The sequence below is a fragment of the Chryseobacterium polytrichastri genome (assembly GCF_900142445.1).
GTDB lineage: Bacteria > Bacteroidota > Bacteroidia > Flavobacteriales > Weeksellaceae > Chryseobacterium > Chryseobacterium polytrichastri.
Genome location: NZ_FRAV01000030.1, coordinates 1 through 57671, shown reverse-complemented (window position 1 = coordinate 57671; position 57671 = coordinate 1). Strand labels below are relative to the sequence as shown.

General features: G+C 33.3%; 50 protein-coding genes (1 of these 50 running past the window's edge). 24 read left to right on the top strand and 26 right to left on the bottom strand.

From position 1 onward, the window contains the following. From aroC to BUB80_RS17030, 6 genes are all read left to right on the top strand, one after another. Positions 1-972, top strand: partial view of a chorismate synthase gene (aroC, locus tag BUB80_RS17055; RefSeq protein WP_073295356.1) — the 3' portion only. The gene continues 99 nt to the left of window position 1, outside the view; only the last 972 of its 1071 coding nucleotides appear in the window; its start codon lies beyond the left edge, outside the window; the stop codon is at positions 970-972. 14 nt (positions 973-986) lie between these two features. Continuing rightward, positions 987-1550, top strand: coding sequence for a thioredoxin family protein (locus BUB80_RS17050; protein ID WP_073295353.1), 564 nt, complete (start codon positions 987-989; stop codon positions 1548-1550). 177 nt (positions 1551-1727) lie between these two features. Then, a complete protein-coding gene (locus BUB80_RS17045; protein WP_073295350.1) occupies positions 1728-2267 on the top strand; it encodes a TlpA family protein disulfide reductase in 540 nt (179 codons plus the stop codon). Positions 2268-2350: 83 nt separating this feature from the next. Then, positions 2351-2698 carry a YkvA family protein gene (locus tag BUB80_RS17040; RefSeq protein WP_073295348.1) on the top strand — a complete coding sequence of 116 codons (348 nt, stop codon included), beginning with the start codon at positions 2351-2353 and terminating at the stop codon, positions 2696-2698. Between the two features lie 200 nt (positions 2699-2898). Further along, the gene (gene pyrF / locus BUB80_RS17035) at positions 2899-4278 is read left to right on the top strand and encodes an orotidine-5'-phosphate decarboxylase (protein WP_073295345.1); all 1380 of its coding nucleotides are present in this window, start codon (positions 2899-2901) and stop codon (positions 4276-4278) included. Positions 4279-4330: 52 nt separating this feature from the next. Further along, complete coding sequence (locus tag BUB80_RS17030; RefSeq protein ID WP_073295342.1) at positions 4331-7156, top strand: gluzincin family metallopeptidase; 2826 nt, start codon at positions 4331-4333, stop codon at positions 7154-7156. Positions 7157-7210: 54 nt separating this feature from the next. Here the strand turns inward: BUB80_RS17030 and BUB80_RS17025 are convergent, their stop codons facing one another. From BUB80_RS17025 to BUB80_RS17015, 3 genes are all read right to left on the bottom strand, one after another. Next, a complete protein-coding gene (locus tag BUB80_RS17025; RefSeq protein WP_073295339.1) occupies positions 7211-8074 on the bottom strand; it encodes a lamin tail domain-containing protein in 864 nt (287 codons plus the stop codon). Positions 8075-8269: 195 nt separating this feature from the next. After that, on the bottom strand, positions 8270-9112 hold the full coding sequence (locus BUB80_RS17020; RefSeq protein ID WP_073295337.1) for a T9SS type A sorting domain-containing protein: 843 nt from the start codon (positions 9110-9112) through the stop codon (positions 8270-8272). 90 nt (positions 9113-9202) lie between these two features. Further along, the gene (locus BUB80_RS17015) at positions 9203-9997 is read right to left on the bottom strand and encodes a T9SS type A sorting domain-containing protein (protein ID WP_073295334.1); all 795 of its coding nucleotides are present in this window, start codon (positions 9995-9997) and stop codon (positions 9203-9205) included. A 187-nt stretch (positions 9998-10184) separates the two neighbouring features. Here BUB80_RS17015 and BUB80_RS17010 point away from each other — a divergent pair, with 187 nt between their 5' ends. Further along, positions 10185-13382: a hypothetical protein gene (locus BUB80_RS17010; RefSeq protein ID WP_073295331.1), complete on the top strand. Its 3198-nt coding sequence runs from the start codon at positions 10185-10187 to the stop codon at positions 13380-13382. Positions 13383-13473: 91 nt separating this feature from the next. Here the strand turns inward: BUB80_RS17010 and BUB80_RS17005 are convergent, their stop codons facing one another. Continuing rightward, positions 13474-15240 (bottom strand): T9SS type A sorting domain-containing protein, encoded by a 1767-nt coding sequence (locus BUB80_RS17005; protein WP_073295328.1) that lies wholly within the window; start codon positions 15238-15240, stop codon positions 13474-13476. Positions 15241-15440: 200 nt separating this feature from the next. On the opposite strand from BUB80_RS17005, the gene dusB reads away from it, so the two are divergent. Further along, the gene (gene dusB, locus BUB80_RS17000; RefSeq protein WP_073295325.1) at positions 15441-16436 is read left to right on the top strand and encodes a tRNA dihydrouridine synthase DusB; all 996 of its coding nucleotides are present in this window, start codon (positions 15441-15443) and stop codon (positions 16434-16436) included. 54 nt (positions 16437-16490) lie between these two features. Here the strand turns inward: dusB and deoC are convergent, their stop codons facing one another. From deoC to BUB80_RS16975, 5 genes are all read right to left on the bottom strand, one after another. Next, a complete protein-coding gene (deoC, locus tag BUB80_RS16995) occupies positions 16491-17237 on the bottom strand; it encodes a deoxyribose-phosphate aldolase (RefSeq protein ID WP_073295322.1) in 747 nt (248 codons plus the stop codon). Between the two features lie 3 nt (positions 17238-17240). Next, the gene (locus BUB80_RS16990; protein WP_054511755.1) at positions 17241-17711 is read right to left on the bottom strand and encodes an Lrp/AsnC ligand binding domain-containing protein; all 471 of its coding nucleotides are present in this window, start codon (positions 17709-17711) and stop codon (positions 17241-17243) included. Positions 17712-17750: 39 nt separating this feature from the next. After that, on the bottom strand, positions 17751-18680 hold the full coding sequence (locus BUB80_RS16985; RefSeq protein ID WP_073295320.1) for an endonuclease/exonuclease/phosphatase family protein: 930 nt from the start codon (positions 18678-18680) through the stop codon (positions 17751-17753). A 383-nt stretch (positions 18681-19063) separates the two neighbouring features. Further along, a complete protein-coding gene (gene trmD, locus BUB80_RS16980; RefSeq protein WP_073295317.1) occupies positions 19064-19735 on the bottom strand; it encodes a tRNA (guanosine(37)-N1)-methyltransferase TrmD in 672 nt (223 codons plus the stop codon). Beyond that, on the bottom strand, positions 19732-20994 hold the full coding sequence (locus BUB80_RS16975; protein ID WP_073295315.1) for an NAD(P)/FAD-dependent oxidoreductase: 1263 nt from the start codon (positions 20992-20994) through the stop codon (positions 19732-19734). Before BUB80_RS16975 ends, trmD begins: the two co-directional genes overlap by 4 nt. Positions 20995-21059: 65 nt before the next feature. Between BUB80_RS16975 and BUB80_RS16970 the strand changes: the two genes are divergently transcribed. Further along, positions 21060-21923, top strand: a complete 864-nt coding sequence (locus BUB80_RS16970) for a glycoside hydrolase family 25 protein (protein WP_073295312.1) — start codon at positions 21060-21062, stop codon at positions 21921-21923. 1 nt (position 21924) lies between these two features. Here BUB80_RS16970 and BUB80_RS23260 read toward each other — a convergent pair whose 3' ends face one another. From BUB80_RS23260 to BUB80_RS16945, 6 genes are all read right to left on the bottom strand, one after another. Beyond that, positions 21925-23430 carry an alpha/beta fold hydrolase gene (locus BUB80_RS23260; protein ID WP_083547212.1) on the bottom strand — a complete coding sequence of 502 codons (1506 nt, stop codon included), beginning with the start codon at positions 23428-23430 and terminating at the stop codon, positions 21925-21927. Positions 23431-23445: 15 nt separating this feature from the next. Next, positions 23446-23571 carry a hypothetical protein gene (locus BUB80_RS24010; protein WP_262484444.1) on the bottom strand — a complete coding sequence of 42 codons (126 nt, stop codon included), beginning with the start codon at positions 23569-23571 and terminating at the stop codon, positions 23446-23448. A 116-nt stretch (positions 23572-23687) separates the two neighbouring features. After that, positions 23688-24200 (bottom strand): 5' nucleotidase, NT5C type, encoded by a 513-nt coding sequence (locus BUB80_RS16960; RefSeq protein WP_073295309.1) that lies wholly within the window; start codon positions 24198-24200, stop codon positions 23688-23690. 96 nt (positions 24201-24296) lie between these two features. Further along, positions 24297-25442 carry a hypothetical protein gene (locus BUB80_RS16955; protein ID WP_073295306.1) on the bottom strand — a complete coding sequence of 382 codons (1146 nt, stop codon included), beginning with the start codon at positions 25440-25442 and terminating at the stop codon, positions 24297-24299. 243 nt (positions 25443-25685) lie between these two features. After that, positions 25686-26204: a DUF1761 domain-containing protein gene (locus tag BUB80_RS16950; protein ID WP_317043902.1), complete on the bottom strand. Its 519-nt coding sequence runs from the start codon at positions 26202-26204 to the stop codon at positions 25686-25688. Between the two features lie 124 nt (positions 26205-26328). Further along, positions 26329-26958, bottom strand: coding sequence for a hypothetical protein (locus BUB80_RS16945; protein WP_073295301.1), 630 nt, complete (start codon positions 26956-26958; stop codon positions 26329-26331). 111 nt (positions 26959-27069) lie between these two features. On the opposite strand from BUB80_RS16945, the gene BUB80_RS16940 reads away from it, so the two are divergent. After that, entirely contained in the window at positions 27070-28968 is a 1899-nt protein-coding gene (locus BUB80_RS16940; RefSeq protein ID WP_073295367.1) for an ABC-F family ATP-binding cassette domain-containing protein, read from the top strand. 141 nt (positions 28969-29109) lie between these two features. On the opposite strand, the gene BUB80_RS16935 is transcribed toward BUB80_RS16940, so the two are convergent. Next, positions 29110-30168 carry a Gfo/Idh/MocA family oxidoreductase gene (locus BUB80_RS16935; RefSeq protein WP_073295299.1) on the bottom strand — a complete coding sequence of 353 codons (1059 nt, stop codon included), beginning with the start codon at positions 30166-30168 and terminating at the stop codon, positions 29110-29112. A 189-nt stretch (positions 30169-30357) separates the two neighbouring features. Between BUB80_RS16935 and BUB80_RS16930 the strand changes: the two genes are divergently transcribed. From BUB80_RS16930 to BUB80_RS16920, 3 genes are all read left to right on the top strand, one after another. Then, positions 30358-32583: a TonB-dependent siderophore receptor gene (locus BUB80_RS16930; protein WP_073295297.1), complete on the top strand. Its 2226-nt coding sequence runs from the start codon at positions 30358-30360 to the stop codon at positions 32581-32583. Positions 32584-32677: 94 nt separating this feature from the next. After that, entirely contained in the window at positions 32678-33193 is a 516-nt protein-coding gene (locus tag BUB80_RS16925; RefSeq protein ID WP_073295294.1) for a hypothetical protein, read from the top strand. 162 nt (positions 33194-33355) lie between these two features. Continuing rightward, a complete protein-coding gene (locus tag BUB80_RS16920) occupies positions 33356-33949 on the top strand; it encodes a hypothetical protein (RefSeq protein WP_073295291.1) in 594 nt (197 codons plus the stop codon). Between the two features lie 105 nt (positions 33950-34054). Here the strand turns inward: BUB80_RS16920 and BUB80_RS16915 are convergent, their stop codons facing one another. Next, entirely contained in the window at positions 34055-34690 is a 636-nt protein-coding gene (locus BUB80_RS16915) for a peroxiredoxin (RefSeq protein ID WP_073295288.1), read from the bottom strand. A gap of 99 nt (positions 34691-34789) precedes the next feature. Here BUB80_RS16915 and BUB80_RS16910 point away from each other — a divergent pair, with 99 nt between their 5' ends. Next, complete coding sequence (locus BUB80_RS16910) at positions 34790-35656, top strand: mechanosensitive ion channel family protein (RefSeq protein ID WP_073295286.1); 867 nt, start codon at positions 34790-34792, stop codon at positions 35654-35656. A gap of 37 nt (positions 35657-35693) precedes the next feature. Here BUB80_RS16910 and BUB80_RS16905 read toward each other — a convergent pair whose 3' ends face one another. From BUB80_RS16905 to sucC, 3 genes are all read right to left on the bottom strand, one after another. After that, positions 35694-37892 (bottom strand): reprolysin-like metallopeptidase, encoded by a 2199-nt coding sequence (locus BUB80_RS16905; RefSeq protein WP_073295283.1) that lies wholly within the window; start codon positions 37890-37892, stop codon positions 35694-35696. A 19-nt stretch (positions 37893-37911) separates the two neighbouring features. Next, complete coding sequence (locus tag BUB80_RS16900) at positions 37912-38361, bottom strand: hypothetical protein (RefSeq protein ID WP_073295280.1); 450 nt, start codon at positions 38359-38361, stop codon at positions 37912-37914. A 113-nt stretch (positions 38362-38474) separates the two neighbouring features. Continuing rightward, a complete protein-coding gene (sucC, locus tag BUB80_RS16895; RefSeq protein ID WP_073295277.1) occupies positions 38475-39665 on the bottom strand; it encodes an ADP-forming succinate--CoA ligase subunit beta in 1191 nt (396 codons plus the stop codon). Between the two features lie 569 nt (positions 39666-40234). Here sucC and BUB80_RS16890 point away from each other — a divergent pair. From BUB80_RS16890 to BUB80_RS16880, 3 genes are read left to right on the top strand one after another with little or no spacing between them, the layout of a single operon-like run. Continuing rightward, positions 40235-41899 carry a peptidase domain-containing ABC transporter gene (locus tag BUB80_RS16890; protein ID WP_073295275.1) on the top strand — a complete coding sequence of 555 codons (1665 nt, stop codon included), beginning with the start codon at positions 40235-40237 and terminating at the stop codon, positions 41897-41899. A 12-nt stretch (positions 41900-41911) separates the two neighbouring features. Beyond that, on the top strand, positions 41912-43225 hold the full coding sequence (locus tag BUB80_RS16885) for an HlyD family secretion protein (protein WP_073295272.1): 1314 nt from the start codon (positions 41912-41914) through the stop codon (positions 43223-43225). Then, entirely contained in the window at positions 43209-44612 is a 1404-nt protein-coding gene (locus BUB80_RS16880; RefSeq protein ID WP_073295269.1) for a TolC family protein, read from the top strand. The genes BUB80_RS16885 and BUB80_RS16880 overlap by 17 nt, the downstream gene beginning before the upstream one ends. A gap of 325 nt (positions 44613-44937) precedes the next feature. Here BUB80_RS16880 and BUB80_RS16875 read toward each other — a convergent pair whose 3' ends face one another. The 5 genes from BUB80_RS16875 to BUB80_RS16855 form a co-directional block, all read right to left on the bottom strand. Beyond that, on the bottom strand, positions 44938-46215 hold the full coding sequence (locus BUB80_RS16875) for a chloride channel protein (RefSeq protein WP_073295267.1): 1278 nt from the start codon (positions 46213-46215) through the stop codon (positions 44938-44940). Positions 46216-46294: 79 nt separating this feature from the next. Then, positions 46295-46981, bottom strand: coding sequence for a hypothetical protein (locus BUB80_RS16870; protein WP_073295264.1), 687 nt, complete (start codon positions 46979-46981; stop codon positions 46295-46297). Positions 46982-47051: 70 nt separating this feature from the next. After that, a complete protein-coding gene (locus tag BUB80_RS16865; RefSeq protein WP_054511731.1) occupies positions 47052-47438 on the bottom strand; it encodes a DUF423 domain-containing protein in 387 nt (128 codons plus the stop codon). A gap of 2 nt (positions 47439-47440) precedes the next feature. Continuing rightward, positions 47441-48514, bottom strand: a complete 1074-nt coding sequence (locus tag BUB80_RS16860) for a hypothetical protein (protein WP_073295261.1) — start codon at positions 48512-48514, stop codon at positions 47441-47443. 166 nt (positions 48515-48680) lie between these two features. Further along, a complete protein-coding gene (locus tag BUB80_RS16855; protein WP_073295258.1) occupies positions 48681-50009 on the bottom strand; it encodes a hydroxymethylglutaryl-CoA reductase, degradative in 1329 nt (442 codons plus the stop codon). Between the two features lie 194 nt (positions 50010-50203). Between BUB80_RS16855 and BUB80_RS16850 the strand changes: the two genes are divergently transcribed. The 3 genes from BUB80_RS16850 (at position 50204) to BUB80_RS16840 (ending at position 52763) form a co-directional block, all read left to right on the top strand. Next, positions 50204-51463, top strand: a complete 1260-nt coding sequence (locus tag BUB80_RS16850) for a putative DNA modification/repair radical SAM protein (protein WP_073295255.1) — start codon at positions 50204-50206, stop codon at positions 51461-51463. Between the two features lie 2 nt (positions 51464-51465). Next, positions 51466-51879: a hypothetical protein gene (locus BUB80_RS16845; protein ID WP_073295252.1), complete on the top strand. Its 414-nt coding sequence runs from the start codon at positions 51466-51468 to the stop codon at positions 51877-51879. Between the two features lie 125 nt (positions 51880-52004). Continuing rightward, positions 52005-52763: a TIGR03915 family putative DNA repair protein gene (locus BUB80_RS16840; RefSeq protein ID WP_073295249.1), complete on the top strand. Its 759-nt coding sequence runs from the start codon at positions 52005-52007 to the stop codon at positions 52761-52763. Positions 52764-52773: 10 nt separating this feature from the next. On the opposite strand, the gene BUB80_RS16835 is transcribed toward BUB80_RS16840, so the two are convergent. Then, positions 52774-53571, bottom strand: coding sequence for a DNA alkylation repair protein (locus BUB80_RS16835; RefSeq protein ID WP_073295247.1), 798 nt, complete (start codon positions 53569-53571; stop codon positions 52774-52776). A gap of 440 nt (positions 53572-54011) precedes the next feature. Between BUB80_RS16835 and BUB80_RS16830 the strand changes: the two genes are divergently transcribed. The 4 genes from BUB80_RS16830 to gap all read left to right on the top strand — a co-directional run bounded on the left by BUB80_RS16830 (position 54012) and on the right by gap (position 57495). Continuing rightward, positions 54012-54350 (top strand): winged helix-turn-helix transcriptional regulator, encoded by a 339-nt coding sequence (locus BUB80_RS16830; protein ID WP_073295244.1) that lies wholly within the window; start codon positions 54012-54014, stop codon positions 54348-54350. A 164-nt stretch (positions 54351-54514) separates the two neighbouring features. After that, positions 54515-55384, top strand: a complete 870-nt coding sequence (locus BUB80_RS16825; protein ID WP_073295242.1) for a DUF4846 domain-containing protein — start codon at positions 54515-54517, stop codon at positions 55382-55384. Positions 55385-55467: 83 nt separating this feature from the next. Further along, on the top strand, positions 55468-56454 hold the full coding sequence (gene pfkA / locus BUB80_RS16820) for a 6-phosphofructokinase (RefSeq protein WP_073295237.1): 987 nt from the start codon (positions 55468-55470) through the stop codon (positions 56452-56454). A 30-nt stretch (positions 56455-56484) separates the two neighbouring features. Further along, the gene (gap, locus tag BUB80_RS16815; RefSeq protein WP_073295232.1) at positions 56485-57495 is read left to right on the top strand and encodes a type I glyceraldehyde-3-phosphate dehydrogenase; all 1011 of its coding nucleotides are present in this window, start codon (positions 56485-56487) and stop codon (positions 57493-57495) included. Positions 57496-57671 lie beyond the last annotated feature (176 nt).

Below are 57671 nucleotides of genomic sequence, written 5' to 3'. Positions count from 1 at the left end.
GAAATCAATCTTGATCAAGTTCAATATGAATTAGATCGTAGAAAGCCTGGCCAATCAGCTATTGTTACACAAAGAAAAGAAAGTGACACTGTAAAATTTCTTTCAGGAATCTTTGAAGGAAAAACAACGGGAACTCCAATTGGTTTTATCATCGAAAACGAAAATCAGAAATCAAAAGATTATGATCACATCGCTAATTCTTATCGTCCGAGTCATGCAGATTTCACGTACGATCAAAAATATGGGATCAGAGATTATCGTGGCGGTGGAAAATCATCAGCAAGAGAAACAATCAACTGGGTTGTTGCAGGAGCTCTTGCAAAACAACTTTTATCAAATATAGAGATCAATGCTTACGTTTCTTCTGTAGGCGATATTTTCTGTGAAAAACCGTATCAGGCTTTAGATTTTTCTAAAACCGAAAGCAATGAAGTTCGTTGCCCGGATGCAGAAACAGCAGAAAAAATGATCTCAAGAATCAAAGAGATTAAAAAAGAAGGAAACACCATTGGCGGAACGATTACTTGTGTGATCAAAAATGTTCCTGTGGGAATTGGTGAACCTATTTTCTCTAAACTTCAGGCAGAATTAGCAAAAGCAATGTTGAATATCAATGCCTGTAAAGGTTTTGAATATGGAAGCGGATTTTGCGGAGCTAAAATGACAGGAAGCGAGCACAACGATGGTTTCAACAAAGATTTCACTACAAAATCTAACTTATCAGGAGGAATCCAAGGTGGAATTTCTAACGGAATGGATATCTATTTCCGTGTTGCTTTTAAACCTGTTGCTACTATTTTAAGACCTCAGGAAAGCGTTGATAAATATGGAAATCCTGCTATTGTGGAAGGAAAAGGAAGACACGATCCTTGTGTAGTTCCAAGAGCTGTTCCTGTAGTGGAAAGTTTAGCTGCTTTTGTATTAGCAGACTTATTTTTGATCAACAAAACAAGAAATATTAATAATTTTTAATATCAACACATCGTATGAAAAATTACTGGGATAAAGGAATTTCTTTCGAAGACTATGTAAATACAGGAAAAGAAAGATTAACAAATCCTGCCACTCAACAAGAAATAGATTACAAACAATATTACGAGCTGGGACTTCAGAGAATGGAAAGAACTTTAAAAAAGTATACTCCGGATGAAGAGCAATTAAAAGAGTTAGCATCTAAAAATTTTGACGGAAAAATTTTAATTATTTCTGAAACTTGGTGTGGCGATGCAAGCGCAACCGTTCCGGCTTTGGTGAAGTTTTTCGAAGGTCACAATGAAGTTAGAATATTCTTAAGAGACAGCGATAAAAGTTTGATCAACCAATTTTTAACCAACGGAACAGAGTCTATTCCTAAAGTCATTATCTTAGATAAAGATTTTAACTTGAAAGATTCTTGGGGCCCGCGTCCAAAATTTGGTAAAGAATTATTAATGAAACATAAAGCAGATCCTGAAACTTATACAAAAGATCAGTTTTATAATGATCTGCAATTGTATTATGCTAAAAACAGAGGAAAAGATTCTGTTCAGGAAATTTTAGAATTACTTTAATTATTAAAATTTAATTATTAGTAAATATGCACTCTCTTTGTCATTCCGTAGGAATCTCAACAAAGCATTTTTCATAATGAATCTTAAAACAGTTTAGATTCCTACGGAATGACAAAATGAGCGCTTAAATTCATAAGTTTAGCCTAATTTTTAAGCTTAAACAATTTTTATCAAAAAATGAAAAAAAATATAATTTATATAGTCTTGATCGCCATTATCGGTGTGATCGCTTTTGTTCCGGGAATAAGAAATTCTTTAAAAGACCTATTCTTCCCTATAGCGACCATTGAAAATGCAGTACATATTAATGAAGAAGATTATGATATTGAATTAAAAGGAATCAACGTTCCAAGCACGAATCTTAAAACATTTAAAGACAAGCCTATTTTCCTTAATTTTTGGGGAACATGGTGCCCTCCGTGCAGAAAAGAATGGCCTTCTATTCAAAAATTATATGATACCAGAAAAGGAAATATAGACTTTGTATTAATTGCAATGAATGATCAGGAACCGGCAATAAGAAAATTTCTACAGGAAAATAACTATAATGTTCCCGTATACATTGCTCAAAGTCCTATTTCAGAAAAGCTGTTGCCCAAAGTATTTCCAACTACTTTTCTATTGGATAAAACAGGAAGAATATTAATAAAAGAAGATGCATCAAGAGACTGGAACACAGAATCTACCCATCAATTCATTGATAATATTATTAAGTAATATTTAACTAAAATTTGTATTGAGTTTATATAAAATTTGCGAAATTTACATCGTAAAAAAATTATTTTAAAACCAAACACAAAATGAAGTACTCAAAATTAAATTTGGCAAAAGAGGCTATTAACCATAAAGGGTTTGTAAAAAAAATCCCTGATATATTCAGAATGGTGAAAATGTGGAGAAAAGGAATATACCCTGTAAGTTCCATTGATATGATTCTTCCATTATTAGGACTTCTCTATGTGATTTCACCGATAGATTTACTACCTGAGGTTGCTATACCTGTTTTAGGCGTTTTAGATGATTTAGCTGTTTTGTCATTAACTATTCCTAAGCTAATAAAAGAAGTAGATAAGTTTTTACTTTGGGAAGCAGAAAGAGAATACAGTTCTGGTGATACAAAATTAATTGACGCTCAAATTTTAAAATAAATAAAAGACATTCCTTTTCGGAATGTTTTTTTTGTTAATAGTGAATAGTCAATGAGCTTCGCTATCAATTTTAATAATCACAAATCACCCTAGATGATTGGCAATTGACTTTTCACTTGCAAAGTAAAACAGACTATTCTCCTTTCACATTTTACAATTCCCTTTCAAATCCTTAAATTTGCAACATCTAATAAAAAATAATGGAAAGTAAAAAAGAATTCTTTTTGGAGTGCTACAAACTAGGCATCATTAAATTCGGAAGATTCACTTTAAAAAGTGGTATTGAAAGTCCGTTTTATGTAGACTTAAGACCTTTAGCTTCAGATCCTAAAATTTTAAAAAATTTGGCTAACTATTTATTGGAAATGCTTCCTTTAGATAATTTTGATTTGATCTGCGGTGTTCCTTATGCAGCACTTCCAATGGCAACAGCAATGTCTTTGGAAAGTTACATTCCGTTGATTATTAAAAGAAAAGAAGCAAAAGATTATGGTACTAAAAAAATGATTGAAGGAATTTACCAAAAAGGGCAAAACTGTCTTTTGGTAGAAGATGTAATTACTTCAGGGAAATCTTTAGTAGAAACAATCGCCGAAATTGAACAGGAAGATCTTAAAGTTGCAGATATCGTTGTCGTTCTAGACAGAGAGCAAGGCGGAAAACAACTTTTAGAAAACAAAGGTTTCAGAGTTCATACCCTTTTCAATATTTCAGAAGTTTGCGAAATCCTTCAGGAAACCGGAGATCTTAGCGATGAAGAAGTGAAAAGAATTCAGGATTTTCTTCAAGGAAATCATGTTCAGTTTGAAGAAAAAACAAGATCTTCTTACGAGCAGAAATTACAAAATACTCAACATTCGGTTTCTAAAAAATTATTAGAAACAGCTTTAGCAAAACAATCAAACCTTATCGCTTCTGCAGATGTCACTACCACTCAAGAATTGTTGGAATTGGCAGAGAAAGTAGGTCCACACGTTATTGCATTAAAAACACATATCGATATTATTTCTGATTTCGATTATGAAAAAACAATTACTCCATTAAAAGCATTAGCTGAAAAACACCAGTTTTTATTAATGGAAGACAGAAAATTTGCCGACATCGGAAACACTCAGGAATTACAATTCACAAGTGGAGTTTTCAAAATTACAGATTGGGCAGATTTTGTTACTTCTCAAGTTATCGGAGGTTTTGAATCATTAGACTGTTTCAAAAATGTAGGCGTTGTTGCGATTATCGGAATGTCTTCAAAAGGAACTTTAACAACCAGTAGTTATAGAGAAGAAGCGCTTAAAGTAGCTTTGTCTCATCCTAATGTAATTGGAGCTGTTTCTCAGAATGCTATTCCTGAGGAAATCTTATTATTTACTCCAGGAGTGAATTTGGCAGATTCAGGTGACGGAAAAGGACAGCAGTATAATACTCCTGAACATGTATTTAAAACCCTTCACACCGATTTCATTATTGTAGGAAGAGGAATTTATAAATCTGACAATCCTGAACAAGCTTCTATCACTTATAAAAATGAAGGTTGGAAAGCATATTTGAATTCTTTAGAAAAAAAATCAATTCAAAACTAAAATTTTACGAAATCTATCCAAAATAAGTTATATTTGGTACTTTATCAGAATTTTGAAAAAAGTTATTAGTATTTGTCTTGTTTTGTTTTTGGGTGTTGTGGAAGTTTCTGCACAGAAAGACAGCATTTATATTGAAGCAAAATTATCTTCGGATAAAAAAACGCTGACTATCAATCAAGAACTTATTTATTACAACAATTCTGAAAAGGATTTAAATACCGTAAAACTTTTAAACTGGGTTTCTGCTTATAGAAAAAGAGGAACCTCATTAGCTTACAGAAAACTCGAAGACAGGAATAATGATTTACACTTTGCAAAACCTGAAGAACAAGGGAAGCTTTTAAACTTAACCGTTAAAAATTCCGATAATCAGGATATTTCTGTAAACAATATATCCGAAGAGAATATTTTTCTTCCTTTAGCTAAGAGTTTAAAACCCGGTGAAAGTATAAAATTACAACTGCAATATCAGATGCAGCTGCCTGATAAAAAATTTACAGGTTATGGAACATCTGATAAAAATATAGCTTTAAAATATTTCTTTATTGTTCCGGATCATTTTGATCCGGACAATATTTCTCAAAGAAATTACCATGATATTGAAGAATCTATTAGCTTCAATACCTATTGGACAATCAATTTTGATCTTCCAGTTAATTATTTTATAGAAAGTAATCTTCAACAAATTCAGATGAATTCTTTTAAAGGATATTTGGATTCTGATCCTGAATTTCTGATCTCCCAAAATGAATTTCCTTCTATAAAAATTAACACTTCCGATATTAATACCGAAATAAAATTCGGATATAATTTAAGGCCGGAAGAGAAACAGAATTTAGAATTTTATCTGCCTTTACAATTACAATTCATCAAAGAAAAAATAGGTTCTATTCCTGAAAGATTATTTATTTCTGAGAAGTTCAGAAACAAAGAAGATTTCTTTGGAAACAATGATATTCTGTTTTGGAGATTCAGATTCAAGCTTTTTGCCGATGCTGAAAATACAGATATGGATTATTTCGGAATCATTGCTAAAAAGATTCTTGATGAAAGTATCATTGCAGATAAACAAAATAATCACTGGTTTAAAAATGGATTAAAGTCTTATCTTGAAATTCAATATCTAAATAAATTCTATCCTGAAACTAACCTTTTAGGAACACTACCTGAAACTAAAGTCTTCGGAATAAAACCTTTAAAGTTATTTCATGCTTCAAAAGTGAAGTTGATTGACCGTTATGGGTTGGCTTACCAATACATTATGTCTCAAAATCTTGATCAGAAGATTGATGAAAAATTCACATCTCTCAGTAATTTTAATGACATGGCGATCAGTAGTTTTGAAACAGGAAGTTTATTTAATTTCTCTGCCAATAAAATGGGGTATGAAAAATTCAATGATTTATTAAAAAGTTATATAGCAAGAAATAGCGACAAGCAAATTAATCCAAAAGATTTCTTAAAAGAACTTGCCGAGCAGGATAAAACAACGAGCTATTTAACTGCTTTTCTAGAGAAAAAAAACAGAGTCAACTTTAAATTAAAAAGATTTAGAAAAGAAGATGATTCTTTAAATATCAATATTCATAAGAATACCCTTTCTTCAATTCCTGTAAAACTGGAAACCGAGACAAAGGAAACAAAAGAGAAAAAAGAATACTGGATAGAAACGGAGGAAAATGAAAAAACAAAAATATTTTCTATCCCTGCTTTAGATATCTATAAAATTACCTTGAATAACGATTTTATCTTCCCGGAATCTAAATATCGTGATAATTTTGTGTACGCAAAAGGTATCTTTTCAAATACAAAAAAAATTAAATTAAAACTGATAAAAGATATTCCTAATCCTGAATTCAATGAAATTTATGTAAGCCCGAGAGTTCGTTTTAATAATACATACGACAAGTTTCTTGTAGGATTTAATTTTAAAAATCAATCTTTTTTCGATCAAAAATTTTTGTATTCTGTAACACCAACTTATAGTACTGGAACAGGAAAACTAACAGGTTCAGGAGCTGTTTCTTATTCATTTTTACCTGCCGAAAGCATTATAAGAAGTTTGACTTTTGGAGTTTCAGGTTCTTACTTTCATTATGATTATAATCTTGCGTATAGAAAAGCATCTCTATTCTCTAATATCAATTTCAGAAAAAACCCTAGAAGTACCGTGAGTAGAGGTATTGGTCTTTCTTATACTTATTTCGAGAGAGATTTAAGTCCTATTATGGTTGCTAATCAGGATTATCATAAATATAATCTTTGGAGTGTTGGGTATGGATATTCCGACAGCCAAATGATTCACGAAAAAAGTTTAAGCGTAAGCACCCAAGGAATGGAAGATTTTAATAAGATTACTGCTGAAGCCTTTTATAGATGGGAGTTTGCTCCTAAACAAAAATTAAGCGTAAGATTATTTGGAGGGTATTTTGTAAGAAATGATACAAGAAACAATACTTTTAATTATGGTATTTCCAGAGTTTCAGATTATTCTTTCTCCTATAATCTTTTAGGCCAAAGCGCCAATAGTGGTATCTTATCCCAACAATTTATTTTGGCTGATGGTGGTTTCAAATCATTTCTTCCCGGAAGTGTTAATAAATGGATTACCTCTATGAATGTAGATTCCAATGTTTGGAAAATATTTCATGTATATGCAGATGCCGGTGTTTATAAAAATAAAGACCAGCCTACACAATTCATTTGGGACACAGGTGTAAAAGTAAGAGTAATTCCAGATTTTTTAGAAGTCTACTTCCCTATTCAATCTTCTTTAGGATTCGAACCTTCATTTAAAGATTACGCAAGACGTATAAGATATACATTGGTTCTTAATTTAGGATCAATTATCAATGCAGCCAGAAGAGGTTGGTATTAAAAAGAAAAACAGCTACCAATAGCAGCTGTTTGAGATGTATTTAAATGATATACCTTAATCTTTTAATATTTTTTGAGATACAGATTCATTATTAATAGTTCCTGTTACCATATAATCACCTTCTGGAAGATCAGAAACATCTAAGCTTAAAATATTTTTTGATGAAGTAGTTTTTACTATTCCTCCCACAGAGTTATAGATTTTGATATTTTTAACTTCAGTACCAAATAAAAGTTGATCTTCTTTTACAAATGCATTTTCTATAAAATTAAACTTTCTAGAATTATTACTACTATCAAAAACAGATAATGTTCCTCCGGAAGAATTCCCTGGAGAAGCTGTTGCAATGGTAAAATCAATTGCATTGTCATTGGTATCACCCGAAATTCTTGTAATAGAAGTTGTGGTTGTTGGAGATGGCGCTGGACCTGCCCCTTCAAACTGATCTGCAGATCCATATCCTACAAAGTCTAGAACGTTGGCATCTGTAGGTCCAGTAACCTGTGTTGTATTACTCGCCAAAACAACTTTACCAGAGGTCACTGCAATTCCAATTCCTATTGAAGGGTTTGAAGTTCCATTAAAATTAATAACTGTTGTTGCGATAAAGTCTGGCGTAGGTAAATTAACACTTCCTCCCCCACCTGTCGCTTCCTGAATGAGATAGACTTGCCCAGGATTTAGATTAATATTTGGCAACGTATGATATTGAGTAAAAGCTCCCACAGCAGGAGCATACTGAATGGTTGCTCCAGTTAAAGAAGCCGGTGCAGAACCAATATTTTTTAATTCTATGAAATCATTCTTCAATGTTGCCCCCGAGTTTCCGCCACCGCCGTATATTTCGTTGATAACAATCTGAGCATTCATTAATGCAACCGTCGAAACTAATCCGATAATAGTAAAAATTTTCCTCATGATAATATAATTTTGTGTGATATTATTACTAATAATGCAAAAATAATACCTAAAACTCAAATTCAAAATCCAAACATTCAGAATAAGGTAAATACAATATCAAAAGATTATCTCTTGATATTTACTATTATTAATCAATAAAAAACCGCTACTTCAAGGAAGCAGCGGTTGTATATCTAAAAAGAATATTTCAGATTAGTCTTTCAAAATTTTCTGAGAAACGGGTTGGTTGTTAACCGTTCCTGTAACGATATAGCTACCTTTAGCTAAATCAGAAACATTTAAAGTTTCATTTTCTTTTACAGAAGCAGATTTTACAACTTGTCCAAACATATTATAAACCTTTACATCTTTAGCTTGAGCTCCAAAAGTAATTCCTTCATTTTTAACAAAAGTGTTTTTAACGAAGTTTGCTTTTACTTTAGATAAATCACTTACTGCTAAAGAACCTGTAGTTCCTGTGATTGTAACATTATCAACTCGAGTAGTTCCTGTACCTGCATAATTTGCTCCTCCATTTGCAGAATAGGTAGAATTATTTGCAGGATCAAATACAGAAACAATTCTTACTGAAAAGTTGGCATTATTATTAGCTGCTGCAGGTATATTATTAGTCATTGTAACCCAGTTAGCAGGTGAAGATGTAGTACCTATTTCGGTAGCTGCACCAACATTTGTCCATGTACTACCGTTTACTGTATATTGCATTTGAAAATATTTAGAGCATGTCCCAGATCCTGCAATATCAATAGAAACAACAATGCTAGAATAATTAACTGTACTTACATCGAATTTAAATCCAGCAGTTCCCGAACCTGTACTTTGAGCTGGAAATCCAGCTGTACTCCATGCTTTACCGCTTCCTGGATTCCCTACAGGAAAAGAAGGGGTACCAGTAGCTACTATTATACTTGCTGTACCTGCACCTGTTGATGGAGCAGCAGAACTTGCATCAAAATTCCATTGAGTGATAGTCGTTTGCGCAAACATAACTGTTGCTGTTGCTAAAGCAACAAATAAAGAATAAATCTTTTTCATAATATAGAGTTTTAAATTGTATGATGTAAAACTACAAAAAAACCGCCCTTTTTTCAAAGTGGCGGTGTATAATTAACAAATTGTTAAAGTTTAGTTTTTAATAATTTTCTCTGATACTAATTGACCATTTACAGTTCCGGCTACGATATAAGTCCCTTCTTTTAAATCAGCTACATTTAGTGACTGATTTTCAGAAACTGTTGCTGTTTTTACCACTTGACCTGCAATGTTGTAAATTTTCACATCAGATTTAGTACTAAAAGTAATATCATTTTTTACAACTGTATTTTTAATGAATAAGTTCTTCTTTCCTTTTATTTCATTTGTCGAAAGTGATCCAGCGCTACTACCAACAACTTTTATATCATCAATTCTATAGTTTCCATTATTGCTTGTTACTGAAGACCATCTAAGACTTAAATTTGAAATATTTTCTGTTTGTATCGGTAATTGTATAGCAACACCACCATTTACAAGAGCCCAGCTATTCCCATTCTTAACATACGTATAAGTTACGTCATTCCATGTAGAGCCATCAGTACTCCATTGAAAAATAATATTTTGAGCAAAGCTACCAGTCCCTCTTCCTCCCCAAATAATATTAATGCTATTATAGCCAACTGTTGATAAATTAGAGTAAGTTAGTGTATGTGTAACTCCATTTGAACCAGTTCCAGCAAATACTGCATTTGCTCCTCCTGAAACTCCAGCATATCCAGTTGACCCAGAAGCTGTACTTGCATTCCATCCAGTAGAAGTATTTGTACTTACCCATCCTGCCGGTAATGTAGATGTAGTTCCAAAATTTTCTGACAAAAGAGTAGTCTGTGCAAATGCTGTTGCTGCAATCATTACGGTAGCAACTAACGAATAAAGTTTTTTCATGGTTTAAAAATTTAATTATTAATAATTTAGACGGCTAAAATACAAGTATTTTTATTTTCCTCACAATAAATTGTATAAATTTTTGTTAATAATGTTAAAACCTTAATTATAAACAATTTTTAGTTATTTTTACCAATTATTTTCCAAGAACTTGCGGAATTTCATCCTATTATTCATTATATTTTTTATGAGCATTACATTTACTAATGCTCAGGTGTTTACATGGAAAAATCCTAATCTTCCGAAAGACAGTCTAAAAAAAGATAGTATTTTAGCGGCAAGGCTTGAACAAGATATTTTCACAAAAGATACATTAGACTTTGTAAGAACAAGCAACAGGATTATTGTAGATGAGGCCGTGCTTGCTAAAAATGATAAAAAACGATTTTTAGGAGAGTTAAACTCCAAAGGTTCTATTATTAGAGGGATTACATTTGGTAATAATCAAGGGCAGTCTGTACAAAGCTCAATGGACCTTCAGATTTCAGGAAGGCTTTCAAAAGACGTTACTATTTTAGCCAGTATTTCAGATCATAACTTACCTATTCAGGCAGATGGATATACCCAAACGTTAGAAGAGTTTGATAAGATCTATATGCAGCTTAATATTAAAGATAAATCAATTCTTAGAGCTGGGCATCTGGACTTAGTTGAATCTAAAAACTATTTTGCAAAATACCAAAGACGAAGTATGGGGCTTGAGTTCCAAACAGAATTTGGAAAAGATAATAAAACCTTCGTAGATGTTTCAATGGGTGTTGCCCGAAGTGAATTCCACAGAGTACGTTTTCAAGGGGTTGAAGGTAACCAAGGACCTTATCGTTTAACAGGTAAAAATGGCGAACAGTTCATTACTTTGATATCCGGTTCTGAACAGGTTTTTATTGATGGTATCTTAATGAAGCGTGGTGAAAACCAGGATTACATTATTAACTATAATACAGGTGAGGTTACTTTTACCAGTTTCCGTCCTATTTTCCAGCAAAACTTTATCACCATTTCTTATAACTATGCCAATAGAAATTATTCCAGATATTTATTTACCGGAAAACTAGAGCATACAAGAGAGAAGCTGAAAATCGGTTTCAACTGGTTCATGGAAAATGATAATAAAAATGCACCTCTTGCTTTAAACCTTTCTAAAGAAGACGAACAAATTTTAGCCAACGCAGGAAACAATCCTAATTTAATGTACGCTCCATCAGGAGTTTTAACCGAATATGACGTTAATAAAATTTTATATCGATTAGTACAAAATCCTAATGGAAATTATTATGAATTTTCTACAGACGCAAATGAAAGTCTTTATCAGGTTTCGTACACTTATTTCGGGGTAAATCTTGGAGATTACAAAATAACACAAACAACTAATAATGGTCGTGTTTTTCAGTACGTAGGACCCAATGCAGGAGATTATAGGGCTGTTAGAAAGTTACCTTCTCCGCAAAAATCTCAAGTGTACTCTGTGAATTCTGAAGTTTTACTGAAAGACGGAAAAATAGGAGCTGATTTCTCCTTAAGTAATTATGACCTGAATTTATTCTCTTCAAAAGATTCTGATCAGAATATTGGCTATGCAGGACGTATTTTCGGAAACAAGACTTTCACAAAAAATAATTGGAAAGGAACTCCAAGTTTTGAATATCAACATATTGATAAACAATTCCATATTTTAGATAGAATCAACGATGTAGAATTCTCCAGAGACTTTAACTTAGCTCAGGAATTTAGTGGTAAAACTCAAAACAGATTTATATTCAGTTTCCTTAACAAATGGAATAATAAATCTACTTTAAACTATCGTATCAACTATCTGGACGAGCAGGATTCTTATAAAGGGATGAAAAATGATCTGGATTTTGGTTGGATCAAAGGGAAGTTTTTCACAAAAGGAAATCTATCTTATTTGAATACCAATGCTATTCAGCAAGATACTAAATTCATCAGGGGTGGTGTTTCAACCGAATTTACCGGCAAAAAAGGAAGCTGGGCAATTGGTGGAAGCATGGAACACAACGAGAAAAAATATAACGATACCCAATTAATGGATGTCACGAGTTTCAGTTGGAAAGAATTATTTGTTCAAAAGAAAATTGGTGATAGCACGAGAACAAAGTTATTGGCCAAAGTGTACATGAGAGATAATGACTCTGTGCGTGATAACAGACTTCAAAATATGAATAATATTTTAGGGGTTATGGTAGAAAGTCAACTTATCAAAACAGAGAAAACAACCTTAAATGCGCTAATTCATTACAGAAAATTCTTCTATCAAAATCAGGATATTGATGCTTCCAGAAATAATGATTTCGTGGTAGGAAATATTCTTTATAACCAACAACTTTTCAGAAATGGTATGCGTTTGCAAGCTTTCTATGAATTAGGAAACGGACAGGAAGCACAAAGAGAATTTCAATATCTAAAAGTTACAGACGGACAAGGTATTTATAAATGGACCGATTATAACGGAGATGGTGTTCAACAGCTTGATGAATTTGAAATTGCGGAATATTCAGATTTAGCACAATACATTAGGGTTTACACCAATTCTGTACGATATATTGCTTCCAATAAAAATAAGATACAGTTAGCCTTATTTGTTAATCCATCCATTGTTTTCAATTCTGAAAATAAATTTTTAAAACGTTGGAATTTTAACATCTCATTAAATTCACAAAACTCATTCTACAAAAAAGATAAAGTATTAGTACTGAATCCATTTGAAAAAAGTTCGGATCAAATTTTAAAAAATCAAAATATTTTAGCTTCTGTTCAATTCAGTCCAACAGAAAAATCGGGATGGAATGGTAACTACCGTTTTATTTCCAATGATAACTTAATCAATGCTAATTTCAGTAATGAAGAAAGGGAGCAAATCTCTCATTTCTTAAATGTTGGATATTGGTTTAATAAAGAATTTAGAGTCGATTGGGAAAACTCGGTTCATGATATTCAGAATTCTTCTCAACTATTTGCCACGAGAGATTATCGTTTAAATAACTTTGAGACCAAACCAAAAGCAACCTATAAATTTACGGATGCTATTCAGGCTGAACTTTCTTCGGCTTTCCGTCAAAAACAAAGAATTGATGGTGAAGAATTCTTAAAAGCTTTTGACATCACGGGAACCATACAATGGGATCGCAAGAAGACTTCCATTAGAGGAAACTTCTCATTTATCAATAATAATTTTAATGGTAATAATTTCAGCATCGTTGGAAACCAAATGCTAGATGGTCTAAAGCCCGGAAAGAATCAGGTTTGGAGTGTTTTCATTCAACAGGCCATCAACTCTTTCTTACAGCTTAATTTAAATTATGAGGGACGAAACTCCGGCGACAGAACCATACATATCGGAAGTATGCAGGTGAAAGCAAGTTTCTAATTAAACTAAATTTACACATTGAACTTTCCCGTTTTATAAAACAAAAAACCCGACTATAAAGCCGGGTCATAATTTTAATTCTTATTTGGTTTTATCTTTTAATAATTTTTATAGATTGTGATTCTTTGTCGGAATTAACTTTTAAGATATAAACACCAGCAGGTACTTGTCTCATATCTATGGAAGCTTTTTCTGAATTTGCATTTTCAATAATAACTCTTTGTCCAACCGCATTATATACTTCAACAGTTTTGATCTTATTCACATCATTAATTGTAACAAAGTCAACCACAGGGTTTGGATAATAATTAATTTTCTTCTTAGCAATATCCTGTACGGCTAATACTGTCGCTGTAAATTCATAGGCACCCAAATCCGGCGTTGTAGCATTTCTCGCATTACCATCAGCATCTACTGTTACCTCTGTAACCGGTGTTCCTTTATTATCAAGAGCTGTATTCCCCGATGATGCTAAATGAAAATCTGTAGCAGAAACAAAGACAGGAAGAACATTGATAGAATTAACATTTCCTCCAAAACCTGTTTGTATATCTGCCAAACTAATTCTGGCAGAACCTATAAATCCAAGATTGGCTCCCGAAGTAAAATAATCATTATAATTGATGTTAGAGAAAACTGTATTGGCAGCCCCAGAATAAATAGTATATCTATCCCCTGCCTGAGTCTGAGAATTCACAAAAACGTTATTTCGTAGGTCTATTGCTCCTGCCGCCGTCACCGCACTTAAAACATTAAGAGCAGCTGGTCTTCCAGAAACATTTTGATTAGCATTCATCACGACCGTATTATAATAAACTTTATATCCAGCGCCTGCACCTATAACAATGCCATAACCATTATCTGCAACAGCAGCACCTAATGCATATCCATACCCTGTAACCCCACTGATGATGTTATTATAAGCAATCATATTTGCAGTTGCACTCGAACAGTTAAAATACAATCCGTTAGCTCCATAACCACCTGTGTTCGTATTGCTTATATCAGATATTTTATTATTAAATACAGCACCGTTATTTCCAGCAGCCCCTACAAGAATCCCCGAAGCAGTTGATGTTGAAGACAATGTAACTCCTGTTATCGTATTACCGCTTATCTCAAAATTTTTAGCATTTTGAACTGCAATTCCTCTAAATCCCATTTTATCGGCAAGCACAGTAGATCCAATTACATTATTTTTAATCATGAACCCTTGGTCTGTATTTACTGAATTTCCTATTGCAAAAATAGCATTTTGTGCTTTATTGAATACGTTATTAATACTCATAAAATTATTGTTTGAAACCTCTGCTTCTGCTCCTAAAGTAGATCCTGAAACAATAATACCAACAACAGTTCCTGAAGAACTAGCACCAATAATATTTGTATTTTTAAAAGTTACATTTTCAGAGCCATCAGTAGCTGTACTTGCAACCCAGGCAATTACAGGTGTAGCTCCAGTGGCAACATAAGTATTGGTAAGAGTCAGATTCCTTGTAGTAGTTCCATTATTACTTCCATCTATGGTTACATTATCACCTCCATTGATTTTAATAAGAGCCGTTGTAATAGCACCAGATATTGTTGCAGTTACTCCCGTTCCTGGTTTTACTAATAGAGAGGTATAACTCGCTGCTCCAGTACTTGCATTCAACACCGCGCTAGCTGTTTCTGTTGTATTTCCGGTAATAGTAATCGTAATTGCTCCTTGATGTGTTCCTGCATTAATAGCATCGAATGCGCCTTTTAATGTAGTATAAGTTCCCGTAGTTGTGCCTGATGTTGCAGCTAAACTTACTTGTGCATTTAAGTTTATCGCTGCAGCACTTACAGCAATAAAAAATAGAATTTTTTTCATGGTATTAATATTTAGATTTGATTATAAATATATGAAAAATTTTCATTAAAAAATCATAATCAACTAAATATCAATAAATAAAACAATACTAAATGAAATATTAATTAGTCAATTAAGTATTTTTAACGCTAATTTAATTCCCAACATAAACACATCAAAAGATCTTTTTTCTACTATTTATAATTTCGTAAATTTGCAGGATGATAAAGATAGGCAATATAGAACTGCCGGAATTTCCGCTTTTATTAGCTCCAATGGAAGACGTGAGTGATCCTCCATACAGACGCTTGTGTAAATTACATGGAGCAGACCTTATGTATTCAGAGTTCATATCTTCTGAGGGGTTAATTCGTGATGCAATGAAAAGTCGAAAAAAATTAGATATTTTCGATTACGAAAGACCTGTCGGAATCCAAATCTTTGGAGGAGACGAAGAAGCAATGGCCATGTCTGCAAAAATTGTAGAGACTGTAAACCCCGATCTTGTAGATATTAATTTCGGTTGTCCCGTAAAAAAAGTAGTATGTAAAGGAGCCGGAGCCGGTGTTTTAAAAGATATTGACCTGATGGTTCGTCTTACAAAAGCTGTTGTAAGCTCTACTCACCTACCCGTAACAGTGAAAACACGTTTAGGATGGGACAGTAATTCTATCAATATTGACGAAGTAGCAGAACGTCTACAGGAAACAGGAATTAAGGCACTCACAATCCACGCAAGAACACGTGGGCAAATGTATAAAGGTGAAGCTGATTGGGAGCATATCTCAAGAATTAAACAAAATCCAAATATTGAAATTCCAATTTTCGGAAACGGTGATATTGATTCTCCTGAAAAAGCATTGGCATATAAACAAAAATATGCTTGTGACGGAATTATGATTGGCCGTGCAGCTATTGGCTATCCTTGGATCTTTAATGAAATCAAGCATTTCTTTAAAACTGGAGAACATTTGCCAGAACCTACAATTTTCGACAGATTATTAGCTGTTCGTCAACATGCAGAATGGAGTGCAGAATGGAAAGGAGAAAAATTAGGATTAATCGAAATGAGACAGCATTACAGCAACTACTTCCGTGGAATTCCTCATTTTAAAGATTTCAGAAGAAAATTTTTAGAGGTATATACTTTAGAAGAAATGGACGAGGTAATTAAACAAACCCAAGCATTTTACGAAGAATATCAAACCCAAGTATAAACAAGAAAGCCATCAAAAATTTGATGGCTTTCTTTTATCTTTTAATTGAATATTTTAATATCCTTCGGAAGCAGACTTATTTTTAATTAAGGCTATTGCTGAAGAAGTTCCTATTCTTTTCACTCCCATATTAATCATTCTCTCAGCATCTTCAGGAGTTCTTACACCACCGGCTGCTTTTACGGGAAGTTTTCCGGCATTATCCAGCATAATCTTTACACCTTCAAATGTTGCCCCGTTAGGTTTCCCATCAGCGGTTTCATAAAAACCAGTTGAAGATTTTACAAAAATTTGTGAAAGATCACTTTCAGAAAAATTCTCTTCCGCCCAATTGGAGATATGCTTCGTAAGATCCGCAATTTCTTCATCTGTTAAAGCTGCAATCTCGATAATCCATTTCGCCACTTTATGATGTTGAATACACAATTGTGTGCACTGCACGAATTCTTCTTTTACTAACTCTAAATCTCCTTTTTGATAGGCATTGTAATTAATTACAAAATCTAATTCGTCAGCTCCGTTTTCTATTGCCGTGGTAGCTTCTGCTAGTTTTTCATCAACAGAATATGTTCCTTCATGAAAACCAATCACAGTGCCTACAATAACATTTGCATTCCTTTCCTGAATATACTTTTTAATCTCGGATACATAATCCGGACGTATCATTACTGCAAGAATACCATTATCAATAGCTTCCTGTGTAAGTTCTTTATTTTTTTGTAAAGTTTCTTCGTTTGAAATACCCGACTGTGCAGGTGTCTTCAAATATGTTGAATCCAAATATTGAGCAATATTCATAATCTATTATACTTTCAATTGTCTGTAAATACCTTGTTCCAAAGATATGAAAGTTTCTGTTCTTGTCACTCCTTTTAGCTTCTGAAGTTTGTTAAGAATTGTCATTAAATGATCATTATCCTTACAAAGAACTTTCAAGAAGATGGTATAATTTCCTGTGGTATAATGAGCTTCCACCACTTCATTAATTTCCTTTAAAGCTTTTACCACTTCAGGATAATGACTTGGCTGATCTAAAAATACTCCGATATAAGAAATAACTTTATAACCAATTTTTTTAGGGTTCAGAAATGAAATTGAATTTTCAATAACTCCTGCATGCTCCAGCTTTTTTATTCTCTGATGCACAGCTGTTGTTGAAATTCCAACATTTTTTGAAATGTGAGCTAAAGAAGTTTTAGCATTATCCATCAACATATAGATGATCTCTTTGTCGATTGAATCTAGATGGTAGTTTGCACTTGTTGAATTTTTCATTTTTTCTACTTTTTAAATTATTTATGTTTTTACATTGTGTTATAAATCTTTAAATTTTACAAAAACCGGAAAATGATCACTGTATCCGCCTAAATACCTTGTGCCAGCATACGTTCGAAAAGGTCTGCCTTCAAAATTCCTGTTCCTACTGCTTATTTTTTCAGGGTTGAACACTTCAGCATTTTGAAATGATAAACCTACATTGTCAAATAATGATTTCGACAATATAATCTGATCAAACAGCAATCCGGATTTATAATGAAAAGTAGAATAATTTCTTGTGGAAAACAATTGCTGGAAAGGGTTTTCTAATACCTTTTCGTTCGCATTGTCGTAGAGAATTTTTACTAAATTTTCATCATCTGGGTTTTCGTTAAAATCACCACACAAGATTACATGCTCCTTTTCATTTATAATATTCAAAATCCGCCCCCGGACTTCGTTCAATATAAAGGTCCTCTTTGGTTTATTAATATCTTTTTCTCGCTTTGAGGGAAGGTGAGCGACAAATACATTAATAATCTCTCCTCTATACTTCACTTTAGAATATAATACATCTCTTGTTGTGTCGTAGTTTTCTGTGTTTTTATCTATAATTTCAAAGAAGAAAGTAATGGTTTCTGAATCTATTACTTCTACTTTATTTTTATCATATAACAGGGCAACATCTACTTTTCTTTCGTCCATAGAATTGTAGTGAATGATGCCATATTCTGAATTAAAAGGTTCCATCTCAACAAGATCTTCCAATACTTTCCTTCCGGATACCTCAGACAGACCTATCATTAATGGCAATACTCCATTCTCCTCCTTCATCAACTGAAAAACATGCGCTATTTTAAAAAGCTTGTTTTTATATCTCCTATCATCCCAATTTCTTAACCCTGATTTTGTTGGATCCAATTTATGAATTGGCTTAGGATCAGGTAAAAATAAATTTTCTACATTATAAAAACTAAACAGCTCCATTACCTCGCATTTCTTATTCTTTATTTTTTTACATTTTAGTTCTAGCTTGTAAATTTATTATTTTTTTTCAAATATGGTTAATTTATTTACAATGTATTTATCTTAAATTAATATATTGAACAACCATAATTAAATAATATCAACAACCAAAACGTAAATATATAATTAAAAATTTTAATTACATTCTACTTTTTTAATGAAAAAAAAATCAAAAAAAAATATGAAATTTAAATTAACAAGAATAAAAACCTATTATAAATAGGATTATATGCCCATATTTAAATCTTACTTGCTCTTATTACAATTATTATTCCATTTTTTAAATTAATTACTTAAAAAACAAAAAAAAAATAATTTTCACTAATGAATTTTGGTTCCTTTTTTTAAAGTAAATCAGGGCGTTTTTCTGTAGTAATTCTCACAGCTTCATCATGACGCCATTCTTCAATTTTAGCAAAATTTCCACTTAATAAAATCTTAGGAACATCTAAACCTTTATAACTTTCAGGTCTTGTATAAATTGGCGGCGATAAAAGATCATCCTGGAAGCTATCTGTTAAAGCACTTTGTTCGTCATTTAAAACACCAGGAACCAAACGGATTATAGAATCTGCAAGCACACATGCAGCCAATTCTCCACCTGTAAGCACGTAATCACCTATTGAAATTTCTTTTGTAATATGAAGATCTCTAACCCTTTGGTCAATACCTTTATAATGCCCACATAAAAAGATCAGGTTATTTTTTATAGAAAGCGTATTAGCTATCTTCTGATTTAAAGTAACACCGTCTGGAGTCAAATAGATTACCTCATCATATTCTCTTTGAGATTTAAGCTCTGAAATACATTTATCTATTGGCTCAATCATCATTACCATTCCAGCTCCGCCTCCATATGGTTCATCATCTATTTGTCGGTGCTTATTTATCGCCCAATCTCTTAACTGATGAAAATGCACTTCTACTAATCCTTTATCAACTGCTCTTTTCAAAATAGAAGCTTGAAACGGACTTTCCATCAACTCAGGAAGTACGCTTATGATATCAATTCTCATTGTTCTGTTTCATTTTTTTTGTTCGGTAAAATAATTAATCTTAAAGATGAATCTTTGTTAAAATAGCTCCACATCCAGTTAAAGAATATAGCAAGTTTATTTCTTACACTTAAAATCAACATTAAGTGTAAAAACATCCAAAAATACCATGCAAAAAAGCCCTGGAATTTTATAAATGGTAAATCTACAACTGCTCTGTGTTTTCCAATGGTTGCTAAAGATCCTTGATCCTTGTATTCATATTCCTGCCAATCACTGGAGTTTTTCTTTAAGAAATTCTTACCTAAATTTTTCGCTTGATTAATTGCCACATTGGCAACCTGAGGATGCCCTTGCGGATATTTTGGAGTTTCCATATAGGAAATATCTCCTATTGCATAAATATTATCGTATCCTTTTATTTTATTAAAACGATCAACAATATATCTGTTCCTGTTTAATGTATCTTGAGGAAAACCATCCACAACATTTCCGGTAACTCCGGCTGCCCAGATCACGTTATTGGACGGGATTTCTTTTCCACTTTTCATGATGACTTTAGCCCCATCATAATCCGTTACATACTCATCACTCAGAAAGGTAACTCCAAGTTCTTTAAGATATTTCTCAGATTGGGTCTGTGCTTCAACGCTCATCACTGCAAGCGGTTTTTCCGTAGAACTTATCAATATGATCTTTAAATTTTCAAAACTCATATGAGGATAATCTCTCGGTAGAATTTCTTTTTTCATTTCCGCAAAAGCTCCGGCTAATTCTACTCCGGTTGGGCCACTTCCTACAATTACAATGTTCCAGTTTCCATCATCGCTTCTGCTTTTTTCAATAATCAGTTTTTCAAAAGTCATCAAAACATGATTTCTGATCCCTATTGCTTCCTGAGTATTTTTCATCCCAAATGCTCTGCCTTCAAGATCTTTATTACCGAAGAAATTAGTTTTACAACCTGTTGCAATAATTAATTTATCATATGTAAATTCTGCCTCATCGGTAATAACTTTATTATTGGCAGCATCAATTTCTCTAACCTCCGTTAGACGAAACTGTGTATTTCTGGATTGCTGAAAAATTTTCCTGAATGGGAAAGAAATATTGGAGGGTTCTATCCTTCCACACGCTACTTGGTAAAAAAGCGGCTGAAACATATGATGATTAACTCTATCCAGAACAATTACCTTTTTGTTCTTGTTATTCAACGTCTTTGCAAGTTGTAATCCCGCAAATCCTCCTCCTATAATGATGATCTTTTCGCGTGTTTCCATATCATACAAATTTACTGATTTTATTTAGCATTTTAGTTGTTAAAAAGTTAGTTTTGTAAAACTTTATGACACAAAAGAAGTACACAAAAAAAACTACTAGAAAGATACATAACAACAGGCGAAGAAATTATTTTTTACGCCGAAAGGTTGTATTAGCCATTCTAATTGTTGCTTTATTGGGAACCGGATTATATTTAAAGCAATCAGTAAGTTACTATTACGCTTTGTATTTTAATAAATTCGTTCATAAAAAACTTCATAATAACGAAACCGAAACGTTAAGAATTCAAAAGATTCTCAGTAACAATCTGAATAAAACATACGGCTTTGACATTTCTCATTATCAAAACAGAGAAGACATTAAATGGGATAGCCTGAGCATCGGAAATAAAACAATTCCACTGGAATTTGTTGTGATGAGAGCTACCATGGGAAACAGAAATGCAGATAAACATTTTGATGAATTTTGGCAACAGGCAAAAAAACATACCTTAGTGCGTGGGGCTTATCATTTTTATCGTGCTGATGAAGATCCCGTAATTCAAGCCAATAACTTTTTAGCCAATGTAAAATTGGAAAGCGGAGATCTTCCTCCAATTTTAGATATCGAAAAAATACCGAAACGTAAGACCAATAAAAAATTAATTGAAGACTTAAAGGTTTGGTGTAAAATCATTGAAGAAACATATGGTAAAAAACCTATTATTTACACCTATTATCATTATTATAAAGACTTTTTAAAAGGTGAATTTGATGATTATCCACTCTGGTTGGCCAATTACAACGATGTTCCTACTCCATCCCCTGACAGTAATTGGGATTTCTGGCAGTTTACAGAAAATGGAATTGTGAATGGAATCAACACCAAAGTAGATCTGAACATCTACAATGGGAGTGCCTGGTCTTTGGAAAGACTGACTTTAGACTAAATTATTTTTTCAGAAATTCTAAAATATCCTTGTTGAGTTCTTCCGGATTTTCGAAAGGAATGAAATGCGTGGCATTTTTATAAATTTTAAGTTGAGCATTCGGAATCTGCTTAGCCATCATTTCTGTATGTTCTTTTTTAATCACATCATTTTCACCGGCAATAACCAAAACAGGATTCTGAATTTTACGCAAAGAACTATTGCTAATATTTGGTTCTTTCAACATAATTTTCACCAGTCTCATTTCATTAAATTTTTCAGGATTATTTTCAGCCTGCAACACTTGAAGTTGGGTTTTCATATTATTGAAAAGACGTCCATCCACTCCTTCAGGAAAAGCATTCGCTCCAATAGTAACCAATTTATTCAAATGATCTGGATACTTTAGTGCAAACTCAAGCCCCGTATTGCCGCCATCACTCCATCCGACTATATTCACTTTTCCCAAACCTAATTCATCAACCAAAGCTTTTACATCATCGGCAAAAATCTTATACGTGAAATCTGATTTTGATGTATCAATACTTTTCCCTTGCCCCCTTGTATCTATTGCAATTACTTTATATTGCTGAGAAAGCGCCGGGATTTGTTGATAAAATTCTTTAATGCTTCCACTATTTCCATGAAGCAAAATCAAAGGCTCACCCTCTCCATATATTTCATAATAGAGGTCTGTATTTTTTAGTTTTAAAAACTTCCCTACAGAAGCATTTTTACCGTAAATAGAATTTGCTGCTTCCATCTTATATTTGCTTATATCCGGAATAAGACCTTCAAGATTTTCCTCAGAAGCACTCGTTTCGTCTTTTACATTCTTTCCGTTCTTATCTACTTTTACATCAATATTTATTGCTGGAGCCGCCAATGTTACCTTCTCCCAATCTCCATAGAATTTTCTTAAAAAACCAGTTCTGAATAATGCTGCACTTATATTTATCTTACCTTCAAATTCTTTTAAAAATTGAATTCCGATGAAGAATTTTCCTTGAACCCAAATATTATAGTGATTAACATCCAAAGTAAAAGTTCCATCTTTAATCATAGCTTCCGTTAATTCAACCGTAATTTCTTCCTCTAAAATATTCTTATCCGGAAATCCGTTTTTCTCCGTATAAATACTGTAACGCATTAAAACAGGTTTATCAGAGGTATAACTTGCAATATTTAAATTAATATTTTTAATCTTGGATCTTTTGCTTGCATTAAATTCCAAAGCGGTTTCTCCCAAAAAATCTTCTTTCCTAAATTGAGGATTTACAGAATACATCACATGTTTTGTTTTTGTATTAACGCCCCAGTTTTTATCGACTAATTTCTTAGGTACCAATTTTACTTCCTGAATATTTTTAATTTTCTCATTTAAAAATATTTTTTGAGAATTTTGTTTTGAAAACTCCTGAACAGACACTGAATAATTTTCATAACATGGAACTTCTATTTTCACTTTATGAGCCGCATCAATTCCTGAAAGATCAATTGAAAAGCTCCCTTTTTCATCTGAGATCACTCCTATTTTTTCTTTTTATACCCCAATCTTAACATACGGAATCGGTTTACTATCTTCTTTGGAGAAAACAGTCCCGGAAACGACCTGTGCATTACAATAAAAAGTGAAAAGTATAAGAAATAGGGTATTGAGTTTTTTCATGATAAAAGTTTGATGCAAAAATCTTTATTTCTTTCATTAAAATCTCCCAATAGGCTATTAATTTTAATATCAATTTAGTTAAATTTATCGTAAAACATTATATATCAAACTTAATACTATAATATATTCATAATCTCTTCCCATGAATTCACTCTTTTATAGTCTTCATCCTCTACATGGTGATTATGAGGTTGCGTGAAAATGATTTTCTCTCCAGAAAAGTGTTTTAGATTCTTAGGATAATCATCTATCATGATATCTCCCGAAACTACTTTCTTGCTTCCGCACAAAACAATCTGCTCCAAGGTAATGAAAGGAAAATACTCAGCCAGCCAATCATATTTCTCTCTTAAGCTATTTGGAAATTCCATTCCTGCCGAAACGATGTACAAATCGTATTTGTTATTCAAATATTCCATTGCTTCACGACTTCCTTTCATTAAAGGTAAAGTTCGGAAAAAGCCAATTTCATTTACATGTTTTTTACCATTAGGAAATGCTTCCAGTTCAGAAACTCCTACTACATCATGAATGTTAATATCCTTTCCCGAATCTCTCTTTTCAAATGCTATAAGCTGATGGTAGACATCTGCCATAACACCATCCATGTCAACAATTACTTTTTTCATCTTTTATTTTTATAGATTACTGATGCTCAAACTTACAATAGGTTTAAAAATATTAAAAGTATCTTATCTATAAAAATCAAACCCCTATAATTTACATTAATTTAATCCTGCTTTACTGAAAGGCTTTCTTTGTATCCATTCTTTTGTAGGATTCAATAATGCAAACATTTTTTTCATAAATAGATTAATCAAAGGATTATTATGTTTTATCAATCCGAATATTTCAAACGGTTCTGCACCAATCGTAGACTTTATTTCCAACGCTGTTCTTCCGAAAATTATTCTTTTAAACTTGTTAGTAATTCCAAACTCTACCATATCCAAAAGCATATTCAGATACAATTGTTTTTCTTTTTGAATGTTTTTATCATAGCCTAAAAAATACGTATCAATATCTTCGCTATTCAGGATTAAAGTATAAAATCCGATTAGTTTTTGATTTGAAAAATATCCAAATACTTTAAAATTTTGATTTAAATTTTTCTTCATGTTTTCAAAATGATTTTCCGCAAGAAAAAAAGTATTGAATGGTGCATTTTCCGCCACATTCTGATAAAGAATATTCATTTCTTTTTGATACTTTTTTATTTCATCAAGGTTCATTTCACATCTCTCTATTCCCTCAAATTTCTTTCTGGCTGAGCGAGCTCTCGTCCTATATTTTTTAGAAAAATCATTTATATAATCATCAAAGGCAATCCAGTTATTTTTTATTTTCAACATCATATTGGGTTGTACAGAAAACCTGAAATAAGACTGATACTTTTTACCCTGAAAATAGGTAACGAAATTAGATTGATAATCTTTATAAATGATTAAAGATGTTTTTCTGATTTCTTTCTGCATCTTTTGAACAGCAGCATCCAAAAGCGGAACTACTTGCTCTAAAACAATTTTGGATGAATCAAAGTAAAATCCGTTTTGTCCTGTAAGCATATTGTTTCCCAGAATCATGAGGTCTTTACTCATTTTTCGGGAAAAGAAATTTCTGATGCTACACCAAATTTCATTTTTTTGAAAAGTTTCATGTTTCTGAAAACTTAAATATTGAAACAAAGCACCTCCAATTAATATATTATGATCAAAAAATCCCACATAATAACATTCCATATTATCTGGTCTGGAAGATTCTAACACATAGAAATATTCTTTAGAAAGCATGACATTATGATTTCCAATCACATCATTCCAGTCTAAAGGCAAGTCCGAAACGCTATTATATATTTTTAAATCGTACGGCACCCGTTGTGTATTTTGAAAATAAAATTAAATATCTGATAATCCATAGTTGTTATTTTTCAGTCCATCTTTATTTATGCTTGCCATAATTAAAAGCAAAATAAAAGCTACTATTATAATATACTAGATTAACCTGAACATAGATGTTTGACTTATATTTAAAAACAAAGTATTCAACTGCACAGAAAGCTATATAACATAAAAAAGGCCACTGATGTAGCCTTGTAATCTTAAATCGTTAAAATTTTATTTTTGGGTAACCCAATTAAAACCATCCGGCGCATACCAACCACAAACAATTCCACCCATAATGGTAATCGTGACTGTCCAATACGCCGTGTTGATAAATGTATACTTCCAGGACTTTCTTTCAAACATCGCATTAATTGCCGTTAAAGGAAATACAAATAAAACCCCAGCCATAAAAGAATGTAAAGCACCATGACCAAAAGAGCGGTATGCCGCTCCATAATCACTCATAAAAGCAATGAACGAAGGCTTAGCATTCAGATGATTTCCGCCCACCATACTTAATGCTCCAAGTTGGTGTATGGTAACAGTCTGCAAGAAAAAAGCAATCAAAAGAGATAGGATAAATGCAAAAACAAAAGCAAATCCCATATTTGATCCTTTCATCTTCTCTTCAGTTAATCCGACTTCCTGCATCCAAATCTTTCCTAAAAACTTTGGATGATACCAGATAAAAACCATAATAAGTGGCACTACAGCGGCTACTGTAATAGCCCAAAAGTTAAGTTGCATCATATGTTTGTATTTCAATTAATAATATCAAATCTACATCAAAAATCAACATACTTAACATTTAAATCAAAATTAAAATACATTAATTAAAGTTAAATCAATAAAATAAACAATACAACATAAAATACTAAAATAAAATATTCAAAATATGTTTGATGGATTCAATGCTTTTAGCGGGCTCAGTAATACAATAGAAAAGTAACTGTGGAATACTCGGTAAAATTTCCAACACCAACGCAAATACAGGTACTAATACATATAATACTATTGGAAACTTACGCTTCATTGAGAATTTTTTAATAACTGCATTCCAGATAATCTTCACTCTCTCTTTATCATTCCATAATATGAGAAAGCATAAGATAAAATACCAAATGAATCTTTTTGTAAAACCCATTGCTAATCCTTCAGGCATAAAACTAATATCCATGAGTAAAATATTAGCCGCAATCGGAATAAAAAATAATACGCCCAATATGGCAGTTCTATGAAAAAGAAGTAAAATTCCGGTCATCATTTGAAGAATCCCGATTGTAGTTTTAAAAGGTTCATGATCAAACAAATACCACATTACCCTAAATAAATGCAAATCCTTAATGGGAGTTGCCAGCTCCTGAGGTGAAATTCCAAATTGCCCATTTTCAGTAATTTTGCTATATCCATAGCTGAAAAATGTAGCAGCCAGTAAAAATCTTGCTACTAAAATAAAATACTCCCAATATCTGTTTTTGGGGATAGTGCGTAATTTTGCAATCATAATTATATGTTTTATGTGTTTCGGTTTAATTTTATTTTAAAAGTTTTTGTTGTTTCATTTTCGTATTTTTGCGGCTCAATTGAAAATTTCAAATCAAACCATTACATTCCAATGAATTACGTTTCTGTCGAAAACCTTACCAAATCTTATGGCATCAAAGTTTTGTTCGAAAATATCTCTTTTCATGTAAATGAAGGAGACAAAATTGCCATTGTTGCCAAAAATGGCAGTGGAAAGTCTACTCTTCTTAAAATTTTAATGGGTAAAGAAATTGCAGACAGCGGAACTGTAACTATTAATAAAGACATTCAGGTGGTTTTATTTGATCAGGAAATCGAGTTTGATTCTGATCTTACCATTGATGAGTTTATGATGACGCTGGATTCTGCGCCTATTCAGGCACTGAAAAATTATCATAAATCACTCCTTTCAACAGACTATGATTTCATTGAAAAAGCTTTAGCTGAAATGGAAATTCATAAAGCCTGGGATCTGGAAAATGACATGGCGCAAATTCTGTCTCAGTTGAAGATCACAGATCTGGATGCTAAAATGGGAACTCTTTCCGGAGGTCAGATCAAACGTGTTGCTTTGGCAAAACTACTGACTGAAACCAGAGCAGAGCACCGCCACACATTACTTATCATGGATGAGCCTACCAACCACCTTGATGTGGAAATGGTAGAATGGTTAGAAAGCTATTTAAGTAAAGCTAAGATTACTTTGATACTCGTAACCCACGACAGATATTTCTTAGATGCTGTTTGCGGAATTATCTGGGAAATGGAAGATAAAAATCTTTATTTCCACAATGGTTCTTATGCAACGTATCTTGAAAATAAAATGATTCGTGAGGATAATATGAATTCTACCATCGACAAAGCCAATAATCTTTATAGAAAAGAATTGGAGTGGATGAGAAGACAACCTAAGGCGAGAACCACAAAATCAAAATCTAGACAAGAGGATTTTTACGAAACTGAAAAAATAGCTAAAACCGATACAAGAAAAGAATCTCTGGAGCTTGATTTCGAAATGAAAAGGCTTGGAAATAAAATTTTAGAACTTAGAGATATTTCTAAAAGTTATGGAGATAAATTATTATTAAAAGATTTCAGTTATCAGTTCCAGCGAGGTGAAAAAGTAGGAATTGTAGGAAAAAATGGTGCCGGAAAATCTACCTTATTAAATATCATCCAAGGGCTTGAGCCTAGAGATTCCGGAGAAATTGAAACCGGAGAAACAATTAAATTCGGTTACTTTTCACAAAAAGGACTTAAATATAAAGAAGACGAAAGAGTTATTGATTTCATCAAAGAAATTTCTGAAAACTTTCCTCTAGCTAACGGAAGAACAATCTCGGCATCACAGTTTTTGAGATTATTTTTATTTGATGATCAAACCCAATATTCACCCATTTCAAAACTTTCAGGAGGTGAAAAAAGAAGATTGCATTTGATGTATATTTTATATCAAAATCCAAACTTCCTAATATTTGATGAGCCTACCAACGATCTTGACCTTCCAACGTTAACGGTATTAGAAAATTTCTTATTGAATTTCCAAGGAAGTTTAATCATTGTTTCTCACGACAGATATTTTATGGACAGAATTGTTGACCATATTTTAGCGTTTGAAGGAGAAGGAAAAATTAGAGATTTCATTGGGAACTTCTCAGAATACAGAGAGAATTTAAAATTAGAAGAAAAAGCACCAAAAGCAGTTGTTGCCAAAAAAGTGGAAACGCCTGTTCCCGCTCCTACTCCTGCTGCTGTTTCAACGTCACCATCACAGGCTCCAAAAAGAAAACTTTCTTTTAAGGAACAAAGAGAACTGGAAACCATTGATAAAGAAATTCCTCAATTAGAAGCACAACGTGCAAAGATTTTGGATCAATTGAATAATGAAAGTGAGTATGATAAAATTGCTAAGCTTTCTGCAGAATTAGAATCAATTTCTGAAAAATTAGAGAACCATGAAATGAGATGGTTGGAACTTCAGGAAATGTAATTGAGTTATAAGTTAAGATGCTTCGACTACGTTCAGCATGACATTTCTAATACTAACTGTCTAATTTTAGCAGTAAATTTTTAGCGATGTCATGCTGAGCATAATCGAAGCATCTCTTTTATATAAAATTCAACTTATTCTTTAAGCCAAATTTATAATCTTACCTTCTTTCGAGCTTTCCCAAGCGGCATCGATAATTTTCATATTCTGAATAATTTCTCCCGCCGGCGATGGTAAATAATATCCGAAAACAATGTGCTCATAGATATTCTGGTAATAATTCATATAATTCCCAGACTCACTTAAAGTAAGCGTTCTTTCTGTTTCTGAATTTTCATTTAAAACATTTAAAATTCCATCAGTTTCTTTTAAAGGAATGGTCCAGTCTTTTCCGTAAACAGGAATTGATCCGGCAACCAATTCATTTTCCTGATTATCTGTTCTTTCTTGTAGGAAACTTCCTTTTTCACCGTGAATCATATAAGCATAATGTGCTTCTTTACTGAAAACAGAAGATTTCAATCGTACTCTTAAACCATTTTTATAATATAAAAGAATTTCAAAATAATCATTAGCAAACTCTTCTCCTTTCATAGAAAATACATCTGCAAATAATTTTTCAGGAAACCCAAAATATTGCACCGCCTGATCTACCAAATGCGAACCTAAGTCATGAAGTGATCCGGAACCCATTTGCTCTGGATTTTCTTTATGAGCTTTGCCGCTTGCTGTTGTACGAAAACGGTCAAAACGAATTTCAACTTCTTTAATCGTTCCTAATTTTTCTTCGCTCATTATTTTTTGAACCTGGAGAAAATCACGATCAAATCTTCTGTTTTGATAAACACTTAGAAATAATCCTTTTTCTTCGGCTAACCTTACTAATTCTTCAGCTTCAGAAACATTTACAGTAAAAGGTTTTTCTACTATTACATTTTTCCCTGCTTCAAGAGCCATTTTAACATATTCAAAATGAGTCTGAACGGGAGTATTCACTACAACCAATTCAATGTCAGCATGAGCCAACATCTCTTCTACCGAACGATAGATGGTAGCGTCCGGATATTTTTCTTTTGAATCTTCCTTACTTCTTTCTACAACAGCCGACATAAAAAATCCCGGATGTTCTTTTAAAAAGGGAGCATGAAAAATTTTTCCGCTCATTCCGAAAGCACAAAGGCCTACTTTTACCAATTGCATAATTTTATTTTTAACAAATATATTTATAAAAAAAACGTTTCGTTACATAGTCTATCATTTTTATAGGAATAATTCATCAGGAATTAAATAATATGATATAAATCACAATATTATTTTAAATTAGTCTAAATAATAGATCACTAATCCTTACATTTGCGCGTTATTTAAAAGCACTCTAAATAAAGTAAAATGAAAAGACAAATTACTACTTTAGGCTTCATTATCTTGGCTGCAACAGCCAGTGCACAAACTAAGCACAAACATGAATCCGACACCATTAGAATACAAACTATAGAGGATGTAAATCTTCATAAAACAGGAAATCCAAATAAAGCAAAACCATTATCTACTAAGTCTAATCTTACGATAATGGAAACGCCACAGCCCATTGCCATTGTTACTCACGAAATTATTGAACAGCAACAGGCGAAGCAATTAAGTGATGTTCTTCAAAACGTAAATGGGGTTTATCTTACTTCTTCAAGAGGTGGTTCACAGGATAGTTTTGGTGGACGTGGTTTTATTTTTGGGAATGATAATATTTTCAAAAATGGTTCAAGAATCAACAGTGGTGTTTTCCCTGAAGTAAGTGGTCTGGAAAGAGTTGAAGTTTTAAAAGGAGCTAATGCCATGTTATATGGAAATGCTGCTGCCGGAGGTATTATTAATTTAGTTACGAAAAAGCCTAAATTTAATTTTGGAGGAAGTGTAGGTTTAAATGCCGGAAGCTGGAACTCTTACAAACCAACCGTTGACGTTTATGGACCAATATCCAAAAACATCGCATTTAGAATGAATGGCGCATATGAATATGCTGAAAGTTTTAGAGATGTTGTAAAGTCTACAAAATACTATTTTAATCCTTCGTTCTTATTTAATATCAGTCCAAAATCACAATTGATTGTTGAGGCCGATTATCTTAAAAATGATTTGACACCTGATTTCGGAGTTGGTTCAATTGAAAATAAAGATAAAAGCTATTCTTTAAATACTGGTGTAAGCAGAAATGTCTTTTTTGGAACAGATTGGCAGTATCAAAATGTACAGCAACTTTCAACAAATGTTACTTTCAATCATCAGTTTAATGATAGGTGGTCATTAAATACTACAGCTTCGTATTCTAATTATACTAAAGATTATTTTTCTTCAGAAAGAGTACAGTGGGCTTTTGACAAAGTGCAAACCAATCGTCTTTCATGGGCAAGACCTTTTGGTAAAACTTATAACGAACAGAGCTATACTTCTGCACAGGTGAATTTGAATGGTGAGTTTAATACCGGAAAAATTAATCATAAAGTATTATTTGGTACAGATGCTGATTACAACCAAGCAGATGCTTATGCATATAATGTAACTGCTCCAACGAATGTATTATTCTTAGATGATCCTTCAACATGGGGAAATGTAGCAATGCCAAATAGTAGTAAAAACTCTAAGACCAGAGTAAATACTAGAAGAATAGGTATTTACGCTCAAGATTTTATCAGCTTAACGAAAGAGTTTAAAGTGATTGCAGGATTACGTTGGTCATATATTCAAAATATGCCTTCTATAAAAGAAACTGAAGCTACTAACACTAAACCTTATGATAAGAGTTTTGTTAGCAATTCTTCTACTTCAGACCAAGCCTTTTCTCCAAAAGTAGGTTTAGTTTATACACCAAATGAAAATCTTTCGGTGTTCGCAACCTATACTAATTCTTTCATAGCGAATACAGGACAAACAATATTTAATGAAGCTTTGAAGCCAACAACTGTTGATCAGTATGAAATTGGGGCTAAGAAAAATATTTGGAACAACGCTGTTGCCATTAACTTATCTGTATATCAAATCATTAATCAAAATTCTTATCAAACTGCTTTATTTAAAGCAGATGGATCAATAAATGTTGATAGTAACTTTAAAGAATTTGTAGGTAAAATGCGTAGCCGAGGTGTAGAATTGGATATTACAGGTAATCCAATGCCAAACCTTTCTATTATTGGAGGTATTTCTTATAATAATTCAGTGTATTTAGATACGCCGGACAAAGTGGGATATATAGAAAATCAAAGATTGGTAAGAACTCCTGCTACAACAGCAAATGCTTCTGTATTCTATACCTTTACTAAAGGAATTAAAGGCTTGAAAGTAGGGGCTAGTGCTTATTATATCGGTGATAGATTAGCAGGATGGAATGATACAAAAACGGGAAGCACGACAAGTTTAGAAGCAAGAAATGGAGTGAGCAGAACTTTTGAATTAAAAGATTACACTACAGTTGCCTTATCTCTAGGTTACGAATGGAGCAAATTCTCTATCCAAGGAAGAGTGGGTAATTTATTTGATGTTGTAAACTACAATGTTCATGAAAACTACTCTGTAAACCCTATTACACCAAGAAATTACTATTTCACACTAACATACAAATTGTAATAATTTAATATTATAATAATTTTTTCATTCAAAGTGGAAGTTGCATTTTTGCAGTTTCCACTTTTGAGATTTAATAAACAAAGCTATTTAAGATATGGATAAGATTAAGGATACAAGAACTTTCATGAGAATTACCCACCGTTATTTAGGATTTTTCCTTGCAGGAATTATGGCGGTTTATGCAGTAAGTGGTGTTTTATTAGTATACAGAGATACCGATTTCTTGAAAAAAGAGAAAAAATATGACAAAACAGTTGCTAAAAATCTTAACGAAAAAGAACTGGGTAAGGAATTAAAAATAAAAAACCTTGAAATAGAAAAAACAGAAGGAGGTATTTCAACATTTAAACAAGGAACCTACAACGCTGCCAGCGGTGAAGCAAAATATTCAAAAAAAGAGCTTCCTTTAATTCTCGATAAGATGACAAAACTTCATAAATCTCAATCTAAAGAGACTTTGTCACCACTTAATACCTTTTTTGGCATATCCTTATTCTTTTTTGTCATATCAAGTTTCTGGATGTTCAATCCAAAAACAAAAGCTTTTAAAAGAGGAATGCTTTTCACCATTGTAGGGCTCGTGGTTTCCATCATTCTTCTATTGATCTAAAATTGCAAATATTTTCCTCAAAGTGTTAAAAAAATAAGATATAAAATTAAATAATTCACGCCAAAAAGTTAAAAAAAGACCTGACATTGAGGAGTATGGCACATTTGTTGTTTATTCCTTACTTTAAGAATAATAAACATTAATTATTAAAAATTATAAATTATGAAAAAACTAATTTTAGGAGGAATATTAGCTGTAGCAGGTTTAGCTACTACTATGAATGCTCAAATTCAAAAAGGTAACTGGATGGTAGGAAGTAGCTTGGCAACAAGTAATTTCGGATTAAACACTGGTGGTGGATACCAAATCGGAATTCAACCTAAAGGAGCTTATTTTATTAAAGATAATATAGCAGTTGGAGGATATGTAAATTTAGGAATCAGTAAATCTGCTAAAACTTCACCTACAAGATTTGATTATGGTGTTGGTGCTTTAGGACGTTACTATGTATCTCCGGGTGAGAAAGGAGTTGATAACTTATTGAAACACGGAAGATGGTTCCTAGAAGGTAACTTAGGTGTTGGTGGTTACTCTATCAGTGATGGTGGTAACTCTACAACAGGTCTTGACTTCGGTGTAGGTCCTGGTTATTCTTACTTCATTACTCCAAACATTGGATTAGAGGGATTAGTAAAATATGCAGGTGTAACTGGCTTTGGTAACCAGGGTTTAACATCTAATATTACATTCAATTTAGGATTTACTATTTATTTACCAACATCTAAAGGTCAGCAGATCATAAAAGATGTAAAATAATCACACACTTCACATATACATATAGTATACAAATGAAATCGCCTTGGAAATTTTCCAAGGCGATTTTCGTACAAATTAAAACTAAACTATAAAAAATCAAATAAATCATGTATTCGGTTGTGGCGTATATCTTAGATACGGCTTAATCTCTGTCACTCCTTTTGTAAATATCTTCCTAGCTTCTTCTGTTGAAGTACTTGGTGGAATAATTACATCATCACCTTGTTTCCAATTCACAGGTGTTGCTATTTTATGAGAGTCCACTAACTGGAGAGAATCTAAAACTCTTAAAATTTCATCAAAATTTCTTCCAGTTGAAGCAGGGTAAGTAATTATTAACCTTACTTTTTTAGCAGGATCAATAATTAATAAAGAACGAACTGTAGCAGTTGCTGAAGCATTGGGATGAATAAAATCATACAATTCAGAAACCTTTCTGTCTTTATCGGCAATAATAGGAAACTGTACTTCTGTATTCTGGGTTTCATTAATATCTTTGATCCAGTTCTGATGGTCTTCTACCCCATCTACACTTAATGCAATTACCTGCGTCTTTCTTTTATCAAACTCAGATTTAAGTTTTGAAGTGTATCCAAGTTCCGTAGTACATACAGGTGTATAGTCTGCAGGATGTGAAAACAAAATCCCCCAAGAATCTCCAAGATAATTGTAAAAATCTACATCTCCTAAAGACGATTCTGCCTGAAAGTTGGGTGCGATATCTCCTAGTTTGATTGACATAATATTCTGTTTTATTAGTCTACAAATTTAGTAGACTTTTTGGAACTGGCAAAATTTTTGTTAAGAATTTATATCTTTATTCAATAAAATTTTCAATTCATGCAGAAAAATGGTTTAAACTATATCAACATTATCTATAATGTTCTAGAAAGCTGGTATTTAAAGCTGGCTCAATTTACTCCCAAACTCATTGTAGGGATCATGGTTTTTACCTTCTTTCTTATTACAAGTAAATATTTAAGCAAGGCTTCAGTAAAAATTTTTCACAAACTTTTTCCAAAAAGCAAAAAAGAAAGTTCTTTAGTTACCTTAATTGGTGTTTTTAGATTTATGATCATGATGATGGGGACCTTCATTTCATTAGAAATTATGGGCTTCAGTACTTTCCTTTGGAAATTCATCGGAAGTTTAGGAGTTGCGGGGGTTATTGCAGGGGTTGCTTTAAAAGATCTTGTTTCCAGTATGTTCTCAGGAATGCTTATTGGAATCGACAAAGCATTTAAAGTAGGCGATTATATTACCCTTGGAAACCATTCCGGAACTGTACAGGAAATTGGTTTTTTAACAACAAAACTCATCACGGATGACGGAAAGAAAGCTTACATTCCTAACCAAGTTGTTTTTAATGCTCCATTTTATAATATTACTGCTTCACCGCAAAGAAGAATTATATTAAATTTTGAAATTCCGGCAGATGAAGATATCACTAAAGCTCAGAAAGGTATTTTAGAGGTTATAAAAAGTTTAGATTGTATTGATAGACCTGATACTGCTGAGGTGGTATTCACAGATTTAAAACAAGGTATTTTCACCCTCCAGGTGAAATTCTGGCTAACCATTGGCGCTAATATTACCCATGTAAAAAGTGATACTATTATCAAAATAAAACAGCGACTGGATGCAGACCAAATACAATTGGTAACCCCAACCAGCATAAGTATAAACCCGCAGCCACAAGCTGTATAAAAAAAGAGTAACCAAAAATGGTTACTCTTTTTTTTGTTTATTTTTTAATAATTAATTTTTCAGTATGCTTTTCACCATTATCTAATATTACATTAATCAAGTAATTTCCGGTGCTTACTTCATTCAGTCGAATTTTCGTTTGCCCTTTAAAACTTCCTTTTTTAACTAATCTTCCAGCAGGATCAAAAAGTAAATAGTCTGCATCTTGAGAATCATTTTTCAATAAAACATTAACCTCATCATGAGAAGGGTTAGGATAAATTGCAAAACTTTTTACTTCACTCTCAACGGTTGATAAGGATCTTGAAATTGAAAAATTAGAAGAATTCACAGCAAAATAAATATTATTAACCGCTTTTACCATAATCCTTGCAGATGGAATATCTTCATTCGGTAGATTTACCACCGCAGTGCCATTATTTGGTACGCTTGCTGCCAATACAGTTGTAAAGTTAGCACCACCATCCTTAGAAAGTAAAATAGTCACATTTTGGGTATTTATTACTCCTGTATTTGTTCCTGCCACATTCCAAGTTACTGTTGCAGGTACGGCAGCATTATATGAGGTATTAGTAGGCTGTGAAGTGACTGTAAAAGGCCCGTCATCCGTTACTGTTACTACCATTGCATCTCTTGCCGCCTGATTCCCTGTAGATCTGTTATCATTTACCAATAAAGAAAAATTCAATGTTCTGGCTACATTGGGTGTAACTTCCCATTTTGGAACTAAATTATTCGCCAAAACAGAAACCATCGCAGGAAAATATCTTGTAGGAACTGTTTTCGGAGTTAAAGAACGATAAACCGGACCTACTGTACTGGTATTAACCGGAGGTTGGGTACTTGTTTGATTATCATACTGTTCCCACAAATACGTCAACGGATCATTATCAGGATCTGTTCCCTGCCCTGTCAAAACAAATGCTGTCCCTTTAGGAATAATATAATCAGCTCCTGCATCTGCCGTAGGAACCCCGTTATTATTAGTAATCTTTACCGCGCAATCTGAAGACCTTTTTAAAACATTGTACATTTCATTAACGCTTGCTGCATGAAAATAGGCATCACTATTATTTTGAACATTATTACTTGCTCCACAAATTCCTGCATAGGCCATAATTGTACTTCCGCTTCCAGGCTCATAGGCTGTTGCATTATTGGCATTACCACTACAAGATGAAGTTGCCGCTCTAAAGGTATGGTTAGCCCCAAACTGATGTCCCATTTCATGAGCTACATAATCAATATCAAAAGGGTCTCCGACAGGAGCTCCAGATCCGGTAACCCCTCTCGCTTTACTTCCGGATACACAAACCACTCCTAAACCAGCCAATCCACCACTATTTGTTCCAAAAACATGTCCTATGTCATAATTTGCAGAACCAATCACAGTGGTTGTATTTGTTTGATTCTGGTTAATCATTGTCCCCGGAGTTCCATTAGTATAAGGGTCTGTTGTAGCATCTGTATAAACCAGAAGGTTATTATTAGCTACCATTACCATTGTTGTTGAAATGGTTTTTTCGTAAATTCCATTCACCCTGCTCATTGTTGTTGCCATAGCAGCCATTGCTAAAGGAACTGTTCCACCTTGAAAAGCAGTATATTCTCCTGTTGCCGATAATGCTAATCGATAGGTTCTGAACTGACCGTCCGAAACCAACGGAGCCTTCATTGTTGAAGCGTTCTTCTGTAAATCATCTAACTGATCTTCAACATGGCATTCAAAAAGTCTGTCATTTTTAGGAAGATCTTTTCTTTTATAAAGGATAAAAGAGGAATTATCTTTCGCATAACTATCAAGATAACTAATTTCGTAGCCATCAAAATACATTACATTCATCCCTGTAGAAGGGGTAACACTAAAGCGGATCGTATTTAACGGATTGTTTTTCTGCACTCCCACATAAGAACGAATCTCAGGAAACTTTTCCTGTAAAGCAGGTTCCATTACAGAGGCTTCCTGAATAATGTAATCCCTATAATTTCCATCAGCATCAGGAAATTTCATCACGAGGCTTTCATCTTTAGAAAAGCGCTGCGGAGCTTTTGCCAACTCTTTTTTAACTTTTTCTAAATCTAATTGATATAAAGAAAAAGTAGCCGGGGTAGTCCACCTTGGTTTTAGATCTCCCCTATCAATCTTCCTATCTTTGAGCTTAGCCCAATAATTCTGCTGCCCAAAAGCACTTGAAGCAATCAGGAGGCACGAGACAATAAATGTTTTACTTTTCATAATACGTATTTCTTTTATATTAATATTGAATGATGGTTTTTGTAATCTTGGTCTGTTCTAATAATTTTAAAAGGATATTGGGAGAACTACGATTCGTTTTCTCAGCATCAGGATTATTGAATTCCTTTACCTTAACATACAGTGTATTTTTACTTAGACTGATGTTGTCAATTAAAACATCGTTGGCATTTTTTAATTGAGGTTTTATAATAATATAGGTTTCACCTTCTACAATGGCAGGAATAGGAGAAAATCGGTTTCCCTCATTATTTTGATGAATGATCTTGAAAATTTCATCCATCTTTTCCTGAGAATCAATGACGAGAAAATCTTTTTGAGTTAAAGAAAAAGGATAATGGTACTTGTCTTCGAATGAGATTTCTTTTTTAGGAGATACCGGTTTATTACCTTGATACTGAGATTGACAGTTAAGGAATAAAAAGAGGAAAAAGTATAAAAATAATTTCATTTCAAAGGTGTTACTTGTAAAAATAACAATTTTAAAATAAATTGATAAATTTTTAACAAAAAAAACCGTTTCAAAAAATGAAACGGTTTTAATTATATCTGAAAATTTTAGGCTTATGCTAAAACTTCTTTTACTTTGTTTGCAGCTTCTTCTAAAGTAATTGCAGAGTGTACAGGAAGACCTGACTCATCAATTAATTTTTTAGCTTCAACAGCGTTAGTTCCTTGTAATCTTACGATCAATGGAACCGGAAGGCTACCCATCGCTCTGTAAGCATCTACAACACCTTGAGCAACTCTGTCACATCTTACGATACCTCCGAAGATGTTGATCAAGATTGCTTTTACGTTTGGATCTCTTAAGATGATTCCGAAAGCAGTTTGTACTCTCTGAGCATCAGCAGTACCTCCAACGTCCAAGAAGTTAGCAGGGCTACCACCAGATAATTTAATGATATCCATAGTTGCCATTGCAAGACCAGCACCGTTTACCATACAAGCAACGTTACCGTCTAGTTTTACGAAGTTAAGACCAGCTTCACCAGCTTCAACATCCATAGGATCTTCTTCTCTTGTATCTCTCAACGCTTCAAGATCTTTGTGACGGAACAATGCGTTACCATCCAAAGTTACTTTAGCATCTACAGCGATAATTTTGTTGTCAGAAGTTTTCAACACAGGGTTGATTTCAAAAAGAGATGCATCAATTCCTGTATAAGCATTGTAAAGAGATGCAATGAATTTTGTGAATTCTTTAAATGCATTTCCTTCAAGACCTAAGTTGAAAGCAATTTTTCTAGCCTGGAAACCTTGAAGACCTAAAGCAGGATCAATAATTTCTTTGTGGATCAAATGAGGAGTTACTTCAGCAACGTGCTCAATATCCATACCACCTTCAGTAGAATATACGATTGTATTTTTACCTTCAGCTCTATCTAAAAGAATAGAAACATAAAATTCTTTAGTTTCAGTTTCTCCCGGATAATAAACATCTTCTGCAACCAAAACAGAGTGTACTTTTTTACCTTCAGCAGAAGTTTGTGGAGTTACCAACTGCATTCCGATAATGTTCTGAGCGTTTTCTTTAAGCTTATCCATGTTTGGAGAGAACTTTACACCACCACCTTTACCACGACCACCTGCGTGAATTTGTGCTTTTACAACCCAAGCCTGAGCTCCAGTTTCAGCAGTCAATTTTTCAGCAGCTGCTACAGCTTCTTCTACATTGTTCGCTACGAAACCACGTTGGATAGCAACTCCGTATTTTGATAAAATCTCTTTTGATTGATACTCGTGAAGATTCATATTATTTTTATTATTTTATTTTAAACTTTAAAGGTTGACAAATTTACTAAAAATGAACAAGCTTAAAAAGAAATTTATAGAACTTTTAACGCTTTGGGCAAGTTTCATGTTGATCTTCTTAAAATTTTACACAGCGAATGTATGAATAACGAGCTCATCATCATAAAAAATCTGAATGTATCTCTGATATTCTAATCACATTTTAATACCATTCTAATGTAGATAAGAACATTAACAAATCCCATATATTATCTTTGAATCCCCGAAATAATATATAAAACTCCATGAATTTTCAACCAAAATTCAAAGTCTATGAAGGACTTTCGTTAAAAGATTCTACAAAAAATAAAATCAGTAATTCCATACTGAAAAAATATCGGCACTGATCTTCGATAACAGATTTGAAATTATCATTCAAAAAATAGTCCTCAAATCAATCTCATTGATTCTACTCTATTTGAAAAAGTTTACCAATGAACAATTTCTAAAATCCGTCGACAGCCGTAACGAAAAATATCAACTAAAAATTTAGAATTATTTAAAAACATTAACCTTACTAAATAAGAAAAATGGAAATAACAGCTAATGAACAGGGTAAAAGGCTCATCCGCTACATTACAAAAGAAAAAAAAGATGTTACCAATATTTATTTTTATGCAATTCTTAACGGTCTCGTTCTCCTAAGTATTCCTTTGGGAATCCAGTCTATTGTGAGTTTTGTGATGGGAGCAACGATGACGACTTCCATTTATATCCTCATCTTTTTTGTGGTGATCGGAACCTGGCTTGCAGGATACTTCAGATTAAAGGTCATCCAGATCATCGAGAAAATACAGCAAAAGATATTTGTAGAATTCTCCATAGAAATTGCAGATAAAATCCCAAAAGTAGATCTTTCCTACACCCGAAAATATTATCTTCCAGAGCTTGTCAATCGTTTTTTTGACATTCAAAATCTACAAAAGGGAATCTCAAAAATTCTTTTAGAAATTCCTACTGCACTGATACAAATCTTTTTTGGAATCCTTTTACTTTCGTTTTATCATCTTTGGTTTTTAGCCTTTGCAGCATTGGTTGTGATTTCTGTGGTTATTATATTTCGATACACGATGGAAAGCGGAATAAAATCTAGCATTGAAGAAAGCAACAAAAAATATGACACCGCAGCATGGATCGAGGATATTGCAGGTTCTGTAAAAACTTTTAAAATGCATTCTGAAAGCGCTGTTCATTTAAAAGGAACCGATGACAGAGTGGTAGAATATCTTCATCACAGAACTTCTCATTTTAGAGTACTTGTCTTTCAATACAAAACCATTATCGCTTTTAAAGTCATCATTACGTTGGCTATGCTTGCGATCGGCACCTATCTTTTAATCAATCAAAAACTTAATATTGGCGCTTTCATTGCTACTGAAATTGTGGTTTTAAGCATCATGTCGGCAGTAGAAAAACTGATTGTGAGTCTTGAAAGCTATTATGACCTCATCGCTTCTTTCGCAAAACTTTCTAAAATAACAGGGCTTAAAGAAGAGCAAAATGGCGAGATCGTGCTCTCTCAGAAAGACAAAGGAACAGAGATAGAATTTAAAAATGTACAATTTTCATTTAATGATAATATTCCCATTCTTTCTGATTTAAATTTTAAAATTCCGGAAAACAGCATTACGGTTTTAACAGGAAAACTGGGAACCGGGAAATCTCTTCTTCTCAATATGATCACCGGTTTTTTTGAACCTAGCTCGGGAACGATACTTTTTGATAAAACTCCATTAAAAAATATTGATAAGAAACAGCTGAGAAACACAATCAGCCTATATCTGGAGAATATGAAAATCATACAGGGAACGGTAAAAGAAAATATATTATTAGGCAACAACCAAAGCAATACAGAAGATATTCTTGAGCTTTCTGAAAAGCTGGGAATAGAAAATATTTCAAGCCTCTTCAGCAACGGTTTCTTCACCGAAGTAAGCGAAACAGATTCTGAAATCACCTTTAGTTCAAAGAAAAAAATATTGTTGCTCCGTGCTCTTTTAGGTGAAAAAAGACTCATTATTCTTGAAAATCCTTTTGCAGGCATCCGTGAAGAATATCAGGATAAAATGATAGAATATCTGCTGCAGATCAAAGAAAGAACAACCATTATCATTGTTTCGCAGAGTGAAGACGTATTGCAGTTTGCAGATCAGCATCTTCATATGGAAGAAGGCACCTTAAAAGTTATATCATAAAAATTGAGCACAATGAAACTACAGTCATTTGACAAAATATATCATATTCATAAAAAATCAAGGGTAAAAAGATGGTTTCTTTTTATTTTTATTGGAGGCATCATTACCTTATTTCTCCCATGGACACAGAATATAAAAGTAAAGGGAAGCGTGACCTCTCTTTATCAGGAACAGCGTCCTCAACAGCTGAACTCTCCTATTCCGGGTAAAATCATCAAGTGGAATATTAAAAATGGAGATTACGTAAAAAAAGGAGATACTCTGCTACAGCTTTCAGAAATAAAAGATGACTACCTAGATCCTCTTTTGGTACAGAGAACCCAAGATCAGGTAAATGCTAAAAAAGGAGTAAGAGAATATTATGAAGCTAAGGTAGGAACGGTTAACAATCAGTTTCAGGCATTGCATGCGGCAAGAGATCTTAAACTGAATCAGTTAAAAATAAAGATCAGCCAGCTCAACAATAAACTTACAGGCGAAGAAGCCGAATTAGCTGCTGCAATCAATGAACTCAGCCTTTCTGAAGATCAGTTTTCGAGACAGAAAAAAATGTATGATGAAGGATTGGTTTCTCTTACCCAGTTTCAACAGAGAAGTATTTCGTATCAAAATGCGGTGGCAAAAAAATCAGCATCAGAAAATAAAGTCGCCCAAACCCGTCAGGAAATTTCGAATATAGGAATTGAACAAAACTCAGTGATACAGGATTACACAGAAAAGTTAAGTAAGACAGAGGGAGACCGTTTTCAGAATATGGGCCAGATTGAAGGAAGTGATGGTGATATTGCCAAACTTGAAAATCAGGTAGCCAACTATAAAGCCAGGCAAGGTTTATATTTTATCATTGCATCACAGGACGGACAAGTGGTACAACTCAATAAAGCCGGTATTGGCGAAGTGCTGAAAGATGGAGAAAACATAGGAACGATTGTCCCTACCAATGTAAATTATGCGGTAGAAATTTACATCAAACCTGTAGACCTCCCATTGGTAAAAGAAGGACAACGGGTGATGTGCATCTTCGACGGTTTTCCTGCCATCGTATTTTCAGGTTGGCCTAATTCAAGCTATGGAACATTTGCGGGGAAAGTAGTGGCTGTAGAAAATAACATTAGCGCAAACGGACTTTTTAAAGCATTCGTGATTGAGGATAAAAATGAAAAACAATGGCCACCAAAAATTAAAATGGGAGCCGGAGTACAGGGAATTGCCATTCTTAACGATGTTCCTGTATGGTATGAACTATGGAGAAATATCAATGGGTTTCCTCCTGATTATTATGAAATAAAAAACGACCAATCTATTAAATATGAAAAAGCAAAATAAAATTCTTTTCATTATCATCTTGTCTTTTTTTCAAAATGGTTGGGCACAGGATTCCCTTAAAATTTCTGCACAGGAATTTATTGCGGTCGTAAAAAATTATCATCCGCTAGCATTAAAATATCAGCTTCAAAATACAATGGCTCAATCTGAAATTACAAAAGCAAGAGGCAGCTTTGATCCCATATTAGGAGGAAAGATTGGAGAAAAAAATATTGACGGAACCCAATATTACGAACAAAAAAATATAGAACTTGGAATTCCAACATGGTATGGAATTGATCTTACCGCAAGCTATAATTATTTGGATGGTCAAAAACTGAATTCCAGTGATACCAAGGGCGGACTTTATCAGATGGGAATTACAATTCCTTTAGCGAAGAATCTTCTGTACGACAAACGAAGAGCAATGCTGGATCAGGCAAAATTTGCCTTGAAAATGACAGAAGCAGAACAAACAGTTTTAACCAATGATCTTCTTCTGAATGCAGAAAATACGTATTGGGAATGGGTACAAAGTTTTGAGGTTTACCGATTACAAACCAAAGCCGTTGAGATTAATAAAAATCGTTTAGACCTTACCCAAAAGACTTTTGAATACGGAGAAAGAGCAGCCATAGATACTGTAGAGGCTCTATCGCAATTGCAGAGTTTTGAACTTCAACAAAGAGAAGCGTATTTAAATTTTGTAAAAAACACTCAGCAGCTCCAATTATTTTTATGGAAAGATAAGCAAGAATTATATGAAATTTCACAGCTCATTTATCCAGCAGATAATCTTTCGGAACATACTGCTTATTCAGATTTTGAATTTCTTCTTGACGAACTTCAAACCAAAACAACAGACAATCATTTGTCTATTTTGTATTACACCCAGAAACATTCTATTTTAGAAAGTGAACGTAAATTGAAGTGGCAGAGCTTACTTCCTAAAGCAGATTTTACCTATAATTTTTTTAACAAAGAAAACTACAGCGCTGATTACCTTCCCCTCTTTGACAATAATTTCCAATATGGATTAAAGCTTGAAATTCCGGTTTTTCAAAGAGAAGCGAGAGCCAATCATCAAATAGCTAAGATCAAAATAGAACAGAATCAGCTCGACACGCAGCTTAAAAAGAGAGAACTCGACACCAAGATTGAGACCTATAAAAATGAAGTATTGAATTACCATGCACAAATTGATCTTTCACAAAACAATCTCGTTAACTATCAAAAACTTCTTGCTGCAGAAGAAACCAAATACAGCAATGGGGAAAGTTCTCTTTTCCTCATCAATTCAAGAGAAAATAAAGTCATCGATGCTCAGGAAAAGTTTATTTCCATTAAAACAAAATTCCTGAAAAGCTTTAATAAGCTGAAATGGATGAAAGAAAATTTCTCTCTATAAAACTAAAAAGTTCAGAAATACATCTGAACTTTTTTATTTGTATTCTGATTTCAAATTTGAACTGAAAAATAATGTTAAGTCTGTTTAAGCTAATTAAAAATTTAAACACAAAAGGTACAAAAGCTACTATTAAACTATTTAAAGCTTAGCTATCTTGAAAACATAAGCTTACAAAAGAAGAAAAATCAAAGATTTTTTTTAAAACTCATGTGTACTTATTTACAGTTTATGATTAACTTAAATAATGCTTAATTCTTTTGACTCTTTTGTGGTTAAAAGAAAAACTGTAAACAAGTTTATTATTCTAATTTGTTAAAACAACGCTTTATTCCTCAGCCAGTTTTTCAGACTGAGAACCAATAAATGGAATTCTTGGTGCTAAGAAATATCCTGTTAAACTCGCAAAAAGAATAGGAACGAAATAGGTAAATCCTGTTAAGGTTCCTAAAATAATCGTTGTACTCATGGGAGTTCTTGTTACACAGGCATTAATCGCAGCCATACAACTTACAATCGCCAGCGTAGTATCAACGGTTGGAAATAAGTTATGGATAATTAATCCCAACGTTGTTCCCACAAAGAAAAGCGGAATAATAAAACCTCCTCTCCAACCCGAAGTTACGGTAATGGCAATGGCTAATATTTTAAAAATTAAGATTAAAATTAAAAAGTTTAAAGCAAAATTTCCATTGATGATTTGGTTGATCTCGTTGTGTCCAAAATATCTTGTAATGGGAAAATAAAAAGCGATAATTCCTAAAATAACGCCGCCTACAAACGTTTTAATATAAATGGGTAAATTTCTGTATTCAAAAACTTTCTTGAAAAATTTAACCACAAAAATAAAAATCCAACCAAACAACGTTCCTACAATTCCAAAAGCCGTTGCATAGGCAAAATCATAAACTCCTGTGTAATGATAGGCCTTCAAATCCCAAGTCGCCCCGATTCCTAAATGGATGATCAAAGCAAACATCAGATAACTGAAACAACTCGCTACCAACGCAGGAATAATGGCTTTATAATATTCAACCGCATGTTTGTGATGTAGAATTTCTAAAGAGAAAAGACTTCCCCCAAGCGGAGCGCCGAACAGCGCCGTAAAACCGGATGCCATTCCGGCAATACTTAAAGAACGTAATTCTTCTCCTTTCAATCTGAAAATTTTCCCCAGCCAAGTTCCTGTAGAACCTGTCACCTGCACCAAAGGCGCTTCAGGCCCTAAACTTCCTCCTGATGCCACACAAAAAAGAGATGACAAAATCATGGAAGGATTATTTTTCGGTTCTAATTTTCCTTTATTAAATCTAATATTATTGACGATCAAATGAATTTCTCCCGGATCTCCGATAAAGTGAATGACTAATCCTGCCAGTAATCCACAAATCGCCATCGTAGGAATAACCATCCAACCCTGAAATTGAGCTAAAAATTCGGTAAAATATTCAAGCACGATCCAATATAATCCGGCAATAATTCCACCTACCAAGCCTGTAAAAGCCCACATAAAAAAAGTCCGGCTAAACACAAACGGATTAAACCTAATGGGTTGATCCAAAAGATCAAATGTTTTGATAATTCGCCTTCTTCTGTTGATTTTCATTTTAATTTATTTTAAATACTAAAAGAATATCATCATTTGCCTTTACTGAATATTTCAGCTTTTATAATACGTGTTTTATTTATTCGAATCTTAACACAATGGGTTGTGCAAAGTTTTGTACAATCGGTTTTTTATGATACAGTAAAGGTTTTCCCAAGCCTCCAATGGCGTACAGGAACAATGCACTGATGATACCGAATTCTGTATCGGAAGCTCCTTTATATTTTACGTTTTTGAATTTCCCATCGATATCAATCATAAAATTCAAATGACAACGATACGTTCCTCCATCATAATCATTTACTAAGTAAACAGGAAATTCAGCTGTTAAGCGTTTTTGCAACTCTGCAAGCAGTTGGAAATTTTCAACTTCGCTAATATCAATAGGAGCATTTTTCACTTGCTCCGGAGGGTTGCTTCCTGTTTGAGGAACATTATTTTCGGTCTGTATTCCGCCCGTTGCTTTAAACGAAATATTAGGATCTATTTTTCCGATCATCACCTCTTTGTCATAGATCTTTTGATACAGATTTTTTAGATTGTCTAATTTTTCACCATAAAAAGCTTTGTACTTTTGGCCATATAAAACCTGATCTTTTTTATAATCATATCGTTGAACGCTATCAGAAAAACGTTTTTGTATATTTTTTACTTCAGTTAAAATATTTCCATTCATTAATGGTTTCTTCTCCTGTGCATTCATTTTCTGAACACTTACAGAAGAGATGATAACAGCAATAAAAAATAATAAAAAACGATGGTTCATGGTTTGATTTTTCGGTAAACAATCTACACAAAATATCGCAGATTTATTTTTTTTGATAAGATCATGATGATTAAATTCTATTCTTAGCGAAATAAACAATCAGCATTCCCCAGCTGATAATCATCAACAAACCTCCAAGTGGTGTGATAGGTCCTAAAAATTTCAAGTTTGCCCCTAAATAATCCTGTAGACTCAAGAAATAAATACTGAACGAAAATAGCATCGTTCCCGCAATCATTAAAATAGAAACCCATTTCTCTGATGAAGTTTCAAACTTTAAAATGTATCCTACAATCAATAAAAAGAAAGCAGCATACATCTGATATCTTACTCCTGTTTCAAAACTTTCCAGTCTTTCCACAGATAATATTTTCTTTAAAGCGTGCGCGCCGAATGCACCTAAAATTACTGACAACATGCCGTAAACAGCACCAAAGACTAAAGTTATTGTTTTCATTTTTATAATTCTTCTAATTCTAGATTTAAATATTTTTTCGTTTTATAATCCTGCCAGGTTCCTGTTATTTTATTTCCTTTCAAATCTGCTTCTATGAAAGCTCTCGGAATCCAGGCTTTTAATTCTTCACTATGGTAATCGTTTTCTGTGATCGAGATATGATTATTTTTAAGTGTTCCACTCCATTCTATGAATTTTTTATTTTTATCATACCAATACACAGCAGAAAAAACGCCATCATCATATATTCGTTTGACCAAAAGGGTAATAGGATATTTATTATCAATCTTTCCTTTATACAATCTGTTTTGTATTGTGGGCTGGGCAACAATTTGTTCAGAACCAAGAAGTAAATTTTGAGCATAGGAACTCCAATACTTTTCCAATTCCTTATACGGAAAGGCTATTTCATGACTTCCCAAATCATCCAACGCTCTCGAAGCATGATTAGAACATCTTCCTGCAACCACCGTGAGTTTATCTTTTCCAAAAAAGTATTCCAAATATTCAAGTGTATTGTCTGTAAAACAGTTTTCATAGATTTCGATTTGTTCTTTTCCATCCTCAGAATTATCCTTATGAGATTTAAGTTCCGTAAGAAAATCACTGATCCTTTTTTTAACCCTTTGATTAATTAAATTTTCAACGGTCTTCATTGAATTGGGTTGAAACAGATCTTGAAGATTAATATAATTCCCCGTTCTCAAATCAAAATTCTTCCAATTAGAAAAACTTTCAGGATAAGCTCCTGTTGCTTCGCCATCCATGGCAATACTCAATATATTTTTAGGTGTTTCCAATTGCTCCCAACTGTAAAACTGAACATAATTTGTATAAGAATTGGTAGCTGTAGAAGCCAGCTTAAAAGGATTCCCTCCCGAGTTTGGAATATATTCTAATCCATCTACCTGTAAATACGTATTGATCTTATCCTCTACCGAAGGTTTTTCGCTGTAAGAAACTACCGGAAAAACATAGTCCTCAGATTTGGGTTGCAGATTATTGATCTTCACATTTTTTTGTTGTGAAAAACTTAAACCTGAAATCAAGATAAAGAATAAAATTTTACTTCTCACTATTTTGAGTTTAAATAGAGCGTAATAAATCTGGCAACTAATGTAGAGATTCCCAAAATGATAAACATAATGCCAAATTTCTTTGAGCTTTGAAAGCCTCTTAGTTTTGTTACTTTTAAAAAGATCCCAAATATCAGGAATATGATGGGTAAAATTATCTGAATCATTATTGTCCTCTTAATCTGTTAAATTCATTGATAACTTCGTGGTGCGTAACCGTTTTATCTTTAAAGTATGTCACAAAATGCTGCTTTTCTTCTTCCGTTGCTCCCATTTGGTTCAGAATATTGAATAAATGCATTTTCATATGACCTTTCTGAATTCCTGTTGTCACCAAAGAACGTAAAGCTCCAAAGTTTTGAGCCAAACCGGAAACCGCCAAAATACTCATCAATTCCTGAGCAGAAGGCTTACCAAGTAAAGCTAAAGAGAATTTTACCAAAGGATGAAGATTCGTTAAACCACCTACAACTCCTACAGAAATCGGAAGATCAATCCAGAATCTGAAAACTCCGTTATCGGTTGTACAATGCGTTAATGATCTGTATTGTCCGTCTCTAGCAGCATATGCATGGGCGCAAGCTTCTGTTGCTCTGAAGTCATTTCCTGTTGCAATTACCACAGCATCTACTCCATTCATCACGCCTTTATTATGAGTTGTCGCACGGAAAGGTTCAATCTCAGCAATCGTAACTGCCTGTTTGAATTTTCTGGCAAACTCTTCATTGGAAATTCCGCTGTCGTCTTTCAAGTCTTCAATTTTGCAAGAAACCTCAGCTCTTACAATACAGTCAGGCGTGAAATTAGAAAGAATGTTCATCACAACCTGTAAAGAATCTTTTTCTTCCTGTGTGAAATCTTCATCTTTTGCAACCTCTTCTTTCAGTGTTTTACCGAACTGCTCAAGACATGAATTAATAAAATTCGCGCCCATAGAATCTACGGTATCAAAACTTGCTTTAAGCTGATAGTAATGCGCCATTTCAGAAGTTTTATCAACTAATTTAATGTCTAAAATTCCACCGCCACGATTTCTCATGTTCGCCGTAATACTTTCTGTAGCCTCAAATAATTTTTTCTTTAATTTAAAATTAAAAAAATGCTGCAGTTTATGAGATTCTACGTTAAATATAAAGTGGGTGTGACCTAATTTTTCAGTATTGATAATGGTTGTCTTAAAACCTCCTTTATCAATCCAGAATTTGGCTGCCTTGGAAGCTGCCGCCACCACAGAACTTTCCTCAACCGCCATCGGAAGAGCCAATAGTTTTCCGTCGATTAAAAAGTTGGGAGCAATCCCGTAAGGCATATAAAAATTGGAGATCGTGTTTTCAGAAAACTCTTCATGAAGCTTCTGGAGATCAGCATTATCATTCCAATATTGTTTTAATATATTTTGATATTCTTCGTTTCCTTCAAGATATTCAGTGACAAGCCACTCGATTTTCCCTTGTTTTGTCAGTTTGGAAAAACCTTCTACGGGTTTATGGTTCATATGGATCTTTTTTATGATGAGTGAGATATAATCGTAAGTTTACGATTTCACGCATAAATTAATGACCGTAAATATAGTAATTTTGTCTCTGCCAATTGTGGATAACTTCCATCAAAAAAGATTGATATTTATCAATTTTGGAACTACATTTGAACAGAAAACACCAGCTAATATTAATATTTTCAATTTAAAAAATGAATTTTGAACGTCTGAAAGAAAAACTCGAAATTCTTGCCGATGCAGCGAAATATGATGTTTCGTGCTCATCCAGCGGAGGTTCGAGAAAGAATAAAAAAGGCGCTTTGGGAGACAGTTCTGCAAGCGGGATTTGCCATACCTATACCGAAGACGGGCGATGTGTGTCTCTTCTCAAAATTCTATTGACCAATCATTGTATTTACGATTGTGCTTACTGTGTTTCCAGAAGTTCAAATGATATTAAAAGAGCCGGATTTACGGTAGAAGAAGTCGTAGACCTAACCATTAATTTTTACCGAAGAAATTATATTGAAGGCTTATTTTTAAGCTCAGGTATTTTTAAAAATGCCGACACTACAATGGAACGTTTGGTTCGTGTGGCGAAAAAATTACGTTTGGAAGAAAATTTTAATGGATATATTCATTTAAAATCAATTCCCGGAGCGAGTGATGAATTGATGCAGGAAGCCGCTTTGTACGCCGACAGATTATCTATTAATATTGAAATTCCCACAGAAAGTGGATTGAAATTATTAGCTCCTGAAAAAAACAGACAGGATATGCTCAATCCAATGAAATACATTCAAAAAGGAATTACGCAATACCAAGACGAAAAGAAAATTTTCAGAAAAGTTCCGAAGTTTGCGCCTGCCGGACAATCTACCCAAATGATTGTTGGAGCAACGAATGAAAATGACCTCCAAATCATCAAAGTGGCTGATCATTTTTATAAAAACTTTAATCTGAAAAGGGTTTATTATTCCGGTTATGTTCCCGTTTTGGAAGATAAAAGATTACCTTCTTTAACGACAGAAGTTCCCATGCTCCGTGAAAACCGTCTCTACCAATCAGATTGGCTAATGAGATTTTATGGTTTTAAAGCAGAAGAAATTTTAGATCCAACGATGCCATTTCTGGATTTGGAAGTTGACCCCAAATTAAGCTGGGCGTTGAGAAATCTTCATCAATTCCCCATTAATTTACAAACCGCAGAGTATCAACTTATTTTAAGAATCCCAGGAATCGGCGTAAAAACAGCTCAAAAAATTGTGAGTGCAAGACGTTTTCAGGTGTTGACAATAGATCATCTTAAAAAGTTGGGAGCAGCGGTAAACAGAGCCAAATATTTTATTGATTTTGCTTCTGGAAATATTCATTTGAGACATTTGACTGATATTAATCTCAGAAAATTATTGGTTGGCGGAAGTACTTCTAAATTTCAGAATCAGTTTTCGCAGCAGTTGACTTTATTTTAAATATGAGAACAAAAAAAGCCTTAAGATATAGTGAACAGAAAATCAAAGATATTGAGAAAGCTGTTTCAAGATTTTCTCAACAATTTATGTCAAATTCAAAATGGATAAGATTGATTGAAGCAATTGTGGACAATACTCAAGAAATCAAGAAAATTCAAAACAATAGAATTGGGCATTTATATTTAAATGAGGATAGCATTTTTGAGTTTGATTATTGGCAAACAGGATTTGAAGGAAATAATTCTTTCAATGATTGGCTTGAATACAAAGAAATTGAATATCTAATTTTCCCTAAACTCATTGATTCTACTAATATCCAAGATTTAGAAAACATTCAATTAATAATTGAAAAAATTGGTCAGTTTCACCTTGAAATGGATGAAAATGAACTAAAATTGATTTGTTATAAAATTTAATTTCAAACACAAATTGCACAAATATTTTTCACGAATTTCACTAATAATTCTAAGGCTTAAATATCAATTCACTCTAAAACTCCTAAACTCTATAACTCTCCAACTCAACAACCCTCCAACTCAACATGACCACTCTACTCTACGACGGAAGTTTCGACGGCCTTTTCACAGCAATATTTGAAGTTTTCGAATATCGTTATAAAGAGGTGGAGATTGCAAGTAAAGAAAGATTTTATCAGGAGAATATTTTTGCGGAAATTCATGAAGTTATTACTCAGACTGAGAAAGCGGAAAGGGTTTTAAATAAATTAGAACAAAATATTGGCAAGGCAGGAATTCATGAATTGGTAAAAGTTTATCTATCCGAAGATATAGCATTGGAGCAGCTTATATTATCCGCCGTAAAGCAATCTATAAAAAATCCCTCCGAAAACATTCTGCAAAACTATGCAGACAACGATATCCTGAAAATATCTAAGATTTGCAAATCTGTTAGTAGAGAAAGACACCGAATGACCGCTTTTGTTCGTTTTGAAAAAATGCAGGATGATGTTTTCTTTGCTAAAATAGATCCCGACTTTAATGTACTTCCTTTAATCCGGAAACATTTTAAAGACCGTTATCAGGATCAAAAATGGATGATCTACGACCTCAGAAGAAACTACGGAGTCTTGTTCGATCTTGAAAATTGCGATTTCTTTTATCCTGATGAAAAATTAGATTTCCATAAGTATCAGCAAAAGTTTCATGATGAAGAAAATCAGTATCAAACACTTTGGCAGCGGTATTTTACGAAGACTAATATTGTTGAAAGGAAGAATTTAAAATTACACATCCAGCATGTTCCGAAAAGATATTGGAAGTATTTAACCGAAAAGAGGTGATCTGATTATTTTATTTCTGAATGGTTCGTAATGCTCTTTTAACAATATATCTTGTTTCTTTTGTCAGGCTTTCTTCCATCCACTTTTCACATAGATTTCTCACAAAATCCGGTTGTGATTTACTGGCATCATTCAGCCAATTCCCAACACTGTCCTGAACATATTTTGAAGAATCAGATTTCATACACTCCAAAATCACCAACCCTAATTCAGGATTTTGTTTTAATGCATCAATATGACTACACCAAACTCCACGTGGCCGTGTTGATTCGCTGGCAAAACGTCTTACATTTTCGTCTTGGTTATTCGTCCAAGTTGATAAAATCGACAAAGCTTCATGAAGGTGAGTTGAAATATCTGGCCTAACAGCCATCCAACAAATTTCACGAACACCAAAATGTTGATCTGCAGCAAAAACTTTAATCCTTTCTAACTTTTCACCAATCGTCACATTAGGATCTTCACCAATCGCATAAGTTGCCCAACAACGCACTAAATCTGACGAATGTGTTGAAATAATAGCTAAAAATTCATCATCTTTATTTTTCAAAATCAAATTTAAAATTTCTGTTCCGATTGCTTCATTGATGGTATTCACGGTTTGTTTTTTCAAACCATTTACCTGTGCTAGAATCTCTTTCAGGTATTCTAATCTATTATTCTGTTTCAATAAATTTTCAAGCAATATTTTTTGATCTACTGCCAACCATTCCGTAAGATTTGCCGTTTCTATTTCGCCACGATTTAATTGGTCTAAAATATCTTTGGGAATATCTTTTGTGGAACGAGCGCCTTTTCGTTTTTCCATTATTTTTATTTTTAAGCCTGTTTAAACTAATTCTAAATTTAACCGCATTAAAGGCTAATGTTTTCTTTTTTTCAGTTTAATGATAAGCTTTATATTAAGCCTGTTTAAACTAATTAAAAAATTTAACCACAAAAGATACAAAAGCTATTATTGACTCATTTAAAGTTGAACTATTTGAAAACAAAGCTTACAAAAGAATAAAAATCAAAGATTTTTTTAAACTTATGTGTTCTTGTTTGCAGTTCATTATGAACTTAAATAAATAATATGCTAATCTTTTATCTCTTTTGTGGTTAAAATAAAAAGTTTAAACAAGTTTTTTATCTATTGTAAAGAAAGAGCCCTTCTTTAAAATTTTATATTTTTACAAAGGTCGAAAAGCTTTACATCATAAGCAATACCGCATATTTTTCACCCATAGGGATAAAAAAGTCAATTTTATGAATACAAAAGAATCTGTTGAAGAAAATAAAATTTGTCCATTGGAAGTTGCCGTCAATACCATTAGTGGAAAATGGAAAATCCCTATTGTCTGGCAAATCAATGAAGGCAAAAAGCGTCCGAGTGAATTTCTTCGCGGAATTGCTAAAGTTGACCGAAGAGTTCTGAATCAACAACTGAATGAAATGGTTGCTGATGGAATTTTAATGAAAGAATCTTTTCACGAGCTTCCTCCCAGAGTTGAATACAGCCTAACTGAACTGGGAGAAAAACTGGTTAAAATTCTTTGGCAGCTGAATGATTGGGGGAAATTGTTGATTCCTGAAGATGTTGTTTAAATCCTTTTTGAATATCCACTTATACCATTAACATTGTAATAATTTGCATCTTACATTTTATCATAGATAAAATCCTTGCGTCTTAAAGCATATTGTTATTAAAAGAAATTGCGCCTTAGCGATTTTCCAACAAAACTTTTTATCTTTCAATAAATTACATACACATGAAAAAAATATCATTTCTCATTACTCTCCTATTACTTTCAAGTTGTAACAGCGATAAAACCTCATCACAAATAAAAACAGACTCAAATGAAAATTTAATTTCTGAAACGTTAGTTACAATCAAGAAAGATAAAAATACCATCAAAGAAAGATTCTCTCCACCAAAAGACTATGAATGGGTTGACGAAAAACCAGATTCCTTCGGATACTTTATTGAGAACTTTAAGCTGAAACCGTACGGAAGCCCCATCTTAAAATATGATGGTACTCCCATTGCAACACAAAACGTTCATGAGGCCATCTTTGATATTGATACCGGAACTAAAGATCTACAACAATGTGCCGACGCTGCTATTCGTCTGAGAGCTGAGTATTTATTTAAAGCTAAGAAATTTGATGAGATAAAATTTCATTTTACAAACGGAGATCTGGTCAGCTGGAATGATTATAAAAATGGTATCAGAGCTTTTGTTAACGATAATTCGGTAAGCTTTAGAAAAACATCAGCCTTCGATGATTCCTATAAAAGCTTTCGAAATTATTTAGATTTGATTTTCAATTATGCCGGAACCATATCCTTAAATAAGGAAACAAAACCTGTTATAAAAAATTCTGATTTAAAAACAGGAGATATTTTAATCAATCCGGGAAGTCCGGGACATGTTGTATTTATTGCCGGAGTAGCTAAAAACAAAGCAGGGCAAAAGTTATTTTTATTAGCCGAAGGATTCACTCCTGCTCAATCGATTCACCTACTTTCCAATCCTTTTAGTAAAAATACCTCGCCTTGGTATGATTTGGATGTAAATGCTTCCGAAACCAAAACTGCGAGATATATCTTTAAACCCACTAATTTTAGACATTTTTAATAATTTATATTCAAAAGTCTTATAAACTTACTACCATTATCTGAACTTGTTTTTGTAGATTTGTGTTCGAAATTTTTTACTAGATGAAAGAGAGTGCTGTAAAAAAAATTGCCGTTCTTACTTCAGGAGGTGATGCTCCGGGTATGAATGCTGCATTAAGAGCGGTGGTAAGAACCGCAAATTATTATAATATCGAATGCTACGGAGTAAGAGAAGGCTATAATGGCCTTATCCACGATGAATTCCTGAAAATGGGAGCTCGTTCCGTAAAAAATATAATCAACCAAGGGGGAACCATTCTGAAATCCGCCAGATCCATGGAATTCAAAACCAAAGAAGGTCGTCAGAAAGCCTATGACAACTGTGTAAAACACGGTGTTGATGCATTGGTTTGTATTGGTGGAGACGGAACTTTCACTGGGGCTAAAATCTTTAATGAAGAATTCGGAATCAAAGTTTTGGGTGTACCCGGAACCATTGATAACGATATTTTCGGAACTGATAATACCATTGGTTACGATACTGCTTTGAATACCGCCATGGAAGCGATTGATAAGATCCGTGATACCGCAACCTCTCACAACAGAGTTTTCTTTGTAGAAGTAATGGGTCGTGATGCCGGTTTTATTGCTTTAAATAGCGGGTTGGCAACTGGTGCTTTGGATATTTTGATTCCTGAAAAGAAAGACAGTATTGATGAGCTTTTTGCTAATTTCAGAAGTGCCGAGAAAACGGGAAAAGCTTCAAGCATCGTTGTTGTGGCTGAAGGTGAAAAATTAGCCAACGTTTACGAATTAGCAGAAAAAACAAAAAAGGAATTCCCGGATTATGACATTCGTGTAGCAATCTTGGGACACATGCAGAGAGGAGGTTCTCCAAGCTGTGCAGACAGAGTATTGGCAAGCAGACTGGGTTATGGAGCCGTAACAGGATTAATGGAAGGACAAACAAATGTGATGGCAGGAATGCGTTCCAATGACGTTGTGTATACTCCTATTGAAGAAGCCATTAAAAAACACAATGAAATCAATCAGGATCTTTTATTGATTTCAGAAATTTTAGCAATCTAATATTTTTAATATAAATTAAAACAAACTATTATGTCAACAATTAAAGTAGGTATCAACGGGTTTGGTAGAATTGGACGTCTTGTTTTCAGAGCAATGACTGAAAGAGACAACATCGAAGTAGTAGGAATTAATGACCTTATCGATGCTACATACATGGCTTATATGCTTAAATATGATTCAGTTCACGGGATTTTTCCAGGTGAAGTTTCTGTAGAAGGTAATGACCTTGTAGTAAACGGAAAAAGAATCAGAGTAACTGCTGAAAGAGACCCGAACAACCTAAAGTGGAATGAAATTGGAGCTGATTATATCGTAGAATCTACAGGTTTATTCTTGTCTAAAGATTCTGCTCAGGCTCACATCAACGCTGGTGCAAAAAAAGTAATTCTTTCTGCTCCTTCTAAAGATGATACTCCAATGTATGTAATGGGTGTAAACCACACTGAACTTACTGACGATATCAAAATCTTATCAAACGCATCTTGTACAACTAACTGTTTAGCTCCTTTAGCTAAAGTTATCCACGATAACTTCGGAATCGTAGAAGGTTTGATGACAACTGTACACGCTACAACTGCAACTCAAAAAACTGTTGATGGTCCTTCTGCGAAAGACTGGAGAGGTGGTAGAGCTGCTCTAAACAATATTATTCCTTCTTCTACAGGTGCTGCTAAAGCAGTAGGAAAAGTAATCCCTTCATTGAACGGAAAATTAACAGGTATGTCTTTCAGAGTACCAACTGTTGACGTTTCTGTAGTAGATTTAACAGTGAGAATTGAAAAGGCTGCTTCTTACGAAGAGATCTGTTCAGTAATCAAAGCTGCTTCTGAAGGTGAATTGAAAGGTATCCTTGGATATACTGAAGATGCTGTAGTTTCTCAAGACTTCATCGGAGATAAGAGAACTTCAATCTTTGATAAAGACGCTGGTATCATGCTTTCTCCTAACTTCGTAAAACTTGTTTCTTGGTATGACAACGAAATGGGTTATTCAAACAAGTTAGTTGATATGCTTGTACACGCTTCTTCTTTATCTAACTAATAAAGTAATTTAGCTGTCTGGTCCTAAAAATGCGATACAGATTATAGGTCAAAAATAGATAATTAAACCAAAGCAAAAACATTTTTGCTTTGGTTTTTTGTTTTGTATGTTTTCATTTTCAATTCAGACTGGTTGTGCATTTGGTTTGGCGTAAGATAATGATTCGAAAAATGTGG

What these genes read in the sequence shown, in the direction of transcription:
- BUB80_RS16825 (WP_073295242.1), top strand. Translation starts at nt 54,515, where the DNA reads ATGAAAAAAATATCATTTCTCATTACTCTCCTATTACTTTCAAGTTGT.
- BUB80_RS16950 (WP_317043902.1), bottom strand. Translation starts at nt 26,204, where the DNA reads ATGATGCAACTTAACTTTTGGGCTATTACAGTAGCCGCTGTAGTGCCA.
- BUB80_RS16990 (WP_054511755.1), bottom strand. Translation starts at nt 17,711, where the DNA reads ATGAAAAATTCAACAAGTGCAAACTACCATCTAGATTCAATCGACAAA.
- BUB80_RS16970 (WP_073295312.1), top strand. Translation starts at nt 21,060, where the DNA reads ATGACACAAAAGAAGTACACAAAAAAAACTACTAGAAAGATACATAAC.
- pfkA (WP_073295237.1), top strand. Translation starts at nt 55,468, where the DNA reads ATGAAAGAGAGTGCTGTAAAAAAAATTGCCGTTCTTACTTCAGGAGGT.
- BUB80_RS17040 (WP_073295348.1), top strand. Translation starts at nt 2,351, where the DNA reads ATGAAGTACTCAAAATTAAATTTGGCAAAAGAGGCTATTAACCATAAA.
- BUB80_RS16845 (WP_073295252.1), top strand. Translation starts at nt 51,466, where the DNA reads ATGAGAACAAAAAAAGCCTTAAGATATAGTGAACAGAAAATCAAAGAT.
- dusB (WP_073295325.1), top strand. Translation starts at nt 15,441, where the DNA reads ATGATAAAGATAGGCAATATAGAACTGCCGGAATTTCCGCTTTTATTA.
- BUB80_RS16855 (WP_073295258.1), bottom strand. Translation starts at nt 50,009, where the DNA reads ATGAACCATAAACCCGTAGAAGGTTTTTCCAAACTGACAAAACAAGGG.
- BUB80_RS16920 (WP_073295291.1), top strand. Translation starts at nt 33,356, where the DNA reads ATGAAAAAACTAATTTTAGGAGGAATATTAGCTGTAGCAGGTTTAGCT.
- BUB80_RS17020 (WP_073295337.1), bottom strand. Translation starts at nt 9,112, where the DNA reads ATGAAAAAGATTTATTCTTTATTTGTTGCTTTAGCAACAGCAACAGTT.
- BUB80_RS16840 (WP_073295249.1), top strand. Translation starts at nt 52,005, where the DNA reads ATGACCACTCTACTCTACGACGGAAGTTTCGACGGCCTTTTCACAGCA.
- BUB80_RS16880 (WP_073295269.1), top strand. Translation starts at nt 43,209, where the DNA reads ATGAAAAAGCAAAATAAAATTCTTTTCATTATCATCTTGTCTTTTTTT.
- BUB80_RS16940 (WP_073295367.1), top strand. Translation starts at nt 27,070, where the DNA reads ATGAATTACGTTTCTGTCGAAAACCTTACCAAATCTTATGGCATCAAA.
- BUB80_RS17005 (WP_073295328.1), bottom strand. Translation starts at nt 15,240, where the DNA reads ATGAAAAAAATTCTATTTTTTATTGCTGTAAGTGCTGCAGCGATAAAC.
- BUB80_RS17025 (WP_073295339.1), bottom strand. Translation starts at nt 8,074, where the DNA reads ATGAGGAAAATTTTTACTATTATCGGATTAGTTTCGACGGTTGCATTA.
- BUB80_RS16975 (WP_073295315.1), bottom strand. Translation starts at nt 20,994, where the DNA reads ATGGAAACACGCGAAAAGATCATCATTATAGGAGGAGGATTTGCGGGA.
- gap (WP_073295232.1), top strand. Translation starts at nt 56,485, where the DNA reads ATGTCAACAATTAAAGTAGGTATCAACGGGTTTGGTAGAATTGGACGT.
- BUB80_RS17010 (WP_073295331.1), top strand. Translation starts at nt 10,185, where the DNA reads ATGAGCATTACATTTACTAATGCTCAGGTGTTTACATGGAAAAATCCT.
- BUB80_RS16875 (WP_073295267.1), bottom strand. Translation starts at nt 46,215, where the DNA reads ATGAAAATCAACAGAAGAAGGCGAATTATCAAAACATTTGATCTTTTG.
- BUB80_RS16985 (WP_073295320.1), bottom strand. Translation starts at nt 18,680, where the DNA reads ATGGAGCTGTTTAGTTTTTATAATGTAGAAAATTTATTTTTACCTGAT.
- BUB80_RS17050 (WP_073295353.1), top strand. Translation starts at nt 987, where the DNA reads ATGAAAAATTACTGGGATAAAGGAATTTCTTTCGAAGACTATGTAAAT.
- BUB80_RS17015 (WP_073295334.1), bottom strand. Translation starts at nt 9,997, where the DNA reads ATGAAAAAACTTTATTCGTTAGTTGCTACCGTAATGATTGCAGCAACA.
- sucC (WP_073295277.1), bottom strand. Translation starts at nt 39,665, where the DNA reads ATGAATCTTCACGAGTATCAATCAAAAGAGATTTTATCAAAATACGGA.
- BUB80_RS16935 (WP_073295299.1), bottom strand. Translation starts at nt 30,168, where the DNA reads ATGCAATTGGTAAAAGTAGGCCTTTGTGCTTTCGGAATGAGCGGAAAA.
- BUB80_RS16910 (WP_073295286.1), top strand. Translation starts at nt 34,790, where the DNA reads ATGCAGAAAAATGGTTTAAACTATATCAACATTATCTATAATGTTCTA.
- BUB80_RS16865 (WP_054511731.1), bottom strand. Translation starts at nt 47,438, where the DNA reads ATGAAAACAATAACTTTAGTCTTTGGTGCTGTTTACGGCATGTTGTCA.
- trmD (WP_073295317.1), bottom strand. Translation starts at nt 19,735, where the DNA reads ATGAGAATTGATATCATAAGCGTACTTCCTGAGTTGATGGAAAGTCCG.
- BUB80_RS16830 (WP_073295244.1), top strand. Translation starts at nt 54,012, where the DNA reads ATGAATACAAAAGAATCTGTTGAAGAAAATAAAATTTGTCCATTGGAA.
- BUB80_RS16870 (WP_073295264.1), bottom strand. Translation starts at nt 46,981, where the DNA reads ATGAACCATCGTTTTTTATTATTTTTTATTGCTGTTATCATCTCTTCT.
- BUB80_RS24010 (WP_262484444.1), bottom strand. Translation starts at nt 23,571, where the DNA reads ATGAAAAAACTCAATACCCTATTTCTTATACTTTTCACTTTTTATTGT.
- BUB80_RS16945 (WP_073295301.1), bottom strand. Translation starts at nt 26,958, where the DNA reads ATGATTGCAAAATTACGCACTATCCCCAAAAACAGATATTGGGAGTAT.
- BUB80_RS16930 (WP_073295297.1), top strand. Translation starts at nt 30,358, where the DNA reads ATGAAAAGACAAATTACTACTTTAGGCTTCATTATCTTGGCTGCAACA.
- BUB80_RS16835 (WP_073295247.1), bottom strand. Translation starts at nt 53,571, where the DNA reads ATGGAAAAACGAAAAGGCGCTCGTTCCACAAAAGATATTCCCAAAGAT.
- BUB80_RS16900 (WP_073295280.1), bottom strand. Translation starts at nt 38,361, where the DNA reads ATGAAATTATTTTTATACTTTTTCCTCTTTTTATTCCTTAACTGTCAA.
- BUB80_RS16925 (WP_073295294.1), top strand. Translation starts at nt 32,678, where the DNA reads ATGGATAAGATTAAGGATACAAGAACTTTCATGAGAATTACCCACCGT.
- BUB80_RS16905 (WP_073295283.1), bottom strand. Translation starts at nt 37,892, where the DNA reads ATGAAAAGTAAAACATTTATTGTCTCGTGCCTCCTGATTGCTTCAAGT.
- BUB80_RS16885 (WP_073295272.1), top strand. Translation starts at nt 41,912, where the DNA reads ATGAAACTACAGTCATTTGACAAAATATATCATATTCATAAAAAATCA.
- BUB80_RS16960 (WP_073295309.1), bottom strand. Translation starts at nt 24,200, where the DNA reads ATGAAAAAAGTAATTGTTGACATGGATGGTGTTATGGCAGATGTCTAC.
- BUB80_RS16915 (WP_073295288.1), bottom strand. Translation starts at nt 34,690, where the DNA reads ATGTCAATCAAACTAGGAGATATCGCACCCAACTTTCAGGCAGAATCG.
- pyrF (WP_073295345.1), top strand. Translation starts at nt 2,899, where the DNA reads ATGGAAAGTAAAAAAGAATTCTTTTTGGAGTGCTACAAACTAGGCATC.
- BUB80_RS16850 (WP_073295255.1), top strand. Translation starts at nt 50,204, where the DNA reads ATGAATTTTGAACGTCTGAAAGAAAAACTCGAAATTCTTGCCGATGCA.
- BUB80_RS17045 (WP_073295350.1), top strand. Translation starts at nt 1,728, where the DNA reads ATGAAAAAAAATATAATTTATATAGTCTTGATCGCCATTATCGGTGTG.
- BUB80_RS16890 (WP_073295275.1), top strand. Translation starts at nt 40,235, where the DNA reads ATGGAAATAACAGCTAATGAACAGGGTAAAAGGCTCATCCGCTACATT.